This window comes from Vibrio sp. UCD-FRSSP16_30, from assembly GCF_001676025.1.
Classification (GTDB): Bacteria; Pseudomonadota; Gammaproteobacteria; order Enterobacterales; family Vibrionaceae; genus Vibrio.
In genome coordinates this window covers 1-57,671 of the sequence record NZ_LZFW01000011.1, presented here as the reverse complement: position 1 = coordinate 57,671, position 57,671 = coordinate 1, and the positions used below count along the sequence as shown (strand labels likewise).

Annotated in this window: 48 protein-coding genes and 1 pseudogene (1 of these 49 running past the window's edge); 17 read left to right on the top strand and 32 right to left on the bottom strand. The window is 42.3% G+C overall.

All coding sequences use genetic code 11. The features are described from left to right. Positions 1 to 5,870: the end of a VCBS domain-containing protein gene (locus A9260_RS16900; RefSeq protein ID WP_068763678.1), read on the top strand. It extends 10,033 nt beyond the left edge of the window; 5,870 of the gene's 15,903 nt are visible here — the last part of the coding sequence; its start codon lies beyond the left edge, outside the window; it ends in the stop codon at positions 5,868 to 5,870. 198 nt (positions 5,871 to 6,068) lie between these two features. On the opposite strand, the gene A9260_RS06895 is transcribed toward A9260_RS16900, so the two are convergent. Genes A9260_RS06895 through A9260_RS06885 form a run of 3 tightly spaced genes read right to left on the bottom strand, consistent with a single transcriptional unit; the run spans position 6,069 to position 11,064 of the window. Further along, complete coding sequence (locus A9260_RS06895) at positions 6,069 to 7,361, bottom strand: HlyD family type I secretion periplasmic adaptor subunit (protein ID WP_068697477.1); 1,293 nt, start codon at positions 7,359 to 7,361, stop codon at positions 6,069 to 6,071. A 2-nt stretch (positions 7,362 to 7,363) separates the two neighbouring features. Further along, on the bottom strand, positions 7,364 to 9,433 hold the full coding sequence (locus A9260_RS06890) for an ATP-binding cassette domain-containing protein (RefSeq protein WP_068697475.1): 2,070 nt from the start codon (positions 9,431 to 9,433) through the stop codon (positions 7,364 to 7,366). Continuing rightward, on the bottom strand, positions 9,430 to 11,064 hold the full coding sequence (locus tag A9260_RS06885; RefSeq protein ID WP_068697473.1) for an ABC transporter transmembrane domain-containing protein: 1,635 nt from the start codon (positions 11,062 to 11,064) through the stop codon (positions 9,430 to 9,432). Before A9260_RS06885 ends, A9260_RS06890 begins: the two co-directional genes overlap by 4 nt. Before the next feature lie 269 nt (positions 11,065 to 11,333). Between A9260_RS06885 and A9260_RS06880 the strand changes: the two genes are divergently transcribed. Then, positions 11,334 to 11,930 carry a nucleoside triphosphate pyrophosphohydrolase family protein gene (locus A9260_RS06880; protein ID WP_068697471.1) on the top strand — a complete coding sequence of 199 codons (597 nt, stop codon included), beginning with the start codon at positions 11,334 to 11,336 and terminating at the stop codon, positions 11,928 to 11,930. Positions 11,931 to 11,993: 63 nt separating this feature from the next. On the opposite strand, the gene A9260_RS06875 is transcribed toward A9260_RS06880, so the two are convergent. The 12 genes from A9260_RS06875 to A9260_RS06820 all read right to left on the bottom strand — a co-directional run bounded on the left by A9260_RS06875 (position 11,994) and on the right by A9260_RS06820 (position 24,053). Continuing rightward, the gene (locus A9260_RS06875; protein WP_231892577.1) at positions 11,994 to 12,869 is read right to left on the bottom strand and encodes a VirK/YbjX family protein; all 876 of its coding nucleotides are present in this window, start codon (positions 12,867 to 12,869) and stop codon (positions 11,994 to 11,996) included. Between the two features lie 277 nt (positions 12,870 to 13,146). Continuing rightward, entirely contained in the window at positions 13,147 to 14,115 is a 969-nt protein-coding gene (locus A9260_RS06870) for a DHH family phosphoesterase (protein WP_197485261.1), read from the bottom strand. A 10-nt stretch (positions 14,116 to 14,125) separates the two neighbouring features. After that, a complete protein-coding gene (gene cysC / locus A9260_RS06865) occupies positions 14,126 to 14,722 on the bottom strand; it encodes an adenylyl-sulfate kinase (RefSeq protein ID WP_068697465.1) in 597 nt (198 codons plus the stop codon). Positions 14,723 to 14,765: 43 nt separating this feature from the next. Beyond that, entirely contained in the window at positions 14,766 to 16,499 is a 1,734-nt protein-coding gene (locus A9260_RS06860) for an SLC13 family permease (RefSeq protein WP_068697463.1), read from the bottom strand. A 3-nt stretch (positions 16,500 to 16,502) separates the two neighbouring features. Then, positions 16,503 to 17,915, bottom strand: coding sequence for a sulfate adenylyltransferase subunit CysN (gene cysN, locus A9260_RS06855; protein ID WP_068697461.1), 1,413 nt, complete (start codon positions 17,913 to 17,915; stop codon positions 16,503 to 16,505). A 90-nt stretch (positions 17,916 to 18,005) separates the two neighbouring features. Continuing rightward, positions 18,006 to 18,914 (bottom strand): sulfate adenylyltransferase subunit CysD, encoded by a 909-nt coding sequence (cysD, locus tag A9260_RS06850; protein WP_068697459.1) that lies wholly within the window; start codon positions 18,912 to 18,914, stop codon positions 18,006 to 18,008. A gap of 500 nt (positions 18,915 to 19,414) precedes the next feature. Beyond that, a complete protein-coding gene (locus A9260_RS06845; RefSeq protein WP_068697457.1) occupies positions 19,415 to 20,224 on the bottom strand; it encodes a heme ABC transporter ATP-binding protein in 810 nt (269 codons plus the stop codon). Beyond that, the gene (locus A9260_RS06840) at positions 20,224 to 21,288 is read right to left on the bottom strand and encodes a FecCD family ABC transporter permease (protein WP_068697455.1); all 1,065 of its coding nucleotides are present in this window, start codon (positions 21,286 to 21,288) and stop codon (positions 20,224 to 20,226) included. The genes A9260_RS06845 and A9260_RS06840 overlap by 1 nt, the downstream gene beginning before the upstream one ends. Beyond that, complete coding sequence (locus tag A9260_RS06835) at positions 21,288 to 22,139, bottom strand: heme/hemin ABC transporter substrate-binding protein (RefSeq protein ID WP_068697453.1); 852 nt, start codon at positions 22,137 to 22,139, stop codon at positions 21,288 to 21,290. Before A9260_RS06835 ends, A9260_RS06840 begins: the two co-directional genes overlap by 1 nt. After that, on the bottom strand, positions 22,139 to 22,558 hold the full coding sequence (locus A9260_RS06830) for an ExbD/TolR family protein (protein WP_068697452.1): 420 nt from the start codon (positions 22,556 to 22,558) through the stop codon (positions 22,139 to 22,141). The genes A9260_RS06835 and A9260_RS06830 overlap by 1 nt, the downstream gene beginning before the upstream one ends. After that, positions 22,555 to 23,226, bottom strand: coding sequence for a MotA/TolQ/ExbB proton channel family protein (locus A9260_RS06825; RefSeq protein WP_068697450.1), 672 nt, complete (start codon positions 23,224 to 23,226; stop codon positions 22,555 to 22,557). Before A9260_RS06825 ends, A9260_RS06830 begins: the two co-directional genes overlap by 4 nt. A 17-nt stretch (positions 23,227 to 23,243) precedes the next feature. After that, entirely contained in the window at positions 23,244 to 24,053 is an 810-nt protein-coding gene (locus A9260_RS06820) for an energy transducer TonB (protein WP_231892576.1), read from the bottom strand. Positions 24,054 to 24,244: 191 nt separating this feature from the next. Between A9260_RS06820 and hutW the strand changes: the two genes are divergently transcribed. From hutW to A9260_RS06795, 5 genes are all read left to right on the top strand, one after another. Beyond that, positions 24,245 to 25,600 (top strand): heme anaerobic degradation radical SAM methyltransferase ChuW/HutW, encoded by a 1,356-nt coding sequence (gene hutW, locus A9260_RS06815; RefSeq protein WP_068697446.1) that lies wholly within the window; start codon positions 24,245 to 24,247, stop codon positions 25,598 to 25,600. Between the two features lie 19 nt (positions 25,601 to 25,619). Beyond that, entirely contained in the window at positions 25,620 to 26,138 is a 519-nt protein-coding gene (gene hutX / locus A9260_RS06810; RefSeq protein WP_068697444.1) for a heme utilization cystosolic carrier protein HutX, read from the top strand. Then, positions 26,138 to 26,788: a heme utilization protein HutZ gene (gene hutZ, locus A9260_RS06805; protein ID WP_082957076.1), complete on the top strand. Its 651-nt coding sequence runs from the start codon at positions 26,138 to 26,140 to the stop codon at positions 26,786 to 26,788. The genes hutX and hutZ overlap by 1 nt, the downstream gene beginning before the upstream one ends. Before the next feature lie 113 nt (positions 26,789 to 26,901). Then, entirely contained in the window at positions 26,902 to 29,040 is a 2,139-nt protein-coding gene (locus tag A9260_RS06800) for a TonB-dependent hemoglobin/transferrin/lactoferrin family receptor (protein ID WP_068697490.1), read from the top strand. A 144-nt stretch (positions 29,041 to 29,184) separates the two neighbouring features. Next, positions 29,185 to 30,966 (top strand): ABC transporter ATP-binding protein, encoded by a 1,782-nt coding sequence (locus tag A9260_RS06795; protein ID WP_068697488.1) that lies wholly within the window; start codon positions 29,185 to 29,187, stop codon positions 30,964 to 30,966. Between the two features lie 125 nt (positions 30,967 to 31,091). Here the strand turns inward: A9260_RS06795 and A9260_RS06790 are convergent, their stop codons facing one another. Next, positions 31,092 to 31,649 carry a DUF4136 domain-containing protein gene (locus A9260_RS06790; protein ID WP_068697443.1) on the bottom strand — a complete coding sequence of 186 codons (558 nt, stop codon included), beginning with the start codon at positions 31,647 to 31,649 and terminating at the stop codon, positions 31,092 to 31,094. A gap of 143 nt (positions 31,650 to 31,792) precedes the next feature. Between A9260_RS06790 and A9260_RS06785 the strand changes: the two genes are divergently transcribed. Continuing rightward, positions 31,793 to 32,968: a hypothetical protein gene (locus A9260_RS06785; protein WP_231892575.1), complete on the top strand. Its 1,176-nt coding sequence runs from the start codon at positions 31,793 to 31,795 to the stop codon at positions 32,966 to 32,968. 648 nt (positions 32,969 to 33,616) lie between these two features. On the opposite strand, the gene A9260_RS17015 is transcribed toward A9260_RS06785, so the two are convergent. From A9260_RS17015 to napF, 7 genes are all read right to left on the bottom strand, one after another. Further along, complete coding sequence (locus A9260_RS17015) at positions 33,617 to 33,766, bottom strand: hypothetical protein (protein WP_197485259.1); 150 nt, start codon at positions 33,764 to 33,766, stop codon at positions 33,617 to 33,619. A gap of 274 nt (positions 33,767 to 34,040) precedes the next feature. Next, the gene (locus A9260_RS06780) at positions 34,041 to 34,181 is read right to left on the bottom strand and encodes a TIGR02808 family protein (protein WP_068697441.1); all 141 of its coding nucleotides are present in this window, start codon (positions 34,179 to 34,181) and stop codon (positions 34,041 to 34,043) included. Positions 34,182 to 34,190: 9 nt separating this feature from the next. Further along, positions 34,191 to 34,763 carry a NapC/NirT family cytochrome c gene (locus A9260_RS06775; RefSeq protein ID WP_068697439.1) on the bottom strand — a complete coding sequence of 191 codons (573 nt, stop codon included), beginning with the start codon at positions 34,761 to 34,763 and terminating at the stop codon, positions 34,191 to 34,193. A 32-nt stretch (positions 34,764 to 34,795) separates the two neighbouring features. Continuing rightward, positions 34,796 to 35,242 (bottom strand): nitrate reductase cytochrome c-type subunit, encoded by a 447-nt coding sequence (locus tag A9260_RS06770; protein WP_197485260.1) that lies wholly within the window; start codon positions 35,240 to 35,242, stop codon positions 34,796 to 34,798. 177 nt (positions 35,243 to 35,419) lie between these two features. Beyond that, complete coding sequence (napA, locus tag A9260_RS06765; RefSeq protein WP_068697437.1) at positions 35,420 to 37,909, bottom strand: periplasmic nitrate reductase subunit alpha; 2,490 nt, start codon at positions 37,907 to 37,909, stop codon at positions 35,420 to 35,422. Further along, a complete protein-coding gene (locus tag A9260_RS06760) occupies positions 37,906 to 38,235 on the bottom strand; it encodes a chaperone NapD (RefSeq protein WP_068697435.1) in 330 nt (109 codons plus the stop codon). The genes napA and A9260_RS06760 overlap by 4 nt, the downstream gene beginning before the upstream one ends. Beyond that, positions 38,222 to 38,740, bottom strand: a complete 519-nt coding sequence (napF, locus tag A9260_RS06755; protein ID WP_068697483.1) for a ferredoxin-type protein NapF — start codon at positions 38,738 to 38,740, stop codon at positions 38,222 to 38,224. The genes A9260_RS06760 and napF overlap by 14 nt, the downstream gene beginning before the upstream one ends. 175 nt (positions 38,741 to 38,915) lie before the next feature. On the opposite strand from napF, the gene narQ reads away from it, so the two are divergent. The 3 genes from narQ (at position 38,916) to A9260_RS06740 (ending at position 43,324) form a co-directional block, all read left to right on the top strand. Then, positions 38,916 to 40,649 carry a nitrate/nitrite two-component system sensor histidine kinase NarQ gene (gene narQ, locus A9260_RS06750; protein ID WP_068697433.1) on the top strand — a complete coding sequence of 578 codons (1,734 nt, stop codon included), beginning with the start codon at positions 38,916 to 38,918 and terminating at the stop codon, positions 40,647 to 40,649. A 13-nt stretch (positions 40,650 to 40,662) separates the two neighbouring features. After that, positions 40,663 to 41,268 carry a response regulator gene (locus tag A9260_RS06745; protein WP_068697481.1) on the top strand — a complete coding sequence of 202 codons (606 nt, stop codon included), beginning with the start codon at positions 40,663 to 40,665 and terminating at the stop codon, positions 41,266 to 41,268. A gap of 352 nt (positions 41,269 to 41,620) precedes the next feature. Beyond that, positions 41,621 to 43,324, top strand: coding sequence for a hypothetical protein (locus A9260_RS06740; RefSeq protein WP_068697431.1), 1,704 nt, complete (start codon positions 41,621 to 41,623; stop codon positions 43,322 to 43,324). Between the two features lie 107 nt (positions 43,325 to 43,431). Here the strand turns inward: A9260_RS06740 and tal are convergent, their stop codons facing one another. The 3 genes from tal to moeA form a co-directional block, all read right to left on the bottom strand. Then, a complete protein-coding gene (tal, locus tag A9260_RS06735; RefSeq protein WP_068697428.1) occupies positions 43,432 to 44,388 on the bottom strand; it encodes a transaldolase in 957 nt (318 codons plus the stop codon). A gap of 147 nt (positions 44,389 to 44,535) precedes the next feature. Then, positions 44,536 to 45,288, bottom strand: a complete 753-nt coding sequence (gene moeB, locus A9260_RS06730) for a molybdopterin-synthase adenylyltransferase MoeB (RefSeq protein ID WP_068697426.1) — start codon at positions 45,286 to 45,288, stop codon at positions 44,536 to 44,538. A gap of 12 nt (positions 45,289 to 45,300) precedes the next feature. Next, positions 45,301 to 46,539 (bottom strand): molybdopterin molybdotransferase MoeA, encoded by a 1,239-nt coding sequence (gene moeA / locus A9260_RS06725; RefSeq protein WP_068697424.1) that lies wholly within the window; start codon positions 46,537 to 46,539, stop codon positions 45,301 to 45,303. A 170-nt stretch (positions 46,540 to 46,709) separates the two neighbouring features. On the opposite strand from moeA, the gene folE reads away from it, so the two are divergent. Next, complete coding sequence (folE, locus tag A9260_RS06720; protein WP_068697422.1) at positions 46,710 to 47,363, top strand: GTP cyclohydrolase I FolE; 654 nt, start codon at positions 46,710 to 46,712, stop codon at positions 47,361 to 47,363. A gap of 46 nt (positions 47,364 to 47,409) precedes the next feature. Here folE and A9260_RS06715 read toward each other — a convergent pair whose 3' ends face one another. Next, the gene (locus A9260_RS06715) at positions 47,410 to 48,375 is read right to left on the bottom strand and encodes a TDT family transporter (protein WP_068697421.1); all 966 of its coding nucleotides are present in this window, start codon (positions 48,373 to 48,375) and stop codon (positions 47,410 to 47,412) included. 110 nt (positions 48,376 to 48,485) lie between these two features. Further along, positions 48,486 to 49,880: a H(+)/Cl(-) exchange transporter ClcA gene (gene clcA, locus A9260_RS06710; protein ID WP_068697419.1), complete on the bottom strand. Its 1,395-nt coding sequence runs from the start codon at positions 49,878 to 49,880 to the stop codon at positions 48,486 to 48,488. 885 nt (positions 49,881 to 50,765) lie between these two features. Between clcA and A9260_RS06700 the strand changes: the two genes are divergently transcribed. After that, a complete protein-coding gene (locus A9260_RS06700) occupies positions 50,766 to 51,767 on the top strand; it encodes a CobW family GTP-binding protein (RefSeq protein ID WP_068697415.1) in 1,002 nt (333 codons plus the stop codon). A 24-nt stretch (positions 51,768 to 51,791) separates the two neighbouring features. Here the strand turns inward: A9260_RS06700 and A9260_RS16895 are convergent, their stop codons facing one another. From A9260_RS16895 to A9260_RS06685, 4 genes and pseudogenes are all read right to left on the bottom strand, one after another. Further along, the gene (locus A9260_RS16895) at positions 51,792 to 51,953 is read right to left on the bottom strand and encodes a hypothetical protein (protein ID WP_156684008.1); all 162 of its coding nucleotides are present in this window, start codon (positions 51,951 to 51,953) and stop codon (positions 51,792 to 51,794) included. 125 nt (positions 51,954 to 52,078) lie between these two features. Next, positions 52,079 to 53,023, bottom strand: a complete 945-nt coding sequence (gene ylqF, locus A9260_RS06695) for a ribosome biogenesis GTPase YlqF (RefSeq protein WP_068697413.1) — start codon at positions 53,021 to 53,023, stop codon at positions 52,079 to 52,081. Positions 53,024 to 53,408: 385 nt separating this feature from the next. Next, on the bottom strand, positions 53,409 to 53,864 hold the full coding sequence (locus A9260_RS06690) for a hypothetical protein (protein WP_068697411.1): 456 nt from the start codon (positions 53,862 to 53,864) through the stop codon (positions 53,409 to 53,411). 12 nt (positions 53,865 to 53,876) lie between these two features. Beyond that, positions 53,877 to 54,183 (bottom strand): annotated as a pseudogene (locus tag A9260_RS06685) (IS66 family transposase); the annotation flags it as partial. 190 nt (positions 54,184 to 54,373) lie between these two features. Here A9260_RS06685 and A9260_RS16590 point away from each other — a divergent pair. The 4 genes from A9260_RS16590 to tnpA all read left to right on the top strand — a co-directional run. Further along, positions 54,374 to 54,514 carry a hypothetical protein gene (locus tag A9260_RS16590; RefSeq protein ID WP_082957075.1) on the top strand — a complete coding sequence of 47 codons (141 nt, stop codon included), beginning with the start codon at positions 54,374 to 54,376 and terminating at the stop codon, positions 54,512 to 54,514. A 245-nt stretch (positions 54,515 to 54,759) separates the two neighbouring features. Then, entirely contained in the window at positions 54,760 to 57,003 is a 2,244-nt protein-coding gene (locus tag A9260_RS06675) for an ankyrin repeat domain-containing protein (protein WP_068697406.1), read from the top strand. Between the two features lie 154 nt (positions 57,004 to 57,157). Further along, positions 57,158 to 57,385, top strand: coding sequence for a hypothetical protein (locus A9260_RS06670; protein WP_068697404.1), 228 nt, complete (start codon positions 57,158 to 57,160; stop codon positions 57,383 to 57,385). 61 nt (positions 57,386 to 57,446) lie between these two features. Further along, the coding region (gene tnpA / locus A9260_RS06665) for an IS66 family insertion sequence element accessory protein TnpA (RefSeq protein WP_068697402.1) at positions 57,447 to 57,671 on the top strand (225 nt) is incomplete at its 3' end.

The following is a 57,671-nucleotide window of genomic DNA, read 5'->3' as shown; positions in this document are numbered from 1 at the left end:
CAAGCGGTCAGCATCAATTGACTGATGTTCACTTACATGATTCTTCGGTGGGTTCGTTGCGCCAAGATGGTCAGGGTGGGTATACCTTTACACCTGCTAAAGGCTTCCTTGGTCATGTGGAAATTGACTATACCGTCACCGACGGTCATGTGTCCGTTCCAATGCATACCAGTTTTGATGTTAAGAGGCATGTACCGCCACAAACCCCTCATGCTACACCACAATTACCCACTACAAGCAGTCATACTTCATCACCTCATAGTGTGCCAATGACTTCGATTATACCTGCCCAAGTTATTGATTTTGATGATTTTGGATCAGATACAAAGGCGACAATTAAAGAGGATGGTGGGACAGTATCTGGTAAGGTACATGAAACCCATACTGGTCCACACCCACATCAGGATCAAGTTTGGGGGGCAAACCATAAAGAGCCAGAACCTCATGCCGATGGATCGTCTTCTTATGGTTACATGACAGTGCATCCTGATGGGACTTGGACTTATCATTTAAAGCCACATGGTGGGGAAACCGATCCTGTTAATCAGTTATCAGAAGGACAGAGCCTGCAAGAAACCTTTGTCATTCATAGTGATTACGGTAAAACATCTGTCATTGTGACGATTGAAGGCACTAACGATGATCCAATATTTACTGGCACAATGTCACATGTTGCTGATAAAGCTTTTCAGTTTGTATCTGGCCGTATTGCTGAAGTGGATACAACACATATAGAAGGTACTGTTACTGCCACTGATGTCGACAATGGCGATACACTATCTTTTAGTGAAGGTGCTATTAGCAGTGGTGTAGATAAACTGTTTTTAGATGCCAATGGTCACCTGAAAGGATTAACAGTAAACCCTAACGATGGTTCATTTACGTTTACCCCAGATAGTCAGGCCTACGGTTCAATTCCAGAGGGACAAACACAAACATTTCAGGTGCCAATTGTTGTAACTGATGGGAATGGGGGTAGTGATACTCAGATTATTGAACTTTCAGTAAAAGGACATAACCGTGCTCCAATAGTGCTGCACCCAGATTTGACAGTACCTGATCAACGTGAAGATTTTGGTCAAATAACATTAACAACTCAAGATTTACTGCAAAAAGCCGGCGCTTCAGATCCAGATGGTGATGCTTTACACATCACTCAATTACACATTACGGGTCAAAATGGTCAGATTATTACTGTGCAAGATGATGGTCATGGTAATTTTATTTTCCATTCTAAGGCTAATTTAAATGGCGATGTACATGTAAGTTATCAAGTAACGGATGGAATGGCACACTCGCAAACGGTCAATGCGACGTTAACAGTACTAGCCGTTAATGATGTTCCTGTGGTGTCTGGGTTCAACTTACCAAGTGTTGCTGAGTCAACAACTAATACAGTAACCCCAAGTAGTGTGTTTACTGAAGCGGACTTTTTAAAGCATGCGACTGATGTTGATATTGCAACTGATGGCGATACATTACATTTAGATGGTACACCGACACTTGCTCAGGCTGATGTGAACAAAGGGACTATAGAAGCTATCAATCACGGCTGGAGGTTTGTGCCAAACGATGCGGACTTTAACGGCAGGGTTCACATTGAATATACAGTTACCGATAAAGCAGGAACAAGTGCTCATGCAGTGGCAACCCTGCAAGTCACCCCAACCAATGACCCTGCAATTATTACCAATCCAAAGCCTGATTTTACGATTGAGGATGGTAAAGCAACCGCGAGTGGCCAGTTGGGTATCACCGATGTCGATGGGCATAACGAAGAATCATTTGTCGCCAATAGTCACATGGGCGGTACTTTTGGTTATCTTGAATTAGATGCGCAAGGCAACTGGATTTACAACATGACTCGTGGCGATAAAGCGGGCGTACAACAACTGAGTGACGGTGGAAAATACACCGAAACCTTCCACGTAACGTCAAAAGACGGTACGCACTATGACTTAAAAGTTGAAATACACGGAACAAATGATAATCCGGTACTGCATGCGATTTCGGCAAAAAGTGGCAATGAAGGGGCAAGCCAAATTTCAGGGACAATCACTGCGACTGATATTGATGCTCAAGGACACCATACAACGGATAATCCAGCGGATATATTAACTTACACAGCAAGTCACTCTCCGGCAGGCTTTGTACTTAATTCCGCAACAGGTGCCTATTCACTCGATCTAAAAGATCCTAGCTTTGAGCATTTAGCTCAAGGGCAAACTCAAACATTAACCACCCCAATCACGGTAACGGATAATCACGGCGGCAGCAGTAGCACTAAGAATTTAGTTATTACAGTAACGGGTACCAATGACGTACCTGTACTTGATCATATTGCTGAAATTAACGCGAACGAAGATGACTCAGTAGTACATGGGAAATTGAGTTCAACCGATGTGGATAGTGATAACTTAAACGGTAGCCATACCACTTATCATATTGATGGCGGTGCGACAGTTGCAGGCTTTACCTTAAAAGATGATGGGAGTTATACCTTTAACCCTCATGCGTACAATGCGTTGCAAGATGGCGAAACTAAAGACATTGAAATCCCGATTATTGCTCGCGATAACCATGGTGACAGTAGTGTAGAAAAATTGGTCATACATTTAACCGGTACTAATGACGTTGCTAAGATAACGGGCACTAACAAAGGTTCAATAACTGATAGCAATGCAGTTTCATCATCGACAGCAACTGGCCAGCAGACTTTACATGTGACCGACCCTGATCATAATGAAAATAGCTTTATAGCCGATAGTCATATCGCGCCCGCCACTACTTATCCATCACAAAGTGGATTGCAACACACTGCCTATGGTCACCTTTCTATTACCAAAGATGGGCAATGGCAGTATCACGTGGATGATCCTGATGCAGTAAAAGCGATTCCACATGGCAAGCATGTAACGGAAACTTTTACCGTGCATTCAGCTGATAATACGCCACATACCATCACGGTGACTTTGCAAGGTAGAAACGAAGCCGCAACATTTAGTGGTGATATTCGTGGCACTATTATAGATGGAAGTCATTCACAGGTCGCAGGTAACTTAGTTATCACCGATGTGGATCATGGTGAAACAGGTTTAGCGATAGAAGCACTCAATGTAGCGCCACACTCAACCAGGACTAATGCTCATGGACAAAAGGCAGGAGTCTCAACTTCCCCTTATGGTCATTTAGATATTAACCAGCATGGCCACTGGTCTTATCAAGTTGATCATACCGATCAGCTACAGACGATTCCAGAAGGCGCAACCGTTACCGAAACCTTTGTTGTCCATGCAAAAGATGGGACTTCGCAAAATATTACGATTACCCTAACCGGTACTAACGATGCACCGACAGTATCTGCTGCGGTTAATTTATCTGAGCATGCAACAGAAGATATGTCTCATACCTTTAGCAAAGCCGATTTACTGGCTCATGCGCATGATGTAGATAGTGGCGATCAGTTGCATCTTGCCAATCCTGTCGTTGATGCAACTATGGGGGCAGTGTCGGTCAATAATAATGGTGACTTGGTCTTTACGCCGGCAGCTAACTTCAATGGTGATGTCAGCGTAACTTATGATGTCGTCGATGGTCATGGCGGCTCAGTCACAACGACCGCAACCTTTATGGTTGATGCGGTAAATGATATTGCGACGATAACTGGTGTAGATACTGGGGCGGTGATTGAAGATACTGATGTTCATGCTTCAGGAGTGTTAACCATTGCCGACGTAGACACTGGAGAGAACCACTTTAAAACAGGGAATGCTAGCGGACGCTTTGGTACATTACACCTGCATAGTAACGGGCATTGGACATATGACTTAGCCACAGGGCATCAACAGATTCAAAGCCTACATCAAGGTGAAACGGCAACGGATACTGTCACGGTTACCTCAGCAGATGGACAGACAACCCATGATGTGGTGATCACCATTACTGGTACCAACGATGCGCCAACGGTCTCTGGCGGTGTTACTTTAACCCAAAGTGTAAAAGAAGATGGTGTTGTCACTTTAGATAAAGATCAATTGCTATCCCATGCCCTTGATGTGGACAGTGGCGATCAATCTCACTTGACGGTACAAAACATAACGGCGTTACATGGTCATATAACTGTTGCTGCTAACGGTGATATTCAATACCAGCCTAATCATAATTATCATGGTTCAGAAACCTTTACCTATGATGTTATGGACAGTACTGGCGCAAAAGTTCAAACCCATGCCTTGATGACAGTTGCATCGGTCAATGACGTGCCAGTAGTGAGTCAAGCGGTGACGCTACCAAGTACAGATGAAGATCATACAACGGCCTTTGCTGTCTCTGATTTATTGAAAGGTGCAACAGATGCAGATAGTGATAAGCTTCGAGTTTTTCAAAATGATGTAACCGCAGATAACGGTCAGGTTCGTTATGATAATCAGCAACATAAATTTGTTTATACCCCAGATGCTAATTTCCATGGCACTGATACATTGCACTATAAAATAGCGGATGGGCATGGAGGTAAGGTGTCTCAAACCGCGACACTGGATGTTGTGAGTGTTAATGATGCACCAACGGTGGCATCAGCCGTTCACTTAGCAGCACGCGTTGAAGATACCCCAGTAGTACTGACTCGCCAGCAATTATTGGCGAATGCGACAGATGCAGATGGCGATCATCTTGATATTAGTGGCTTGAGTGCTGATCACGGAACCGTAACTCAATCTAGTCATGGTCACTGGAAATTTGTGCCAGAATCTGATTATCACGGGCCTGTCGTCTTTAGCTATCAAATCGATGATGGGAATGGTGGTCATGTGGATCAAACTGCCACGATGACAGTTACCCCAGAAAACGATCCTGCCAATATAGCACATCGTTTCACGGATATGGTGGATAATGCGGGTAATCCAATGACCGTAGGTAGATTAAGCATTTCGGATGCTGATGGCCCAAATGAAGAGTTATTTAAAGTTGAATCTGGTTTGCAGGGTCAATATGGTGAGCTTGAAATGTTCGCTGATGGGCAATTTAGGTACACCTTAACTCAGCCCCAGAAACCGGATGTTCAGCATATACCAGTAGGAACAAGCATTACTGATACCATCACAGTTCATTCTGTAGATGGAACAGCGTTTGATGTGGATGTGAAGATTTCAGGATCAAACCATGGGCCAGTAGTGACTCAACACCAGCCTATTGCATTAACCACGCAAGCTCACCACCAATTTGATGCGTCCGATTTTTCATTCCAAGATAACGACAATGACGCATTAGATCATATTACGATTACAACACTGCCGACCCATGGGGAATTAATGTTTGATGGTCAGGCTGTCACCACGAACCAACAAATTGATACCGCAGATATTGGTAAGTTGCAGTTTAATGCCGGTCTGCATGATGCAGGCACTGTGAGTTTTGGCTATACAGTCAGTGACGGACATGTTGATTCAGCACCATCAAGCATGACAATGGATGTCTTGGATTTCACAGCCTCAAATCCTGCATCGCCTGTTCCTGTGTCAGCAGATGAGCCGCAAATAGAGACACCTGTAGAAACGGTCACTCTAGAGTCGTTAGCCGTTCATGATGATACATCCCATACAGGTGCTCAGGCTTATTTGGCTCAATTAGGGGTTGATAGCATTGAAGTGGATACTGCAACTGTGCCAGCGCAGCATGCAGATCTAGACTTAGTACTAGGCCAATTACCGAGTGTCGTATTGGACGATCATGGTATTGTTGTTGTCGATGCTCAAGTCGATAAATCTGTAGCAGATAGCACTGATACTGATGATAAGAATCAATTAGATGAGATAGATCATCATGATGGTTCGATTATCGATATGCATGATTGGAGTGACCATCACGGCTAATAGCAATTGTAGATAAGGGTCAGAAGTTCTGACCCTTATAATACTAATCGTAGCTATTTCTGAAAGTTTAATTACTGTGATTGGTATAATATCGTTATTACCACCAATAAGAAAAAATCCCAAAGTAATGCAATTACTTTGGGATTTTCTTATTTATAGTATCTGGATGAAGATTTAAATTCTAAAAATCAGAGCAGGTTATCGCTCACCAAATGCATGACTAACGTTGGTGTAAATCGGTTTCCATAGATACTGGAATACGGTTTTCTCACCGGTGGTAATATCGCCTTCACCCGTCATACCAGGAATGATATTAAATCGGCTTGGGTCATCACCAAAATAGCCTTTGTCGAGTTCGATGATCACATCATAATAAATTTCGCCACGTTGAGTTTGGCTGGTGGTCGGAGAAATTTCGGTGACTTTACCTTTTAGTGCGCCAAAGCGACTGTAATCAAAGGCATCAACCTTAACTCGCGCGGCTTGACCAATAGAGACAAAACCGACATCTCTTGGAGACAGTTTTGCTTTAAAAGATGAGGTGCCGTCGACAGGAACAATTTCCACAACGGTGCCGCCGGGTTTAATTACTCCACCATTACGAGTGGTCGGTAAGCTTTGGACTAGCCCTTTAACGGGAGAGGTGACCAATGTGTTAGAGAGTTTGGCTTTACCAGAACGAATACGGGCATTAAGTGCTGATAATTCAGAAACAGCTTTTGCTCTATCTTTACTGATCTCAAGCTTAGCCTCTGCAAGTAGCTGTTCAATTTTACTTTGATTTGATTCAGCTTGCTTCATCAGCACCGCTTTTTTAGATTTACCTTGCTCTAAATCGCTTTCAAGGGCTGCAATTTTTTGGCGCATTTCTAATACGCGAACTTTAGAAATGTTACCTGATTTTTCGCCTTTCACTAGAATGTTCAATTCTTTTTGTGTCGAGCTAAGTTGACGGTTTTCTGCTGGAATTTGACGGCTAATACCTTTCAATTCCTCATCAATGCGCTCACTTTCTTTTTCTAGTACCACGCGTTTTTTAAGGTATAAAGATTTAGTCGCAGCCAGTTGCGCTCTTTGTTCGGCAACAACATCAGGGTAGCGTTTTTCATACAAAGAAAAATCAGGTTTTCGCTCTTCAATTAAGGCGGTCATTCTTTCAATTCGAAGGCGTAATGTGGCTTCTTTAGAATCTAATTCTTCTAAGGCTGTGGTTTGGAATGTTGGATCAAATTCAACAATGGGATCGCCAACATTGACCAATTGGCCGCGTTTTACCATGATACGTTTGAGTTTGCCCCCAAGCTCACTTTGAATGATTTGACGCTCACCCTCTGGAATGACTGCCCCTTTGGCTTTGGCAATCTCATCCACTTTAGTCAATACAGTCCAGCCAATAAATAAGATGATACAGGCGCCAATAAGCAGGCTACTTGTCGTAAGTAGGCGGCGAGTGATGCCAGATTCAATCACTTCCACTGTAGATTTGTGCATGCTTATCCCTCGCTTGCTTCAATTGTTTGGACAGTTTGTGCTGGTTGTTCTGATGCATCCGGTATCGGGCCTGCATAACCAACATTACCGCTATCAAGAACGACAACCTGATCGGATAGTTTAATCAGTTCTGCATCGTGTGAGGTAAAGATAATAGTACTTTTACCTCGATTTGCTTCTAACCATTCAATAAACAGTTGTTTGCTTCGTTTACCGGTTACCGGAGTATCGAGCAATATTAATGGATAGTGATTACACAAAAGCTTAGCTTGAGTTAGCATTCTTGCTTCGTAGTTGGAAAACGGATGGGTCAACGACTCCATTTGATTTAAATGCGTTTGTAATCCGTCAGGTAAGCTATTAATCCAGTTTAATGCGCCAAGCTCTTCTAATATGCTTTCCATCTCTTCAATAGCAACATCGTGACCATCTGCAATAAACTCTTCAATCGTCATCGGCACCATTTCAGGTTGATCAGAATAGTAACCAAACCATTGGCGAAGCAGTTGAGGATCGTATTGAGATAGATTAATGCCATTAAGCTTAATCACGCCATTTTGCGCAGGAAGTAGGCCAGAAATCACCTCTAAAAGTGTGGTTTTTCCGGATGCCATCGGCCCTGTAATTGCGATGACTTGACCAGATTCAGCTTTAAAACTGACACCAGATAGCGCCGGTTTAAGTTGGTTGGCAAAGCGTAAAGTTACAAGTTCTAGCTCTAGGCTTGGAGCAGTTTCATCTAGGTGATGGTGTTGATAAGAGAAGTCACCTTCAGCTTTATAAGTAATCGATTGATTGATCTGCTGCTTAGCTTGTCTGACTTGTTGCAGGCGTGAATAACTATTAGCCAGCATTTGCGCCGGGCTTGTGACGCGAGAAATCAACATCATAGTGGCGATTAGGCCACCAGCGGTAAGAACTTGCGTGAAAATCAGTCCAATGCCAAGCCCAATAACGGCAAGGGTAGAGAGCAAGCTAATAGCATAATAAATCGATGTATATTTCGCCTGATGATTCAGATACGAAAAACTATTTTTTGATGCTAAGACATTGGTTTTTTCAAAACGAGACATCCAATGCGGCAAAATATGACTTGAACGAAGATAGTTTAATTTACTGTTAAGTTCATACAGTAATGAAAATCGTGATGTACCAGAAACAGTCAGTTGATTGCTCATTAGTCGTTGCTGTCTTAGGCTTCGTTGAGCTAATACCCAATAAAGCACTAACGCTAAAATAGGCACGATAACTAGCCAGCCACCTAAAACGCCAATGGCAACAATAAAGATGATGACAAAAGGTAAGTCGAATAAAGCGCCACCTAGAGGGCCTTGAACCACACTTTTAAGGCTTTCTGCGGTGATAATTCGATTCATCAACGTAGAAGCGCCAGCCATTCTAGTGACGCCCAGTTGACCAAGCAGTATCTTGCGCATTACCGCTTCTGATACTTCTCGGCTAATGCGATTTGAGATAGTGGTCAGCAATTGGCTTCGCACGACTTTTAATAGCAACATCATACTAAACAGTAAGATAGCGCCAACTGCGATACCGACAACCTCGTGTCCTGCATCACCACCAATGACATGGTCATACACTGCCATGGTGATAAATGGGATTGATAAGGCAAATAGGTTGGCAATAAAACTGACTAAAAGTAGCTTAGGAATTAATGGTTTAAAATCACTTAACTTATTGGCTAACCAGTCTGTTTCCGGTCTTTCTTGTGGATGACCTTGAATTAAGATCACCACATCGTCTAATGCATACGGATTGCTTGCAGCGACAAATTCACCATCTTGAAATTCGGTATAACCTTTTAAGCCATAGTGACAAGTAGTGCATGAGTTAGGCTTAACACGTATAGCCACAAAATGGTCGATGGATTTTAGTTTTTTGTTAGCAGGATGAACGCTGTACGGGATCATTAAGCGGTCGAGTAGATTAAAAATATCCCCAGCATCTTGGATTGGGTTACTTTTCATCCACTCATTCGCAAAGTTTTGCACACCGGATTCAACATTTATGGTGGAGAGCACAGTTAACACTGAATCTGAATAGCTTTGACTCATAGTGTGTCTCCTGTCGGTAATTTTTGAACATCTTGAATTTGAATCTGCTGCGATGTCAGCTCAAGTAAAATGTCACTTTCCGTATTAATAATAAAAGTACGTCCTAGTGACTGATAGTACTTAATTACTTGACTGAGTCTTTTTAAAGAATCGATATCTAAGTCACTTTCTGGCTCATCAAGCACCACAATCGGTGTATCACGAGATAACTGTGCGACAAGAGACACTAATTTAGTGCCTCCACGACTGAGCTTAGTACCAATATTAAAGCCGACTTTTGTTTCTAAACCATCGGATAGATCGGAGATAACGCGATTGAGTCCTAGAGCATTAACCAATAAGTTCGCTTCATCTAATCGCTCGCCATCAAATCCACAAATATTATCCAGTAGCGAACCTGACACAATGTGAGGATGAATAGGCACAAAGCTCACTTTATGTCGCCATGAAAACTGGTCATTGAAGAAATGAGTGCCGTTCCAAGTTAAGTCGCCACAATCGACAGATTCCAATCCGGCAAAAACAGCAGCGGCAGTACTGCTTACATCGTTATCATCGTGACATAGAGCAATCGCTTGCCCTTTTTGCAATGACAACGAATAACTGAACTGCATATCAAAACGGGTAAACGTGACATTTTCAAAATTAAGGGTCTCTAGTTCATCAAAGTCTAATGGCCCTTGTTCTGGATGGTCGAGTTGTTGCAGAAGATCAGTAACAGATTCATTCGCAACTAAAAAAGAGCTGTAACGTAAACGAAGCCCCATTAGAGCACTCAGTGGGGCAACGGCTCTTCCTGATAGAATAGAACAAGCGGCTAGGCCACCACTGGTTAGGTCGCCTGCCAATACGCTCAGGCTACCAATAAGCACCACGGCAACGGATGTGCCCATTGCCGCTATTTGAATAAGTTCTTGAGCAATCGCGACTTTACGTTCAGATTCCGCAATAGAGAGGTATCTCTTTTCATTTAATTGGCGAAAGTAACGAAAGGTTTTTGATTCCAGAGCATGAGTTTTAACTCCATCGAAGAAAGCAAAAATAAGAATCAGGAAGTTCATTCTGCTTTGTTCAGAATAAGAGGCCACTTTTGAGTGAATGCTGGATTTTTGGGTAAATAGCCAAACAAAGGCAAAGGTAATCGCCCAAACAACAATCGGAATAAAAACCAGATCGCCGCCGACGTAGTAAATTAAACCTAAGAAAATGACGGCAAATGGAACATCAATAAGACCACTGATGAAGCCACCAGAGTAGAAATCTTTAATGAGCCCGATGCCTTTTAGGCTTTCCTGAAGAGTACCGGGTTTAAGACGCTTAATTTGCGCCGTACTGGCTATATTAAGCTGTTTGACGATCATTCTATAGGTAGAGTGCTCAGTATTGACGGCTGCCGCTCCAAGCATCCAGCTTCGAACGTATCGAAGAAAAGCATCTAAACAAATCGCAATTGCCGAACCGCCTAAAAGTAGGAATGCAGTACCATAACTTTGGTTGGGTAAAATACGGTCATAGATCTGAAGTATCACCAAGGGGATGACCAGTGATAAAAGATTTATTAGTAATGAAGACGGAAGAACGCGCAGTATCGTGGTCCGTTTGGTGACCTGACTGTTTAATACACTATTCATTGCGAATTTTTGTCCTATTTAGGCAATATTCTGGAGGCCTATATGAATTACATTTAGTAAATGTAATAGGTGATCTTATAATTTTCCATAAGCAATTGTTTTTGTGGTCATTTAGTTTGCAAATATAGCGCTTAATATGCCGTTCCTATTTAGCGCAGATTATAGCCCTATGGTATTCTTTTATGTTATGCCAAGGATGATTTAAAACGATGATGACAGCTCATGGTTTGTCCTTGAACCATTAACTTATTTTATTATTGGAAACCTCAGTGACTGCACACAAAGAATTTTTTTCAGCGTTTACTCTACTTACCCCTGAATTGTGGAATCATTTATACAAAGATATTACAGAATTTCGTCAGTTATTTAACCTGCCGATTAATTCGGGTATCAGCAGTGACAAAGAGTGTCATTTACATTCTAACTTGATGATTGAAGAGTTGACCGAACTGGCTCGTGCCACCAACAAAGAAGATCAAGCCGATGCCATTACTGATACGGTTTATGTTGCGGTGGGTCGTGCAGTACAGGTTGGTCATGTCGATCTTCAAGATACGACGATAGCCCGTCAAGTTGATGTACTGTTGAATATCGCCAAAACATTGGATATTCCTTTTGAACAATGTTGGGATGCGGTTCATGCAAGCAACATGAGTAAAGCGGCTTTAAATGAGCAGCAAGCGATAGAAACCGTTGCCGTTTATGCAGATAAAGGCGTCAGTGCTGACTATGTTTTGAAAAACGATAAATACATCGTATTTTGCAACAAAGATTCGGTGGCAAATGACGGTGTGACGATTAAAGAAGGTAAAATTCTTAAAAACAAATATTACCAAGCGGTTGATTTGAGCTTTGTCGGACAGTAAGTGATAGAGAGAAGATTCAACCCCATAGATTGGGGTTGAATTAATATTCAGGTAAGTAGCTGACTATTTTCTTAAATCGTTCAGCTTAGTGTTTAGATCCACTTCCAATTCATCCAACCATGCATAGCGCTTAGTATAAAGGCGACGCTTGGTCTTCTTCAGCGCGGACGGATCTTTACGCTCAGGGTTTGTTGGAATAGCATAACGATACTTACCCAGTGGTTTTGCACCGTATTCTTGCCACAATTCGTTGTAATCAAAAGTAATCGATTTACTTTTTGAACCCTTGTAACGCAATGCCTGATAGATATGACCTTTATTGGAAACACCAACAAAGTGAGTCACGCCAAGAGATTTACCAAACATCAGCGCCAATTCAACCATCAATGCTTTTGGTCGTAGGCCATGAAATGATCGTGTGAGTGTTTTAATCACTTGATTACGATCTTCTATCTGTTCACTTGGACCTTTCAAAGCCCCAACGTGCATAGTTGGTTCTGGAGTGGTAGATAGGTTAAAGGTGATCGAATAAATCGTTTGGTTTAAGTCATTAACCAATCGAAGACCAAGAGAGCCTTCTCGCATTTCTCCATCAAATAAAATCAACGAGAACTGATTGCCTTTAGAGTCTGGCATATCCAGTAATGGTAGTGCACCCGGACCAAAAACTTGGTTGATATCAGAGCTAAACGTATCGTTGAGCAAATTAAAATGTTGCTCGATAAGTTCCATTCGTTTTGCTACAGGAAGATCGACAAATAAATAAGGTTTTAAGGCTTTTTCTAACAAACGAGGCTTTTGTTCAACAGCACTATGAAAAACATGGTTGTTGGTAAGGGATTCTATGCGCGCAAAAGTAGAACTATATACTTTGCTTAGAACATAAAATCGAGCCATTAGCCATTTACTTTTCAAGGTTTTATCTGATGAATACTGCAACGATGCTAACTCCAATTAATAATGATGCATTCAAGCTCTTTTGCGCTAACTAAAATGAAGTCAGCTTAAAAAGAAGTGCCATTGTTTAACTGAAACTAAGCTACGAGCGTAAACGTAGTTGATTAGATAAAGAAGTTAATGGTGCTTGAGGTGCAATTAGTGGCAGTAAATGTAACAACCTAGTTGTATGATTTACAGGGGAGTTGATGAGAAGTAATGATCCGTTTTTGAATAACTGATTCGCCCAATAGCTGATTATATTGGGCGTAATATTGGCTTATTCAGCCGCAAATTGACTTTGCATGGCGTCAATAAATACTGAAATTTGTTGCTGTGGCAATGCGTTAATACCGGCGGCTGCCTTTCTACCACCTCCAGATGGAAACTGACTGCAGACTTCATCTGCGCCTTCGCGTCGGTTAAGTGGGCTGCGTACACTCACAGTGTAAGTATCTGCATTTGGATTTGATGTGATAACCGCTACCGCTTTATCAGGAGTCTGGTTTGCCAACCAATTGCCAAAGGTGCCGCTAATGCGTCTTGCCCAAGCGTGATCGGGCAGTTGATAGACTTCAACTCGAGCGCTGTTGTGAAAAGGCTTTATCTTTTTAACTTGCTGCCAGTCCTGATCAAAGCCATTTTTAAGCTGATAGAAAACACTGTCTTTATCATCTCTTAGATCAAAGGGGGATTGAGACAACATCAGGGTTTGAAACAGCGCTTTAGGATGAATATGTAAATCATCAATAGCGCTACCGTAACCGTTATAATTAATCAGCGTGCCGAGCTCAATCAGAAAGTCGATATCGACCTGCTTTAAGTCATATTTTTTCGCAAGAGCTGTACCTTGCACAATCAGGTTGTCACCAAAAGCACCGGTACATGCCCATAGATACTGAGCCTCACCAATGTAGTTGTTGATCAGTAGGCTAGTGCAAATCTCAGGTGAGGTGTCTAGACAAGTCGTGAGCTTTTCAGATTCAGGCACTGTTCCTGTTCGATGATGGTCGCAATAAAACGTGCTGATATTACGTTGTAAAAGCGTAGTGAGTGCCTGTTGGTTTTTTTCCATTGAGATATCTAATGCACAAACAGAGGCGACGTTTTCTTTGTCACACACTTGTTTTAGCAATTGAATATCACGCTTCACACCGGTAATTAACGTACTGTCTAAAGGAGTGTTTTTGCGCAACTGAATAAGCGCGCAAATGCCATCAGCGTCCCCATTAAATACATCAAAATGGATAGCAGCGTTATTAGACATAACCATTATCTCTTAAATATTGCACAACCTGTTCTGCACTTTGCTCAATGGAATATTGAGCGGTTTTTAGGTGTATTTCAGCGGCAATTGGCGCTTCATAGTCTGAGGTGATGCCTGTAAATTCTTTGATCTCCCCACTTCGGGCTTTTTTGTATAAACCCTTAGGGTCGCGTGATTCACACACTTCAATTGGCGTATCCACAAACACTTCGATGAAGTCGGCTGCTGGTAACAAAGCACGTACTTGCTCACGGTCTTGTATAAATGGAGAGATGAAGGCGGTCAGTACCAGTGTGCCTGAATCGACAAACAGTTTTGCCACTTCACCGATACGTCTAATATTTTCGATGCGGTCGTTATCAGAAAAGCCAAGATCGCGGTTTAATCCGTGACGAACATTATCACCATCAAGCAGATAACTATGAATGGCCAATTGATTGAGCTTTACTTCCACCGCATTGGCGATGGTTGATTTACCTGAGCCACTTAAACCTGTAAACCACAGTACGGCAGGTTTATGATTTTTAAGCTGTTGTCTTTGGCTGGTGGTCACAGAGGCTTGATGCCAAACAATATTTTCCGTAGTCATGGTGCGACGTTAATCCTTGTCTATTGAGATGAGAAAGTAAGCGTTAAAGGCCAAAAAAGTGTTCGATGGCTAAAATAGCGGTAAAACTATAAATAATGCTAATGGGTGCGCCAATTTTTATGAAGTCCGTTAATTTATATTGCCCAGCATTAAATACCATCAGATTGGTTTGGTATCCATAAGGGCTAATAAAGCTGGCACTTGCGCCAAACGCGACCGCCATTACAAAGGCTATTGGGTTAGCATCTAAACTGAGTGCAAGTGAATAAGCAATAGGGAAGGTCACGGCCGCAGCGGCATTATTGGTGACCAACTCTGTCAATAATAAGGTTGAGACAAACACAATCACCAGCGCCAAATGAGGGCTGAGCGTGAGATCATTCTGGTTTAATAAAACGTCTAAATATTGAAATAAGCCACTGTTTTGTATTGCAAAAGACATCACGATGGCTGAGGTGATAATAAGCCAAATATGATACGGAAAACGTTGCGTCACATCATTTAATGTCAGAACGCCAAAGCACAACAGTGCGCCAAACAGCAATAGCATGGCTTTGAAAAGAGAGACGATACCGATTGATGCACAAAGTAGGGCAATAACAAAACTACACAAGGTGGCTTTTTCACCAATGCCTTGCAGCTTATTATCGACTTCAATATCACTGAGCAAAATAAAGTGTTTTTCAAAGCTAGGCGCAAGGGCAGGTGGTTTACCCGCAGTAAGAACCAAAAAGTCCCCAGCTTTAAGTTTAACTTCACCGAGCTTTCCTGAAAGGCGCACGCCATTACGCTTGATTGCGACAACACCTGCGTTAAATTGTTGGCGAAAATTGCACTCTTTTAAAGAGCGATTCACTAGGTTGCTTTGCGGTAATAATATCGCTTCTACAAAGCTTTTGGATGCTAAGCCTTCTTTTTCTGCAAAGATCTCAAGACCATTATAATGGGTTAATTGTGAGACTTTAGATACGTCCCCATTAAAAAACAGTCTATCGTTCGCTTCTAGTACTTGCGTGGGACAAACAGGACTAATAATTTGTCCGTTTCTTTCCATTTCAATAAGAAATAGAGACTCCATATGGCGCAGGCCATTATGATTTATATCTTTGCCGATGAGAGTGGAACCTGCTGAGACACTTGCTTCAATAAAGTAGCTATCCTCAACGGCGGTATTGGTTTCGTTAGAAGGCAGAAAACGAACCAGTAATGTTAATACTAAACCGCACGCGACGACGACACACAAGCCCACCGCAGTAAAGTCAAAAAAGGATAATGGTGGCAGGTCGGTATCAAGTAATAAACTGTTGACGATTAAGTTGGTCGATGTGCCAATTAAGGTCAGAGTACCACCTAATATTGCCGCGTAGGATAGCGGTAATAGCAGTTTGGTTGCGCTGTGATGAGGGTTATTGCGTATTGGCGATAATAGGCTTGATACCACTGCGGTATTGTTCAAAAAAGCAGAAAATACCACAGTGAAGCCAAACAGACGCGCGAATGTTTCCCCATAACTTGGGCGAATAACAAACTGCGCCATAATTCGTAGAACGCGAGTTTTTTCAAGAGCGATAGAGCATAGCATCAACAAAATAAGAGTCAGTAACCCTTGATTGGAGCCAGCATTAATGACCTGTTCGTTAGAGACAAGATTTAACGAAAATAGAGTCAGTAACGCCAGCCCAAACACCCTTGCTGGGTGCTTCTGAAAGCGGATTAAAGCGACGATAGTGGTGACAAATACCAATAAAACTACGCCACTTTGTATGCTCTCGCTCATGGTTTAACCCTTGCTCAGTAGATCTTTAGCATCCCAATGTGGGAAATGCTTACGAACTAGCTGATTAAGCTCAACTTCAAACTCAGAGTAAGAGTGTTCAAGCTGCTGATTTTCTAATGCGCCTTGAATCATTCCCGCGCCTACTGTGGCATTAGTCAATCTATCAATGATGATAAATGCGCCGGTAACACGGTTGTCTTCATAAGAGTCAAATATGACTTTTTCATTTAAGGTTAGATGACACTGACCAATCTCATTTAAGTGCAGTTGGCTCGCATCCAGCTTTTGCATGGTGTTCACATCAACTCGGTGAGCAATTTTCGACACTTGCCCTGTCACTGTCTTAGTACCAACTTTAATTAGGTACTCACGATTTATTTGTAATGAATCTTCATTCATCCACACAATGTTAGCGTCTAATGAGTTGCTATGATGAGGCTGCTGATCAGGACGTACTAATACATCGCCACGGCTAATATCGACTTCATCTTCTAAAGTCAGAGTCACCGCTTGGCCTGCATAAGAGGATGTGAGGTCGCCATCAAAAGTGACAATTGATTTCACTTTACTTTCTTTACCAGAAGGCAATACCTGAATACGGTCGCCTACACGGATTTCGCCCGAGACTACCGTGCCACAAAAACCGCGAAAATCTAGGTTTGGACGGTTAACGTATTGTACTGGGAAGCGAAACTCTGCATCTGTTTTGCTTTTTTGTGTTTGCGCTGAGTTAAGCAAACGCATTAGCGTTGAACCTGGGTACCAAGTCATGTTCTTGCTTGGGTAAACTACGTTATCGCCGTGTAGCGCGGAAACTGGAACAAACTGAATGCTGTCAAAATTAAGATCGCTGGCAAACTCACGATACTCTTTTTTGATGTCTTGATAGCGCTGTTGACTGTAGTCCACAGTATCCATCTTATTGACGGCAATGATGGCGTGCTTAATGCCAAGTAAAGAACAGATAAAAGAGTGACGTCGAGTTTGCGTTTGTACGCCATGACGCGCATCAATCAAGATAATCGCCAGATCGGACGTTGAAGCGCCAGTTGCCATGTTACGCGTGTATTGCTCATGCCCCGGAGTATCAGCAATAATGAATTTACGTTGGTCTGTGGTGAAGTAGCGGTACGCCACATCAATGGTAATGCCTTGCTCACGCTCCGATTGCAAACCATCAACTAATAGCGCCAAATCAAATTCTTGATCGGTGGTGTTGTACTTTTTAGAGTCTTTTTGAATGGCTGATAGCTGGTCTTCAAAGATCAGTTGATTATCATAAAGTAAACGACCAATTAAAGTTGATTTACCATCATCCACACTGCCACAGGTAATGAAGCGCAACAGATCTTTATTTTCATGTTGTTTTAGATACGCTTCCACATCATATGAAAGTAGGTCAGAAATAGTGTTCATTGGTGATCCTTGTTAATTTTTCCGTTATTGCTTTGGTCTAATGCTTTCTATTTAAAGCGTTTTTGCTTATAAGCGCTTTTACTAACAGAGCTAGAAATACCCTTCCATTTTCTTCTTCTCCATTGAGCCTGACGAGTCATTATCAATCACGCGTCCTTGTCTCTCAGAGGTGGAAGTCAATAACATTTCTTGGATGATTTCTGGAAGTGTTTCAGCTTTAGATTCAATAGCACCAGTGAGCGGATAACAGCCAAGGGTACGAAAGCGAACTTTCTTCATTTGCGGAGTTTCGCCAGGTTCTAGCGGCATACGTTCATCATCGACCATGATTAAAGTGCCATCACGCTCAACAACAGGGCGTTCTTTAGCAAAGTACAGTGGCACCATGTCGATGTTTTCTAGATAGATGTATTGCCAGATATCAAGCTCAGTCCAGTTTGATAGAGGGAACACGCGAATGCTTTCGCCTTTATCAACACGAGCGTTATACACTTGCCATAATTCTGGGCGTTGGTTTTTTGGATCCCAGCGGTGATTCTGATCTCTAAATGAGTACACGCGTTCTTTAGCGCGAGATTTCTCTTCATCACGGCGAGCACCGCCAAAAGCGGCATCAAAACCATGTTCGTTAAGTGCTTGTTTTAGCCCTTCGGTCTTCATGATATCGGTGTGTTTAGCACTGCCGTGAGTGAAAGGACTAATGTCCATATCTAGGCCACGCTGATTTTTGTGTACGATAAGATCAAGTTCGTATTTTTCCGCGAGTTCATCACGAAACTCAATCATCTGTTTAAATTTCCAATTGGTATCGACATGCAGAAGAGGAAATGGCACTCGAGCGGGATAAAAAGCTTTTCTCGCAAGGTGAAGTAAAACGGAAGAATCTTTACCAATAGAGTAAAGCATTACTGGGTTTTCAAACTCAGCAGTCACTTCGCGGATAATCTGAATTGATTCAGCTTCAAGTGCTTTTAAGTGGGTAAGTCGAGCGGTATCCATAATCGATGTCAGTCCCTGTTATTTCGGTGTATTAGAAAGCTAACAACAATCGAAACATTTGGCTCATAATCAAACAATCTAAGATAGGCGGCTAAGTACTAAGGAAAAGCGCTCTGTACATTACTTGCAATAAAGTCGTTATAAATCAACTAATTGATTAGAGTAAGGCCGGTCATTCAGAACGGTTAGATAGGTGTTAACTGCAAAGCATAAATAGATCATACTTATAACTAAAAGTGATATAAGTCATTTTTGGTATATTAAGTGACTATATAAGAAACAAACAATGACTTTGGCGTACGTGGCTAAAAGCACAGCATGAGTATTGGCTTCTCGTCTATTCGCGTTGTGTGCAGTTGGTTTTGAAATTAGCTATGAATGACGGTCAAAATTGATGAGAAGTTGATGCGTAAGTTATTGAGGAAGATATTGAGTAAGTTGCTGAGAATACGCTTAGATCTAAACCTTAAACGACTCTCAGCATGCTTGATAGTTTGTGCTTAATGAGCGGAAAGAACAACGGGATGTTGGTGAGTTGGATGAGACAATATCTGAGTCGACCAGCAGTACACATCCTTAATCGTTTCTGAGGTGAGTACCTCCCACGGCGTCCCATCGGCAACTATGTTGCCTTTATTTAATACGACAACTCTATCTGCGTATTGCGCGGCAAGGTTGAGATCGTGCAAAACGGCAACCACACAAGCGCCTTGCTCTGCTTGCTCTTTTGCCAAATTTAAGGTGTTGTGCTGGTGGCTTAAATCTAATGCCGACGTGGGTTCATCGAGAAATAAAACCTTATTATTCTGAGCAGAGCTGCTTTGACTTGAATTGCTTTGAGACGAACTAATTTGCGTTAGCACCCGTGCAAAGTGTACTCGCTGTTTTTCGCCGCCCGATAAGCTTGGGTAGAGCCTGTCGGCAAGGTGCAAGACGCCCGTTTGCTGCATTCTTTTTTTTGCAATCAAGGCAATTTGCTTTTGCCCGCCCGGTAGAGTGAGTCCGCCCAGTTCCACTACCTCTTGAGCGGTGAAGTTAAACGTTAATGAGCTAGATTGAGGTAAAATACCAAACTGTTTCGCCAGTGTTTTCTTATCCCAATCACCCATCGATTTACCAAATAATAAATGACTTCCAGTGTAAGGAACTTCATTAGTTAGGGTTTTGAGTAAGGTACTTTTTCCGGTGCCGTTAGGACCCAATAATACGGTAAATTCATGCGAGTTAAACTCAATGTTAACCTTATCTAAAATTAACTTCTTACCGATATTCACTGAGATATCAGTGCATTTAACAACAGGTACACCCATTAAATTCGTCCTTTTTGTGAAACTAACAACCAGATAAAGAAAGGCGCGCCAAGTACGGCAGTAATAATGCCAACCGGGATCTCAAGCGGTGCGACTAAAATGCGCGATAACATATCGGAAATGAGCAGTAACAGCGCGCCAAGGACAGTCGCAAGAGGAATCAGCACTTTATGATTTGGCCCTGCAATCATTCGTCCAAGGTGAGGGACAATAAGACCAATAAAGCCAATCATCCCAGCCAGTGACACGGTCACGCCAACCCCTGCGGCGGTGAGCAAAATGAGCCTGCGTTTTAGCTGTTGAACATCAATACCTAAATGACTAGCTTCGGCTTCACCCAATAGCAATGCATTAAGATTTTCAGCGTCACGATAAAATAAAAAGCTTAAAATGAGTAAAATGATTGAGCCAAAGATGACGCTGGAGAAATTAGCGCCAGCCAGTGAGCCCATAGTCCAAAGAGACAGATCTCTTAACGCTTGATCGTCTGCGTAATAGTTTAATAATCCCAACATAGCCCCTGATAAAGCGCCAATAGCTACTCCTGCTAATAGCATCATCGTTACAGAAGTACCATTAGGTGATGTCCCAAGTTGATAAACTAATAGGGTAGTAATTGCACCGCCTAAGAAGGAGAACATCGGCACTGTGCCAAACATGAGTAGTTGCGGGTAGGTCTGAGCAAGAGAGCCAAAAACAACAATAGCTAATGCCGCGCCAAGAGCCGCTCCTGCGGAGACGCCAATGATGCCAGGATCGGCTAAAGGATTACGAAATAATCCCTGCATTACCGCGCCACAGATAGCTAGAATGCCTCCGATAGCAATCGCAAGTAAGGTTCTTGGCAGACGCACTTGCTGCACTATCATATTAATGTGGGCAGGTAAGGCACTATCTTGCAGCCCAAGCCAATTTACATTAGGAACTAACGCTCTCATGCTTTGGGTAAAGCTGATATCCATTGGGCCAACGCTAATGGATAAAATACTGGCGATATAAACCGTGACTAGGGTAATGCCCAGTAAAGCCGGAGTTGATAGTTTAAAGGAGGGCGCGAAATTCATTATTTTTTACGCTCAAAAGTTTGGTAAAGGCTATGACTGAGTTCAATGCTTTCGATACCAAACCCTCCAATGATCGCAGTGCCGGGTACCGGAATAATATGCTGATTGGTCGCGGCTGGTGTTGCGGCTAATAAAGGAAATTTTTCGATAATGCCTTGCTGTCCACCTAAAGAATCCCAGCTACGTTGAGGGATTAATATATATTGTGGTTGGATGCTGACAATGGCTTCAAATGACATTGATTTATATGAGCTAAAATCACTATGTGTTGGGTTGATGCCTCCCGCTAATTGAATGATTTTGTCTATGGTGGTTTGAGAACCGGCAACGGTAGCAGGGCGACCTTCACTTAACATGGCAAAAATAACTTTAGGCTGTTGCTGTGAGGGTAATTGGCTTAACGATTCAATTTGAGTATGCAGTTCTTTTTTCAGCTCAACAGCTTGCGGTTCTTTACCCGTTATTTGTGCAATAACATCAATACGCGCATCAAGATCTTGCTCACTGTCTCCCGATGGCACAGTAATGACTTTAATCCCTGCCGATTTAAGTAGATTTAGCGTAGATTCTGGCCCCATTTCATGCGAACCAATCAGGTGGGTTGGGTTTTGCGCCATTAATCCTTCAGCTGATAACTGACGATGATAGCCAACTTGCGGCAGTTGCTTGCTTTCATCGAAGTGTTTGCTAGTTACATCAATAGCCACCAGTTGGTCTTTAGCATCCAATGCATACAGAAGCTCAGTAATGGATGAGCCAACACTAATGATTCTATTGGGTTCATCTGTTTGGTTAGCTAGGGCAACCGAATTGGTAAAATACAGGGTAATTAATAATAGAATCTGTCTCATTATTTGCTCTCTTCCATGACAATATTGGTTGCGTTGATCTCATTGGTTTGTAGCCAAGCTAAAACTTTTAGCATGGATTCCACATCGGCTGATTTGTCCGGCGATAGGATTAAATCGTGTTCTGGTGAAGTGGTCACTTTGCTTAGTAAAGCGTGTGTAAAAGCGCTCCAATCAGCAAAGCTTTCACCATCGATTGCCCATTTAGGTTCTGTGGTCATTATATTGACGGTTATCACCGCTTTATCTTGAGCATTGAGAACTTGCCCGTCGTCGGTTTGAGGAATGGCTACATCCATGGTTTTAATGGTGATGTTGGCGGTTAACAATAAAAAGACCATTACGATGAAAATAATATCCAGTAACGGCGTTAAATCGGGCTTAAATTCTTCATCAAACAGCGAAGATTGTGACTTGATCATGCCATGACCTCTTCGCATGATTTTGAGTTCTCAGGGCACTCAATGGATATCCCTTCTATATGCAAGTTACTGTGATTTAAGGTGTACTCTATGGTTGCCAGTGTTTTTTCAATCCACATACTCAATAATTGAGCGCCGGTAATTGCCGGGAGCGCGATAAGTAAGCCTACAGCGGTTGTTGACATCGCAAGCCCAAGCCCATCGGCTAACACTGACGGAGAGATTGAACCAGAGGTGAGTGCCAGTCCTTTAAACATGTCAATAAGCCCTAAAACCGTGCCCAATAAACCAATTAAAGGGCTGATGACACCAATAATAGAAAGGGTGCGAATCCCTGATTTATACTGCTGCCTCTTTTTAAATAGCCAAATACTGACCGCTTCTTCACGCAGATCTTTAGTAAAACTGCGGTGCCCCAGCAACATTCTCATCGCTTGGAAGATAATGGCCTTGCCCTGTAGGTCGCTTTCAATAAATTGTTCAACTTGAGCTGAGTTTGAAAAATTGATTCGGTGAACCTTAGATAATATCTGGGTCGTGTGTGTTTGCCCGTTAAGCAACATATAAAAGGTGCGTTCTAAGATGAGCATCAGTGTTAGCGCCGACAAAACGGTCAGTGGAATGGTCATCATTCCTAGCTGACTGTGCAGAGTAATTAAGGTGTTCATAGTGTGCTCGTTAGCGTTTAGTTAAGTTTAAAATTAATGGGAACTTGCACGCGGTAGGCAATGCGCTGTCCTTGTTCGTCTCGGCGTTCAAATTGCCATTGTGTGACCGCATTGATTGCCGCCTCATCTAAAAGTTCATGTCCCGAAGATTGAATAACATCTTGTTGAATTTGCTGACCTTCTTTGTCTATCCATACTTCGATTAAGGTACTGCCTTGCCAGCCACGTTTTTGTGCCAATCTTGGATAACGAACTGGGGTTGGCTTTGCTGAAAATGTCGGTTTGTTGACCATTTTCGGCATGCTATTTGACGTGTTCAAAGCCGTATTGGTTTCCACTTGTTCTATTTTTTTTACCTTTTTTAACTCTGCTGGCTCTATCTCTGTTGTTGGTATCTCTGGCTCATCGAGAGGGACTTTGGGTTCTGGTATAGGTTTGTCGAGCTGTACTTTTTGCTGTTTGGGCGCTGTCTGTTTTGCCTTTTTTGACTGGCTAGTGTTTAGCTTCTCAATAGGCTTCTTTTTAACCGCCCTTGTCTTAACCGCATTTGTTTTAACTGCTTTGGTTTTAGTCAGCTTTGCCTGCGTCTTGCTTGCTTCCGGTGCTCTATTTAGTTGTGATTGTGTGTCTTTAGACTTGAGAGTCTCAGGCGGTCGTTCTTGTTTAGGTTGAGCGACAGAAACGAGCTGAATGCTGACGGCTTGCCCGTGATGGGTGTCAGCCAGCGTTATCTCAGGCTTAGGAGATACGAAAGATAGCGCAATGCCATGAATTAAAAGAGAAATAGCACCAGCTATCAGGTATCTAAACTTTTTCACTGATGTCATTTTTGTATAGGTATTAGAGTGCAATAAATCGAATTATGCTGAAAATACAAATCAGATCAATAATCATTTGTATTTAGATTTAAGATCGAGATCTTGATCGCAAAGTTAAGTAGATGGGATTTATTCTCATTATCGTTTGTGCAACTGTTTGCGGAAATTCGATATCCAAACTACGGAAAAGACATCAACCCATGAATCTTGAGTTGAATAACTTAGACATAACAGGAAAGCATACACCCGATCCATTGCGCTTCTCTTTTGCAAAGAAAAAGGGGCCTCACGCTGGTGGTATGGCAAAGCCTGTGCCAGCCAATCTTGTGCAGGCGACATTAAGTCATGCTATGTCAGAGACAGGGGAAAAAGGTGCGCGCTGCTTGTATATACACATTCCTTTTTGCCGTGTGCGCTGTACCTATTGCAACTTCTTTCAATACGCTTCTAGTACCAAACTGATTGATCAGTATTTTGAGGCGCTAAAAAAAGAGCTTATCTGGAAAGCAAGTATGCCTTGGAGTCAGGCTTTTCCATTTCAAGCTGTGTATATCGGAGGGGGAACGCCAACCGATTTAAGTGCTGAACAAATTAAACAATTAGCGCAGATGATCAGACGCTACTTTCCCCTTACTCCAGATTGTGAAATGACCCTTGAGGGGCGGATTAATCGATTTGATGATCATAAATTTGAATCGGCTCTTGAGGGGGGCATCAACCGCTTTTCTTTTGGTGTGCAAAGTTTTGATACTAAGGTGCGCCGCAGTGCTAAGCGCCTTAATGATGGTGATGAAGTGCTAGAGCGTCTACAGCATTTTGTCAGTTATGACAGTGCACCCATTGTGATTGATCTTCTGTATGGTCTGCCACATCAAACCCTTTCTAATTGGGCTAAAGATTTAGACATTTACTTAGAAAGTGGCGCTCATGGCGTGGATCTTTATCAGCTGATCGAAATGCAAAACCTACCTATGGGCCGATTGGTTGAACAAGGGAAACTGCCTGAGCCTGCAAATACTCAAATGAAAGCCACCATGTACCAAATGGGTGTGGAGTTTATGGCTAAAAATCACCAAAGACGCCTAAGTGTGAATCACTGGAGCTCAGATAACCGTGAACGTTCTATTTACAACAGTTTAGCCAAAACCTCAGCTCAGGTTATGCCTTTGGGCGCAGGTGCTGGCGGCAATGTGAATGGTATTAGCACCATGCAATATAGAGATATGGATCAATATATTGAAGCCGGTCAAAGCTCTTTGTTTGCCTCTGCCATGGCTTTTTCTAGTGCGCCTAATGCTCATCTAGTCAATACCATTAAAGCGGCATTTGATCGCGGAGTATTGAGTAACCAATCTCTACCAAATGGTCTATTTGAGCGTTTAAATCCACTTTTTGAAGCGTGGAATAAAAATGGCTTAGCTGAGCTTAATCACGGTTATTTATCTCTGACTTTGGCCGGTCAATTTTGGTCGGTAACGCTGGCACAAAATCTGATTCAAGTGATTTCAAATAATCAATTAAATCCACATAACAATAAAACAACAGAAACAGCATAATTTTTAGTAAGGGATAGGTATGTATACCAAATTAACAAAACAGCAGGTTTTAGAAGCGGTCGCCACTATGATGGAAAAGGACGATTCAGTCCCTGTTTCTGAAATGTCAGCCACATTGAATTTAACCGAAGGTGAAGTTACGTTTGTGCTGCCTTCTACTATGTTAACGCCATTAGCCAGTGAGCACGCGCAAGCTATTTTAGAGGCTCTGCCTAGCTGGGGAAAGGTGACGACTATTGTGCATTCATTCGGGTCAATTTTTGAATATAAAGCCCCGTTTCCTAAAGGAAAAGTTGCGCATGGTTATTACAACTTGATGGGGCGTGAAGGGGAACTTCATGGACATTTAAAGTTGGATTTAGTAAAGCACGTTGCGATTGTATCTAAACCTTTTCATAAAATGGAAAGTCACTTCATTGGTTTTTATGATGAACAGGGTGAGTGTGTGTTTAAGGTTTACTTAGGGCGCAATCAAAAGCGTCAGTTATTTCCTGAACAACTTGAGAAACTGCAGCAGCTTAAAAAGGAATTTGCATAATGACTGCCGAAACTATCAATACAGAAAGCCAAAGCTTGAAAAATAAAAGTTCGAAAAATCAAAGCTCACAAAACCAAAGCAAGGACAGCTTGAACACACAAAGCCGAGCGCAAATTAAGCAGCAACGACTGCAAGGGCGCTTAGGGCCTGAAGTTCAAGAGTTTCGTGATGCTTGCCAAAGCTTACAACTGGCAACCATTACCAAGCAAGGATTACCGCATGTGAGTTATACCCCATTTGCATTCGATAAAGCGGGTTATTACATCTTGGTCAGTGATCTAGCCGCTCACGGTCAAAACCTTAAATTTAATCACAATGTTTCGATCATGATGGTTGAAGATGAAGGCGCTGCAAATAATGTTCATGCTCGCAAGCGTTTAACCTTTGATACCAAAGCTGAGCATATTGATAAGGCATCCGTTCAAGGGCAAGAAGGCGTTTTGGCATTAGTTAAACGCTTTGGTGAAATGGCGCAAAACCTTGCGCAGCTTGCAGATTTTAATCTTTATAAGCTGACGCCTAGCAATGGACGTTATGTGAAAGGATTTGGACAGGCCTTTAATGTTACAGGCAACGATTTAGTGGATTTTCTACATCTTAGTGAAGGACATGTGCAAAAAGAGAAACAGCACATTTCTGAACAAAGCTAATCATTAGCTCTCACTATTGAGAGCATCATTAACCTTTTTCGCTTTACTAACTGATTGCTAAAAATCAGTTGGTAGGCCAAGTGCAACTTTTATAAATGGATTTTGGTTTTATCATGTACAAAAAAACGACCCTAGCAATTGCAATAAGCACTGTTTTCGCTTCCCCGATGGTGCTTGCACAAGAGACCTTTACCTTTGATGAGGTAGTGGTATCAGCAACGCGAACTGAACAAAATAAAAGTGATGTGTCATCATCTGTGGCGACGGTTAGTCGAGACGATCTCGATGCGCAGATGAACAACAATTTAAAAGATACCTTAAAATACACGCCGGGTGTGCAAGCACAAGGTAGTGGTCGATTTGGTGTGTCGGGATTTAATATCCGAGGTATGGAAGACAGCCGAGTTAAGTTAATGGTGGATGGCGTTCAGCAGCCTGTCCCTTATAACCCGGGCTCTACTCAGCAACGTAAATATCCGAATTCTATTGAAACCGATACCCTAGCAGGCATTGAGGTCAACAAAGGCCCGTCGTCCAGTTTGTATGGTTCAGATGCCTTGGGCGGTGTGGTGTTAATGCGCACTAAAAACCCCGATGATGTTCTGCTAACGGATGGTGACGAACATCGTTTCGGTATCAAATCGGCTTATTCTTCAGTCAATAGCGAATTTAAAAATACCGCAACTTGGGCAATGCGTCAGGGCAAATGGGAAACCATTGCAATGTTTACCTATGCCGATGGACAAGAGTATCAAACCCATGGTGATGGCGCTGACATTAACGGTGAAGACCGAGGCGCGGCTAACCCAGCTGAGTCTCAGGTATACAATGGTTTGGTTAAGGCTTATTACCAAGCGAATGACCATCATCGTTTTGGTTTAACGTTTGAGTACTTTGATCGCAGCTTTGATGAAACCGTACTTTCACAAGAGGGCTGGGAGTTAATGCCAGGTTTTGTCTATTCTGATGTGTCGGTTAAAGATGCCAATAACAGAATGCGTGTCGGCCTAGAGCATGAGTGGGCAATGAACTCAGTGGTTGCCGATGAGCTAAAATGGACGGTCTCTTATCAGCAAACAGAATCTGAGTCAGACAACTACGATACGACAAACTGGTTCCCTATCATTCAAGACCGAGTGCGTAATCGAGAGAGAATTGCTCAAGATGATTCTATTCAGATAGATATGCAATTTAACAAAGTGATTGTGGCAGATTCTCATTATCACGAGTTAACTTACGGTGCGAGCTTCTTACACAATGATTTCTCTCTAGAGAATAACGATCATATTTTAGGTGGTACGCCAGTATCGTCGCCCGGCAGTACCGGTTTACCTGATGCTACTGTGCAGCAATGGGGCATTTTTCTGCAAGACCAAGCCTTCTTAATGAACGAGAAGCTAGTGTTGTCAGCCGGTGTTCGCTATGACTCATTTAGCACCGATCCAGAGCCAAATGATGGTTATACTACTACGCATCAATCGAATAAAGATGATGCATTTACCGGTCGTTTAGGGGCGGTTTATCATGTGGATGAAGCCTTTAGTCCTTATGTGCAAGTGAGCCAAGGCTTTAAAGCACCCACTGTATATGACCTTTATTACTTCTATGATAACGGCGCTATTTTCTATGGTAACCCTGATTTAGAAGCAGAAAAGAGCTTATCTTATGAGCTAGGCTTTAGAGGCAAAGGCAGCATTTATCAATATGAAGTCAGCGCTTTCTATAACCAATACGACGACTTTATCACGACTGAAAAAGTCGGAACCGATCCAACAACAAGCCGCGATATTTATACTTCAGTCAACATTGATGAAGCGCTTATCTATGGTGCAGAAGCTGCGGGTACTGTTCTTGGTCCAATGGGAACATACACCAAATTAAGCATTGCTTATGCTTATGGTGAAGATGTAAAAACAGGTCGTGAACTGGACTCTGTTGCCCCTTTAACGGGTGTGATTGGGCTTGGTTATGACAACAATAACCGTACTTGGGGGGCGTTAGTTAACTACACTATGGTTGCCAGCAAAGATCAGTGGACAGAAGTGGATAACATTGAAGCGCCATCTTATGCTCTATTAGATGTGACCGCTTATTATCGCCCTGTGGATGACTTAACGCTTCGTGCCGGTTTATTTAACGCCTTGGACGAGAAGTATTGGTTGTATGACGATCTCAGCGGTAGCACAGATAAAACAGATTTTGATACTCAAGCCGGACGTAACTGGGGAGTGAGCTTAGAATACTTGTTCTAAACTGAGTGACATCAGCCTAGCGGGTTAAACTGCAAACTCTAGCCACTTTACAAAAGGTTTTGTAGAGTGGCTTTGTGATTTGTAAAACACAAGACAAGCAACCATTAGAAAGGACTTTGTGTGTCAAAACAAAACGTTGGCGTGATGCCGACACTGAATAAAACATGGTTATATCAACAGGCGAAAAAGCATAAAAAGATGCTGATATACGCCAATATTGTTGCCTTCTTTGCCACGCTGATCAGCGTGCCAATTCCTCTTTTACTGCCTTTAATGGTTGATGAAGTGTTACTCAATAAACCCGCGCAAGGTTTAGCATTTCTCAATCAATTATTACCGCAAAGTCTACAAAAACCGGCAGGGTACATAGTTACTGTGCTGTTATTGATTGTGATGATGAGAATAGCCAGTCAGGCTTTGAATATCTTGCAAACCAGACAGTTCACCTTGGTTTCAAAAAAACTCACTTGCCAATTGCGTCAATGGATACTTGATAAGCTTGGCCGAGTCTCCATGCAGCAGTATGAAGAGAAGGGCAGTGGTGGCCTCACTTCTCATTTAGTCACTGATATTGAGACTATTGATAAATTTATTGGCTCTACGCTCAGCCGTTTTGTGATTAGTGTGTTGACCGTTATTGGTACTGGCGGGATTTTATTATGGCTTAATTGGCAGTTGGGCTTATTTATTATCTTAATGAATCCTGTGGTTATTTTTCTATCTCGCAAGCTTGGACAAAGAGTTAAGCATCTAAAAAAGAAAGAGAACCAAGCGTTTGAGCGTTTTCAGCAGCGATTGGTTGAAACCCTAGATGGCATTTATCAACTTCGCGCAGCCAACCGTGAATATGAATATTTAGATAGGCTTAAACAAGATGCCGATGCCATTCGTGTTGATGCAGACAAATACGCTTGGCAGTCTGACGCGGCCAATCGTTTGTCATTTCTGATGTTCTTAATTGGCTTTGAAATTTTCCGCGCCGCGGCCATGTTAATGGTGCTATTTAGCGATTTAACCATAGGCCAGATCTTTGCGGTGTTTGGTTATCTTTGGTTTATGTTATCTCCAGTGCAAGAGTTATTGAGCATTCAATACTCTTGGTACAGCGCATCGGCGGCAATGAAAAGACTGAATACCATTTTAGAGATGCCCGAGGAATATCGCCCGGTTGCGAGTGTCAATCCCTTTAGTAAAGGTGAGCCCATTGAGGTCGAATTTAATAATGTGAGTTTTTCTTATGATTCGGATAGAAATGTACTAGAGAACTTTTCTTTAACAATACCTAAAGGAAAAAGAGTGGCGCTTGTTGGTGCATCTGGCGGCGGAAAATCGACGTTAATTCAGCTTCTTCTCGGTATTTATCAAAAAGACAGCGGCGATATTTTTATCAATGGGCATAGCATTGAAACCGTCAGCTATGAGGCGCTTCGTAAAGAGCTTGCGGTTGTGCTACAGCAACCGATGATTTTTAATGATACGTTGCGTCAAAACCTGACGTTAGGTCAGCATTATGATGATGAAAAACTGTGGAACGCACTAGAAGTGGCTCAGTTAAATGGTCTTAGGGACACGCTTCCTGATGGTCTAGATTCTCATGTTGGTCGTCAAGGTGTGCGTTTATCGGGTGGGCAACGTCAAAGACTGGCGATTGCCAGAATGGTATTAAGTGATCCTGAATTAGTTATTTTAGATGAAGCGACTTCAGCTCTTGATACTTCTACCGAAGCCAATTTACACGGTGCATTAAATCGCTTTTTGAAAAATCGCACGACATTGATTGTGGCTCATCGATTATCTGCGGTAAAACAGGCCGATCTTATTTATGTTTTAGAGGATGGTAAGGTGATCCAGTTTGGAACTCACTTGGATCTTATTCAAGCAGATGGCTTATATCAAACGCTCTATGGCAATCTACAAGCAGGATGATTGGCATTATTTGATTAGAATTTACACAATCCCTGTCTAGATGCTAGCAAAAGTAAAAGCCGATATCAGATGTAATGACTTACATTGATATCGGCTTTTGTGTAAATGGGGTTTAGAGTTAGAGGCTAGGGTGAAACGGGCATATCTTTAAGCATTGAATCCACATAGGATTTGATTTTTTGCTTATTCTTTTCAGGATCATGTTTCGGATCGGCGCCACCTTGCGCTAAAGAGTGCCATTTAAGCTCAAGTAATGGGTAGGTGTACATGGCGATAACGATGCTGCCTTTTTCATCGCTGTTATTAAAATCTGATGCTGGAATACCGGTAGAGAGCTGGATTTTGTCAAACAACTGGTCGTCATTAAGTGCAGACTCTAAAGCAACGCCATAACCAATGACAAAGTCAGGCTGTTGTTGCAGTGGTACTCTTATATAGCCTTTTTCGGCAAGACTTTGGCTGATGGCATCATTAAATACATGTCGAATATTGCCCTCATTCATCTCCTCTGCAACATAAGCCTTCCCTGATCTTGGGTGCCATGCATAGGTTTTAGTTCCAGGCCCAATGAATCGATAATCACCGCTAGTCACAATACCAATGGCAAAATTATTAGCCGGTGGTGGGGTTGTTGTACAAGCCGATAAAACAACAGCGAACGCTACAGCAAAAAGCCACTTCATGAGCACCTCAGAATAATAAAGAAAGAGTTGTAGAATATCGGTTTACCAACAATACTCAACAAGTAGAATATATGAGTGGACAACGGAAAGTCCAGTTAAAGCTTTGGCTTAATGTCACTGTATACACAAGAATAGGATGCTGTGTGTTTATTTCCCTTCGTAATTTTTCTTTAATCGCGGTTACAACCTTAGTGAGCCCTGTGCTACTGGCGGTACAACCTTTATTTGAAACACCTGCTGATGCCGAGCCTACGTTTGTTGATAAAGCATTTGATTTGGTTGGAGCAGATGGCGAGTTTGATCCCGATAAAGGGGTTGATATGAGCTATATTCCCTCGGTCTTTTATAACCCTGAACAAGAGTTTGGCGGGGGAATACTCGTGCTTGGGTTATACAAAACAGATTCGGCACTGGATGTGAATCAGCCGTCATCGTTTGTTATTAATGCCTATGTCTCAACCAACTTATCGATGGGCGTGGTTTTTGATAATACGACGTTTCTCAATTCAGGCGAAAATCGCTTTGTCCTAGAATCAGAGATTCATGATGAACCTGTGGTCTATTACGGCAGTGGTTACGAATCCACCAGTAATGACAATAACAAAGTCTTATATACCGAAACCCTCCTAACAATAACGCCTAAATGGTATCAGCAGGTGGCTGAAAACTGGTTTGTTGGCATTGGCGCTAATGTTACCTATGTCGATACCAAAGAACCTGAAGTAGGCGATGAGGTTATTGGTGGTGGTAATCCATTGTTATTTAACGATCTAGAATCAAATACTTCTGTGGGTATGTTGGTTTCGGCTTTATATGATAGCCGTAACTATATTGAGAACACCGAAAGCGGTACGTTATTTCAGGCCGACTTTGGCGCGTATTACAGTAATTTAAATTCTGACTCTTTTGGTCTTTATGATATTGAATTAGCCCACTTTATTGATCTACAGCCGATCCCCGGCGTCCTTGCATTACAAGGGCAGGGGAGTTTTACCTCTGGTGATGTGCCATGGAATCATCTGCCAGATTTAGGCGGTGCGTATGCCATGCGAGGCTACATTTTAGGCCGTCATCGTGATGAACAAATGGCCATGGCTCAAGTTGAGTATCGCCTGCCAATCTATAGACGCTGGGGCAGTGTGTTCTGGGGGGGCGTCGGTTCTACAGGCCAAGATATGAGTCAACTCAGTGACGATCTACTCACCAGTTACGGCCTAGGGTTACGTTATCGCTTAAAAGGGCGCATAAACTTGCGAGCCGATCTTGGATTTGGTGAAGACGAAACCTTATTTTATTTCAATGTGAATGAGGTTTTTTAGCACCGACTATATGCTATTAAAGGTGAGTGTCTGTTTAAGTCCTTTTTATAAGGACTTTGTATCAGCGTAAATACAGACACAACACCCACCTATTTTTAATTCTCAGCTCCGCATTTGGCGCAAGGTTTATACGTTCGTTCGCCTTCACTAATCACGCAATAACCGCTAACACAGTCATCGCACAAGGCTAATTTAGGGTAAGCTATTTTCTCTTTCCTTGATGAAGTATCACCTTCAACAACATAGAACTTTCTCATCTGGTTGCCTTACAACGCCAATAAACTTGGCAGATTATATCAATAATTAAAGTGTGAAATAGGCTAATTTTGAGCAAAGCACATTTGCATGAGGCTTTGTCCTGCCTTGCGACAAGGATATTTAAAGCCAGGGTGAGATCACGAACGTTATTTGAACAAAATCCTGTGCATTATCGGAACAACTCTTTGTGACATGGGTTTGTGGCATGGATGCCACTATGAAGCCATCAAGGATGATTTCACGGCGTCTTGTGGAGATGATGTACATGATTGATCGATAAGTGTTCATTCATGCGCTCGCCCTATATTTAAAGCTATCTGATAAAAGTAAACAAAAGAAAAGCGGCAGACCTAAAGGGTCTGCCGCTTGATGATTTGAGTAAAAATGTAATTAAAAGAAATGGCCCAAACCGTGTAGTGAAGAAATAATGCTGGGTAGGGCAACTAAGCCGACTTTAACCGCAACAATAATTCCAATGAGACGCCACATATTGTGAGTCGCCGCTTTGTTGATCTCTTCTGCATGTTGGCTGTAGATCATACTTACACCTCATGAGTGAATGACTATAGGTTCAATTTACTCTCAATATTGATTATAAAAAGGTCGGTTACATAAAAGTTTGAGCTGTATTGCTTGTTCGCTTTTGTTTTATGATGCCGAGCACATTAAAAAATTTTCAGTCGTTCGTGACATATGAGACACATTTCATTCATTTAATGCGAATATCTGCCAATATTCTTAATGAACAACTGACAGATATTCAACGATGGAAATTTAAACCCCTTAGGTTGCACTATAGATCAATCTAAGGTGATTAATTGGTTCCCTCTTTATCTGCTGTAATAGAAAGAAGCCAGATACAGATTGCTGCGACTGCAGCAAAGCCACCTAAGATAATCACAGGCATAGCACTGTAACCTAACACGTGCCAAATGATGGATTCTAATTGACTCATAAATCTCTCCTACCAGCCTTCAACGCCATGCATGTCTGGCAATTTGTGTGCAATACCCTTGTGACAATCTACGCAGGTTTTTTCACCTGACGCGAGTGCAGTCGAGTGCTGCTTAACACTGCGTTCGCCCTGTTCAGAGAAGTCCATATATTCGAACTCATGACAGTTGCGACACTCAAGAGAATCGTTAGCTTTCAAACGTGACCATTCGCGCTCAGCAAGGTGGCCACGACGTGCTTGGAATTTCTCGTCAGTATCGATAATACCGATGATATGTCCAAAGACTTCTTTTGATGCTTGAACTTTACGAACAATCTTATCAGTCCATTGATGCGGAACGTGACAGTCGGAACATATTGCCCTTACACCAGAACGGTTAGAGTAGTGTATTGTTTCTTGGATTTCACGAACGATAGGCTCATGACAACCCGCACAAAACTCTTCAGAGTTGGTGTATTGCATTCCCGTATTGAACGCGCCCCAGAACAGTAGACCACCGGCAAATCCCATAAATAGAACAATGCCGACCGCTGCTTTACTAGGTGTTGATAGCCGCTTCCAAAACGCTTTTAAAAATTTCATAAATAACCTCTTATGTTAACAACTAGCAAAGCTTATTGAAGTGAATCAACAGGTTTGAATTTGTTCTCTACCAGTGGTTTCGCATTGGCTTGAGGTACATGACATTGCAAGCAGAAATAGCGTCTTGGAGATACATCGGCAAGTACGGCGTCTTCTCTATTAACATAGTGAGTAACGCTGACCTTAGTTGCTCCCATTTCTTTTGCATTTTTCCAGCTATGACACGCAAGACATTTATTAACGTTAAGTGATACTTCATATCCACGAATGTTATGAGGGATCAAAGGGGGTTGATAGACGTATTCACTAGTTAATACTTGCTCACGAGGGTATTTCTTAAAAGCGTCCGCTTTGCGAGTAGCTTCTAACTCACTGGCACCGCGCAGTGAATGTACGCCACCGATACCGCCAGGGTTATGCAGTTCTGCTTCTTCTACGCCTGCATTTTCCGCTTTTTGTAACTCAGTCTGTTGCATCATGCCGTCGTCAGTTTCACTAGGTGCATGACTGACACCTTCGACTTCCGTTTGCGCAATTGCTACGCCTATGGCACTAATTGATAACAGAGCAATCAATAGTTTTTTCATTATTATTTCTCCGCCTATTGGCTTATTAGTAGGGGCTAGTGAATTAGCCCCATGTAATGGTCAAAGGCCTTAGGCCACTTTAGTGATTTTAACTGGACATTTTTTGAAGTCGGTCTGTTTTGACAGTGGATCAGTTGCATCCAAAATCAATTTATTAATCAGAATTCGAGCATCAAAGAATGGAATAAATACTAAGCCTCTAGGTGGACGGTTACGACCGCGAGTTTCTACGCGAACGCGAATCTCACCACGTTTGTTCGACACTAGAACTTCTTCACCACGACGAAGATTTTTCTCTTTGGCATCTGCTGGGTGTATGTAACACACTGCATCTGGTACCGCTTTGTAAAGCTCTGGTACACGGCGCGTCATGGTACCGGTATGCCAATGCTCTAGCACACGGCCAGTACATAGCCACATATCAAACTCTTCACTTGGTACTTCTGGCGGAGCTTCGTAAGGCGCAGAAATAATCCACGCTTTGCCGTCTGGTTTACCGTAGAAGTCCCAATCTGATCCCGCTTTTGCATAAGGATCGGAGCCTTCTTTAAAGCGCCACAATGTTTCTTTGCCATCCACAACAGGCCAGCGTAAGCCGCGAACTTGGTGGTAAGTATCATACGGTGCTAAGTCATGCCCATGGCCACGACCAAAGGTAGCGTATTCTTCAAATAGGCCTTTTTGAACGTAGAAACCTTGTGCTTGAGCGTCATCGTTCAGCTCTTGCGCTTCAGTTAATGGGTATTTGTCGATATGACCATTTTTGAACAACATGTCGTACATGGTTTTACCGCGATACTCAGGCGCTTTAGCAAGTAATTCTTCTGGCCAAACTTCTTCCATTTTGAAGCGCTTGGAGAATTCCATAATTTGCCAAAGATCCGATTTCGCTTCGCCAACAGTTTCAACTTGTTGATACCAAGCTTGAGTACGTCGCTCAGCATTACCGTACGCACCTTCTTTTTCGACCCACATAGCGGTTGGAAGAATCAAATCTGATGCTTGCGCTGTTGCGGTTGGGTACGGGTCTGAAGTAACAATGAAGTTGTCTGGGTTACGGTAACCAGGAAGACGTTCTTTGTTAATGTTTGGACCTGCTTGCAGGTTGTTGTTACACATTACCCAGTAAGCATTTAGCTTGCCATCGTTCAGCATGCGATCTTGCACAACGGCGTGGTAACCCGGTTTCGGCGGGATAGTGCCTTCTGGTAGTTTCCAAATGCCTTCAGCAATTTTTCTGTGCTTAGGATTTGCAACCACCATATCTGCTGGCAGACGGTGGGAGAAGGTGCCGACTTCACGAGCAGTACCACAAGCTGATGGTTGACCGGTTAGTGAGAATGGTGAGTTACCAGGAGTTGAGATTTTACCTGTCAATAAATGCAGGTTATAAATCAGGTTGTTCATCCAAACGCCACGAGTGTGCTGGTTAACACCCATAGTCCAAAGCGACATGATCTTAAGGTTAGGATCGGCGTATTGCTCGGCCAGTTTGATCAAATGCTCTTGTGAAACACCAGAGATTTCACTGGCTTTCTCAACAGTGTAAGGCGCAACAGATTTAGCGTATGCATCAAAGTCGATGCCTGACATCTTGCCTGAGTTTGGATTTGCCGCTGCTTCTTGCAGTGGGTCGTCATCACGTAGGCCATAACCGATATCAGTATCAGCTTGTTTGAAATGCGTGTGCTTAGTGACAAAGTCATGGTTCACTTTATCGTTTTGAATGATGTAGTTCGCAATGAAGTTTGCAATCGCAAGATCTGATTGAGGGTGGAAAATGTAGCCATGGTCTGCCAATTCAAAAGAACGGTGATAATAGGTCGACAGAACATTAACTTGTACGTGAGGGTGACTTAGACGGCGGTCGGCAATGCGAGTCCACAATACTGGGTGCATTTCCGCCATATTTGAACCCCAAAGCACGAATGCATCGGCATGTTCAAAATCGTCATAACAACCCATTGGCTCATCAATACCGAAAGCTCGCATAAACCCACCTACCGCAGATGCCATACAGTGGCGTGCGTTAGGGTCGATGTTATTTGAGCGAAGGCCGGCTTTCATCATTTTAGAGGCTGCATAACCTTCCATGACAGTCCACTGGCCAGAGCCGAACATACCAACGCTTGTTGGGCCGTTCTTTTTAAGGGCTTCTTTCCACTTTTCGGCCATGGTGTCTAGAGCAACATCCCATGAGACAGGTGCAAATTCACCGTTTTTATCGTACTTACCATTTGTCATTCTCAACAAAGGTTGAGTTAATCGGTCTTCACCGTACATGATTTTAGATAGGAAGTAGCCTTTGATACAGTTTAGGCCCTTGTTGACGGGCGCTTCTGGATCACCTTGGGTTGCAACGACTTTGCCGCCTTGCGTTCCGACCAGCACTGAACAGCCTGTACCACAAAAACGACAGGGTGCTTTATCCCATTTAATCTTTGTTTGGTCTGAGCTTGCAATGAGATTGGTTGCAGAAGCGGGAAGTGAAATTCCGGCTACCGCTGCAGCAGAAGCCGCAGCATTTGCTTTCACAAACTCGCGTCGTGTCATTTTCATAATAAGTCCTCTTGCGGGGTCGGTGTACTATTGCTGGCATCGGTAGCAACCGTTGCATGAATGTCTGTATCAAGGGCGTCTATATCAGTTTCGATTTGGTGATAAACCAAAGCAGTACTGATCACTTCGGGTAAATCATTAATTTCATCGATTGTCGAGGTAATATAGCCTTGGTCTACCGTTTCCATAACGACAACAAATTTGCCTGCGGATTCGGCATAAATTTCGGTAGTAGAAAATTGATTTACTTTGTTACGGATAGGCTCCATCTCTGCTGGGTTACAGTAAATAACAAAGCTTGAAATATGAACTTCACTGGCTGGCATAGCGATCCTCGTTGCAGTCAGTTATTGAAACAGCCGTTACTGGACAGACACTTAAACAAGCGCCACATCCAGTGCACAACTGAGAGTCTAGTTTAGGCTTTGGAACATGCCCAATACCAAACGTAAATTGTATTGCTGCCGGTTCGCATTCGTCTGCACAAGTGCGACACTCAACATTATTGTTAGATAGGCATGATTCATTGATTTGAGCGACTATTTTCCAAGGCACGTTATCGGTACTATGAAAAAGAGGTTCAGGACAAGCCAACACACATTTTTTACAAAATGAACATTCACCATGGTCAAAATTGATTGCTGGAAATCCACCACTACCATTAATGATGATATTGGTTTCGCAAGCATCGATACATTTACCACAGCGAGTGCATCCGTCGAGAAAGTCAGAGTCTGCTTTTGCCCACGGAAGACGTTGCCCTGTTGCGTAGATAACGGCTGAGTCCGATGTTCGTCTAGTAAATAGTTTTCGTTTTGATAGATCGACCAAAGTTGTCCTTAAAAAGTTAATCATGCGAATACGCACGCATATCTTTAATCACTTACTAATTCTAGGTGAATAAATTGTGTCTGATATACCTAAAAAGGGTTAAACTTATGTTTAACTTGTTTTAGATCAAATAGTTAATGTGGCAGAGTTCACAAAACTGAAAATAGGGAAAAACGTGAAGAAAAATACCGTGCATTCCGTGTCGACCACAATTGGTGGAGCCGTGTCTTTAATGGTGCTGTTGTCGGCTTTTACCATCATGATTGCGGTGGCAACGGTTTATTCTAGTTTTGATGATGCGGAAGCAGTAAACGTATCTGGTTCTATGCGAATGCAAAGCTATCGATTGGCTTATGATGCCCAAATAAATGTCAAAGAATTGCCTCAACATATTGAAGAGTTTGAAGCTTCATTGTTTTCGCCTTCGATGCAAGATTTGATTCGATGGACGGTTCCCATTGATATTCAAAATGATTATCAAGGAATTGTGCAGCGTTGGTATGTAATGAAAGAGTTGTTGTTGACAGAGCAATATGCCGAGTACCAGCAATACTTGCCAATGTTTGTGTCACGCATTGATGATTTTGTACTGAAATTACAGTTAAATTCTGAGCATAAATTATTAAAGTTATTGGTGTTTAGTGCTTTTGCTCTGACGTGTATCATATTGATTTCATTTGTTATTATGCGGTTTTTGCGCTTTAAGGTGTTGTTTCCATTACAAGCGCTGGTGGAAGCGAGCCGTAAAGTGGAGTCACAAGATTTTGATGTGGTACTTAACGACTCAGTGAATAATGAACTAGGGGCGGTGGCATCGACTTTTAATGGCATGACCAAAACCCTTAAAGATCATTACACACGTTTAGAAGCAACGGTGGAAAATAAGACCGAAGAGCTGCGTCATGCTAACCGTTCTTTGAGAGTTCTCTATGAAAGTACCCAACAATTATCAGCATCACGCCTGTCATCGGTGCAGTTTCAGCAGATCATAAACAACCTTGCCACTGTCGATAATATTGAGGCAGTTAAATTGGTTATCGATGATAGTGCAGGGCAGGCTACGCAGTTAATTTCAGGTGATGCTACGTTTGATTCTTATCTTGAAAAACCTCTGATTTTAGATGGGGTGAAATTAGGTTGTTTGTATATACAAATCAATAAGCTACAAATCAACGAGCAGTTTGTCGAAGAAGAGTTGGTTGATAATATGTCGTATATATTGGCGCGTGGTATTTATTACAATCAAGCTCAGAAAAAGTTTGAACAACTATTAATTTATGCAGAGCGCAGTGCCATTGCTCGAGAATTGCATGACTCGCTAGCGCAGTCTTTGTCTTTCTTGAAGATCCAAATGAGCTTACTTAAACGCTCATTAAAGTCTGAAGGTAAAATTGAAGAGATGCCTAAATCATCGGTGACGGTACAAGAAATTGATGATGGTTTACGAGAAGCTTATACACAATTGCGTGAGCTCTTGAGTACCTTTAGATTTAGTATTGATGAGGCTAATTTTGGTGATGCACTGACGGTATTGATTGAAAAGCTGCAAGCAACAACCCGTGCCGAGATTCATGTCGATAACAAACTGTCTTCTATGCAGTTGCAAGCGTCGCAACAAGTCCATTTATTGCAGATTATTCGCGAAGCGACCAATAATGCGATTAAACACGCAAATGCTACGTTGTTACTGGTAGAGTGTGTACAAAATGGGGATCAAATTACTGTCTCCATCAAAGATAATGGATGTGGATTTGACACCAGTATTGAGAAAGCTGAACATTATGGTTTATCTATTCTTAATGAGCGTAGTCAGTATCTAAATGGTAAATTGACCGTTATTAGTGAGCCCAATCTCGGGACCACGATACAAATTACTTTTAATTGTAAGGATGAGTCAGACAGTGAGTAATATCCATCGCATTATGATTGTGGATGATCATCCATTAATTCGACGAGGCATTAAGCAGCTTCTTTCATTTGAAGATGATTTCGATATTGTTTGTGAGGCAACCAGTGGTACTGAAGCACTGGCATTAGCTCATCAACACGATCTAGATTTGATCTTGCTCGATCTTAATATGAAAGGGCTATCCGGTCTTAATACTTTGCAAGCACTTCGTTCTGAGAATATTGCAACTAAAGTGGTCATATTGACCGTTTCGGATTCCCCTGCTGATATTGATGCTATGGTCAAAGCTGGCGCTGATGGGTATCTGTTAAAAGACAGTGAACCTGATGAATTAATTGAACACCTTCATGCCGCGCTAGAGGGTGATAAAGTGTACAGTGATTTGGTTGCCGAGCATATTCGAGACAGAGCCGAAAACCCAAGCTTGCTAGATAGTTTAACCGAGAGAGAGTTAGAGATTTTATCTAAAGTAGCGCTTGGTCATCGCAATAAACAAATTGCCGATGTGTTATTTATCTCTGAATCGACAGTTAAAGTGCACATGAAAAGTTTGCTTAAAAAACTGCAAGTTAAGTCTCGCACCGCCGCTACGATTTTATATTTAGAGCATTATAGTTAGTCATTTCCGAATTTAATTTTACCATTTAAAAACGTCATCATTGTTGATGACGTTTTTATACTCAATTACTCAATTACTCAATTACTCAATTACTCAATTACTCAATTACTTGCGATTCCCCTACCCTCTACTGTACGCATTTCATACAGTCACACATTTATTTTCATTTTGTTACATTTACTTACAAATAATTTACACTCACGAATCTCAAGTATTCACGGGGCTTATGGATGCTTCTGTCTATTTGTTTGTTTATTAAGCGAAATTAATTCTTGCTTGCTTGTTTTGTTGAAAATATGATCGATCTTGTTCGAATTGACTCGAGCAAAATAATGATAACTAAGGGAATGGCATGTATTTCAGAAAAACAATGTTGGCTTCTACAATTGTTCTGGCTTTAACAATGGTTGGTTGTGGTGGTGATTCTAGCTCTAGTGCGAGCGTGGATGCTGGTGACGATGTTACAACACCGGATACTCCAGTAGAAACTTCACTACAAGGTGTGTTTGTGGATGCGGTAGTAGAGGGTTTGTACTATCAATCACAACCGAGTGGGCTTAAAGGGTTTACTGATGCTGCGGGTTTATTTGATTATGAAGACGGTGACTTAGTCACCTTTTTTATTGGTGGAGAAGAAGGCTTGCGTATTGGTCAAACCAATGCTCGAAGTGTTGTGTCACCATTTGAAGTAACGGGCAGTTACCAAAAGTCGCTAAACCTTGCGCGAATCTTGCAAAGTGCAGGGGACACGACAGAGCAATCTATCACTCTGCCTGACAGCTTAAAATCACCAGATGCTAATATGCTGGCCGCGTTAAATAGTGTGCTATTGCATGATATGGATTCGGTAGAAGATTTGAAAGAAGAGCTGGCGGTGGAAGAGTGGGTTTCTGAAGATGAGGCGCTTTCTCATTTAAACAACTCTCTGAAAGATCTAGACCGTGGTGATAAAAGTGCTCTAGTGGACTGGTCTAAAGGCTCACAAGCGTATCTGCGCCAAATCTCGACAACACTATCATCAGATAAAATCTCAGTACATGCCGATAAGTTATTAAACGATGAATTGTTTATGGCAACCGTGGGCTCATCAGCGATGGTCTTACAATTAAACGAGGATAATTTAGTTGTTTTAGAAGGCTCAAATGATACCACTATCAGCGGTGATCAGGCTGGAAGCTATTTGGCTTGTTTAGACGCTGAAGGATTAGATGCAGACTTTGATGGTGATGGCAATGGTTCTGGATCGCTATGTAATGGTGAGACAATCGTTAATACTAAGTTTGTATTAGGTGATGCCTTTGAGTATGTGCTGCTTGATGTGAACGCAGCTAATGAGGAAGACGAATCAGTATCTTGGGATGAGGTGACTGAGTTTGGTGGTATGTGGTCTTGTATTGCCAATGCATCGTGCAGCGAAGGTGAATTAACAAAATTCTCTATTGTTGAATTTGATGATAGTGAAGACGGTGAAGAAGAAGATCTTCGACGTGATGTGCTTTCTGGAAGCTACGATAAAATTACCGGTATTTATACCGAAGTGAAGAAAACTACGCATCTATCGGGTGATAATGCCGGGCGCACAAGCCAAAGCATTAGCTTCACATACCCTGTGAGCGAAGCATCAGAAGAGCGTTATGTTGATTTTATCGGTACATGGCAGGCAGTAACTCATCGTGATGGTTGTGCTGGCAGCACATTATCTACCTATGTATTTAATGCCGAAGGTTTGACAGTAACAGGTAAGGAATTTTACAGTAATTGTGAAACCGAAGAGATGAATGAAACCGTGACCTACACTGAATTAGCTGCGATGGATTACTGGTGGTTTACGATGAATGACGCTGGAGCGAGTAAAGCCACGTTGGCTCAGTTAAACAGCACCATTCGTTGGTGTGATTCTGATGAGTTACAGGACACTTGTGAGGCTTCTGACGAAAAAATGAACCGCTGGCAGTATCAACCTGCCGGTACTGACTGGGATAAGGGTACGTTAATTCGTCAGACTTTATCATCAGCAGGTAGCGTTACCGATATTACCTCTATGTACAAACAGTAGTAGAAAACCGTTACGCTAAATCTTAAATAAAAAAGCCCCTGCAATAATTGCAGGGGCTATGTCTTTGGAATATCGATATCGCTAAAATCTGCGATTACAGTAAAAACTTAAGCAGTCAGTTTTTCTGTTAGCATTTTCTCAAGTTTAACTTGGTCAACAGCAAACAAACGAATACCTTCAGCCAGTTTTTCTACTGCCATTGGATCTTGGTTATGATCCCAGAAGAATTGCGCTTCAGTGAGTGGTGCTGGACGCTCTTGAGTTTGGCCATTATCGATAAGTTTTTCTTCGACAACGCCTTGAGCATTTCCAAGATCTTCAAGCAGTGCAGGGCTTATGGTTAAGCGGTCACAACCGGCGATTTCAAGAATCTCACCTGTGTTACGGAAGCTTGCACCCATTACGACAGTGTTATAGCCATGGGCTTTGTAGTAGTCATAGATAGTCGTAACTGACTGAACGCCTGGATCTTCACTTGGTTCAAAATCACGACCTTCTTTGGCTTTATACCAGTCCATGATACGGCCAACGAATGGTGAGATTAGGAATACGCCCGCTTCAGCACACGCTTGAGCTTGAGCAAATGAGAAAAGAAGCGTTAAGTTACAGTTGATGCCTTCTTTTTCGAGTTGCTCTGCGGCGCGAATGCCTTGCCAAGTAGAAGCCAGTTTAATTAGCACGCGATCTTTAGCAATGCCCGCTTCTTCGTACATCTTAATCAGGCCACGAGCACGCTCAATGCTGCGCTGCGTATCGTAAGACAATCGAGCATCGACTTCGGTAGAAATACGACCCGGAACGATATTTAGAATCTCTTTACCGATATTAACGGCAAGCAAATCGCCAGCGTACGCTAACTGCTGCTCTAGGTTATCGAACTTTTGTTTGGTCTTAGCAATCACGTCATCGATAAGCGAAGCGTAGTGATCAAGTTGAGACGCTTTCAAAATTAATGAAGGGTTTGTTGTCGCATCTTGAGGTTGATACTTTGCAATGGCTTCGATATCACCAGTGTCTGCAACCACTACAGTCATAGAGCGAAGTTGTTCTAGTTTATTGCTCATGTCTTGTCCATCCTATACAAGAGAAATAGGGCAGTGCTAATGACTACCCCCGATAGATAAGATTAATCTAAGGTATTGAGAGGAGTTTGTGAATCGTTTTCATCGGTAGAAGGTGATTAAAATTATCCGCAAACGTTTACCTAATGATTATCCTTGATGACAGACCGTACATTGCGGCTGTTTTGGTAGGGTAAATTCTTGCCATTTCATGCTCAGCGCATCAAACATCATTAGTTTGCCCGGTGCATGTTGCCCAATGTTAGCCAATAGGCGAATGGCTTCTAGTGCTTGCATGCTGCCAATCACACCCACTACAGGCGCGAGAATACCTGCTTCAACACAGCTCAATTCATTCGCGCCAAACAAAGTACTCAAGCATTGATAGCAAGGTTCGCCATCTTGATAGGTAAAGCTGATGACTTGCCCTTCTAATCGAATCGCCGCCCCTGAAACTAGAGGCGTTTTATGCTGGTGGCAAACACGATTTAATTGATTTCGCGTATCAAGGTTGTCACTGGCATCAATGACCAGAGAGTGTTTTGCGACCGCATCCGCGAGTTCATCATTGTTTAAACGTTTGGCAATGGCGCTGATCTTACAACCTGAATTGAGCTGAATAAGACTCTGTTTAGCCGAATCTACTTTGAGGCTGTTAATGTCAGCCTCAGTGTGCAGTATTTGACGTTGCAGGTTCGATATTTCCACTATGTCATCATCAACAATCGTCAAACTGCCAATACCTGCTGACACCAAATAGGGCGTTGCCGCGCATCCTAAGCCACCCGCTCCAATCACCAATACCGAAGCTTGTTTGAGGGCCTCTTGACCCTCAAAATCAAAGGAGCGCAAGATGATTTGTCGGTTATAACGCAGCATCTCTTTATCGCTCAAGATTTCCATATCGGCCTCTGCTTAATAAAGTGTCGAGTTAAATAACTGAATTTGAACCGTTTCGCCCACTTCCACTCGGCCACGTTCACGTTCTAATATCACAAAGCAATTGGCCAGACTCATAGAACGAAATGCTCCAGAGCTTTGATTACCGGTAGTCTCAACTTCAAATTCACCTTTTTCATTAATGGAATAAATACCACGCTGATAATCGGTGCGACCGGGTGATTTTTTAAATGCAGAATGTGTTTTTGCTTGAATAATAGGCTCGGCTTTCCAAGCAGTGTCGCCACTCATTTTTGCCAGTAACGGCTGTACCAAAATATAGGCAGTCATGAATGCGGAAACTGGGTTACCGGGTAATCCACAAAACAGGGCATGATCAAGCTTACCAAAGGCAAAAGGTTTGCCCGGTTTGATGGCTAATTTCCAAAAACCAATTTCTCCGGTTTGCTCAAGAATATCTTTAGTAAAGTCGGCCTCTCCAACACTGACGCCGCCAGAGGTCACGACTACATCGGCTTTCGATTGCGCTTCTTCGAAGGCCTTAACTAATAACTTAGGATCATCAGGAATCACTCCAAGATCAACCACTTCACAACCAAACTTTTCAAACAGTGGAATAGTGCCATAGCGGTTGCTGTCGTAGATTTCGCCTGCACCTAAAGGTACGCCAACCGGTTTTAATTCGTCGCCCGTTGAGAAGGTCGCCACTATCGGTTTGCGGTAAACGTGAATATCAGCCACGCCGAGTGAGGCAAGCATAGGTAAGTCACGCGCGGTTAATCGCTTACCTTGGCTGAGTACCAATTGACCCGTTTTAATATCATCCCCAACAGGGCGGATATTTTGATTAGGTTTAACGTTGGCAGGGTCAAATACAATGCCGTCGCCGGTGACGGTCACTAACTCTTGCATAATAACCGCGTCGCAACCTTGTGGGATTTGCGCGCCAGTCATAATGCGAATGCAGCTCAGTGCTGGCCATTGTCCTTGCAGCGGTGCGCCGGCAAAAGATTGTCCGGCTAAAGGCAGAGTTGCATTTACTTTGAGATCAGCAATTCTTACCGCGTATCCATCCATAGCGGAGTTATCAAAAGGGGGAACATGGATAGGGGATAAGATGTCGCTGGCGAGAACGCGACCTAAGGCTTTATCCAATGGTAATGTTTCGGTTTCTTTGACCGTGTGCGTGTTTTGGAGAATATTAGCCATTGCCTCTTCGATTGGCATTAGGCCCGGAGCGTCACAGCAACCCATCATAGTTCCTTAATTTGTACGAAGATAAAAAAGAACTGTAACACGAGCGCCTAATAGAGGCACTTAAGGGATTAAATTAGATAGTGTAATTTTGACCAAATACAAGTATTCTCATTTGCGCTCGTGTAAATGTTTATTGCGCGATGCAAAGTTGTAGAGACGGAGGACAAATGTCAGGTTTAAGTGAATCAGCACTGTTAGTAAAAGAAGCTCTTGCCAGTAGAGGTTTAGAAACCCCTATGGTGCCAAACGAGCTTACAGCTGATGATAAAAAGAATAAAATTGAATACCATATGCGTGAAATCTTGGGGCTATTGCAACTGGATTTGACCGATGATTCTCTGCAAGATACGCCAAAACGTATTGCTAAAATGTATGTAGATGAAGTGTTCTCAGGCTTAGATTATCAGCGTTTTCCAAAAATCACCGTGATTGAAAACAAAATGAATGTCAGCGAGATGGTTCGCGTAAAAGATATTACGTTAACCAGTACTTGTGAGCACCATTTAGTGACCATCGACGGTCGCGCTGTCGTGGCGTATATCCCAAGAACGAAGATCATTGGTTTATCTAAAATCAATCGCATCGTGCGCTTCTTTGCCCAGCGCCCACAAGTGCAAGAGCGAATGACTCAGCAAATTCTCGTTGCTCTGCAAACATTACTGGAAAGTGATGATGTTGCGGTGAAAATTGATGCTACGCACTACTGCGTTAAATCTCGTGGTGTGATGGATGCAACCAGTGAAACTACTACTACGGCATTAGGTGGGATCTTCAAATCAAACCCTGCAACTCGCCATGAGTTCTTACACGGTTTAAGTTAATCCTCCCGCGCTATCAATATACTATCACTGGCCTAGTGACTGCGGTTTATCCTCTTTTATGTCGAGGTTTAAACCGTTCAGGCCAGTACATCGCAACATAACCTATCGATACCCATATCACCAATAAAGTCGCAATAGTCAGCTCAAACATACCAAATTGATGTAACCAATACCAATCATAATGAGCATGTTCAAACCAAGATGTCAGTCGTGACATTGCCACTGCACTAATCACTGACGGAAAAGTTACCGCCGCAATAGAAGGCTGAAATTTCAAACTAAGCAGATTGATATAGCATAGGTAAATCAGCAGGGTCATGGTGATGGCGATGCCGGCTAATGCTCCGGTTAATATTGGATCAGGATCGGGAAAGTTCACCAAATAAGCGGCAAGGGTTAAATTGATTGGCGCGGCCATAATGGCCAGCGTTGGACGGGCTTTGCGCGGCAGTTTGCCAAAGAATACCAATCGGTAGAGCACCAATGGCAGCATAAAGAAATAGATAGCAACACAGGTCATGACTAAGGTTTCAGAAAAGACCGTATGGCCAAACTGTGTGCCTGCAAGAGAGCTACTAATTACCCCTACCGGATATAAAAACCAGCTGGGTACAATGTTAGACATTTTAAAGTTGGCTAACTGAAAACCAAAAAACAGCACCATCATCGTAATATGCAGCAGTAATGCCACCACCCAAAGTGGATAAGCAATATAGGGTGATATAACCGCAAGATAATCACATAAAATCAATAAAGCCATACTCATTGGTGCCATTAAACTGCCTCTTAAAGGATGCTTAATATCGGTCATGAATACCGCTTTATTTGATAAATACTTCATTAAAACAGGAAGTAGCAGAAGTGCGCCAAAGCAGGCAAGGTAAGGGCGAATGACTTCACCAATACTAGGAATGTAAAGAGCCCATGCTTGGCCTAAACCAATGACTCCTAAGGCAAGTGCTGCCTGAGAGGGGGGGACATTGTGATATTGTACAAAGCGCTTCCAGTCCAACAAGTATTCCTGTTATGCATTAAATTAGAAAACACCTTGATCAATCGATCAAGGTGTAAAGAAAAGTAAGCGATCATAGCAAGGTCAACACTTGTATTGCAAATAGATTCCTATTCTGTAGGAAGATCGTCCTGCCTTAATTTGGTTTTCTTTAATGTACGGTTTAATAATTGGCTGTAGATTGGCTTGCCACCGAGTAGTTGAGCGAAGATTACCGCGCCCAAGCTTGTGATAATAAGTGGCAAGATCAAATAGTAATTATTGGTCATTTCGATAACCAGTAAGATGCCTGTGATAGGTGCTCTAACCGTTGCGGCGAACAGTGCGCCCATACCGGCTATGGCAAACATTCCGGGAGTAATTGGTAGCTCAGGGAACATATGCTGCGCAATCAGGCCAAAGGCGTAGCCAAATAGTGTACCTAGAGCCAACATTGGCGCAAAAATACCACCAGGAGCACCAGAGCCAAAACAGAGCATGGTGGTCACTATACGAGCTGCAAATAAGAACAACAAAAGGTCGACACTAAATCCGCCAGTGGTTATGGTTGGAATTAACTCAATACCACCGCCTGTCACTTCAGGAAGGTACAGCAGGATCAAACCAAAGCTACCACCGATTAAGCTACCAGTAATCAAGTAGCGACCACGTTTATTTTGATGCAATTTTACAAAGGCATCTTGTGAGAAAGTCACCAAGCGGTTGAAGACCACCCCAAAAATACCAAACATGATACCAAGCAGTAAAAACAACCATAAAGTAGACAGTTCAGGAGAGACATATTGCGGCGTTTGAATGACCGCATGTTGACCTCTAAGGGCGCGAAATATAATAGTCGCACTAATTGATGAGATGATTACCGCGCGAATCGAAATTAAAGAGTAGCGAAACTGAGGTCGCATCTCTTCAACTACAAACATGATCGCGGCAAGTGGAGCATTGAATGCCGCTGCCAGACCAGCTGCAGAACCGGCAGCTAAAAGAGTATGCCGAGTATCATCATTTTTAACATGGAAGATGTCACTGATCATACGACCGATAGCGCCACCCATTTGTACGGTAGGGCCTTCTTGACCAAGTACCATGCCTGAACCCAGCGTACCAGTACCACCAAAGAATTTGACGGGTAATACTCGCCACCAACGAACAGGACGAACGCCTTCCATTGCGCCTTCGATTTCAGGGATGCCGGAGCCAGACGCTTCTGGTGCAAAGCGGTGTACTAAATAGTAACCAAAAAATGCAAGAGCCGCACTGATAAGAAAGGCTGCTAGCCAAAGAGGAACTAAACCACCGATAGACTGCTTTAACCAATCAGTACGAGTATCAGACACAAAGTGTACTGCCGCTTCAAAAGAGGTCGAGACTAAGCCGGCTAGAACGCCAACCAGAACAGATAAAAATAAAACCGAAAATGAGGTGTTATCACGAGAGAGAAATTGACTAATCGTGTCCTTTGGCATTCTTGCTAGTAGGGACCGTTTGATTTTTTCTCTTGCTGTCATTGTAATGAGACCTTTCACACCAGTGGTTAATTAAAATCATGAAACTAAATTATAAGCCGATAAATAAATAAAGGCAGGTAAATCAACGAATAATAATGCACAGTTTACACAGGTTATGCGTAAACTAATCTAGTTATTTTTTCATTATATACTTGCAGTTTTTGTAACCTTTGCCATAGTTAAAGAGGTGAAGTAGATAGGGAATTCCTCTAGGAGAAAATATCACTTCATGTCGATGAACTTACTGTTTAATCGCAACTTGCTTAAGTTAGATAAGTATTATCGCAATATGGCTGAAGAGCTTTAAAATACTGTAATGCTCGTTAATAGTTCTCCGGTTTATAACCCGCGAGATTCGCAAACTCACGATTGAGTAACGAGACCATAAGGCGCATTTTAAATGCGCCTTTGTGTTATTTTATGCAGTGATCATAGCACTGTTATTGCCTTTAATTTTTCCTATTTTCACCCATAAAAACGCAAACTTGCTTTTCGATTTCTTATATGCGTTACATATTTATTATTTGTACTGCATATGTATAATTCTTCATCGCTTGCCTGTTATTCATTCATATTGAATTATTTGATGGGTTATGAACTTTTATAGATAACGAGATTGAGAATGAAAGTCGTGGAATACGTACTGATGACGGCAATGACAATGGGTATTTTGTTTACAATATTGAATACGTTTAACGCACATGCAGGAAATATCTGGGATACAGTATTAGTTCTAAGATAATAACCACCACGGCGATACATAAGCTTATTTAAAAGCTCATGTTTTTTTGCAATGAAATTGTTCATATTTGATGTTTTAACTTCCTCCATTAATGTGATTCTTGTAAACTCTACCGCTCAATTCGTCTGTATAGAATCCTTGCTATGTCTAATAAAACTCCCACAAATATCATCACCGGTTTCTTAGGAACAGGTAAAACCACGGCTATTTTGAATTTACTGAAAAACAAACCAGAAAATGAAAAGTGGGCAGTATTGGTCAATGAATTTGGTGAGATAGGCATCGATGGTGCATTAATGTCAGAGCAGGGTGCAATCATTAAAGAAGTACCTGGTGGCTGCATGTGCTGCACCGCAGGTGTGCCTATGAGTGTTGGCCTAAATATGTTGCTTCGCCAGAAACCCGATCGTCTATTGATCGAGCCGACAGGTTTAGGTCATCCTAAAGAAGTCATGGCTACGCTTACCTCAGATCAGTACCTGCCGTATATCGAACTTCGCACTACCATGACCATGACTGATGCGCGCTATTTTGATGATGAAAAGTACACTAGCAATGACAACTTCCAACAGCAGCTTGCGGTTGCCGATATTGTGGTTGCCAACAAAACTGAATTAGCGACTCAAGCACAAAATGACAATATGCAAGTGTGGCTTGCTGAACAAGGCTTTACTTATCGTGTTGTGAATACCAGCAATGGTCAGCTAGAGACGGAACTGCTTGATGAAGTCATACAAGCTAACGTGAATATAGAAATTGAAGCGCATCACCATCATCACGCAGCGATGGAGCCTCAATTTGGTATTCCGCCAAATCAAAAGTTTGTACGTAAAGAAAACAAAGGGCAGGGCTATTTCAGTTGTGGTTGGCTGTTTGGACCGGAAGTGACCTTCCCATTTGATGATATTTTCTCTCTGTTTTCAGACTTAACCGCAGAGCGTATTAAAGCGGTGATTAACACAGAAAAAGGCTGCTTTGCATTTAATGTGGCAGACGGGACAGTTTCGGTTAATGAAATGTCTTTAGAGGGCTTTGAGTCACGTATGGAAGTGATTGACAGTCAGCTTATGCCTTGGGATCAGCTAGAAGGTATCTTGTTAACATTAGCAGGACTTTCTGCTAGTGATGCGGTTACAGAACAATAAACCATTTGACGTTAACCCGTGGGATTAACCTGATATAAAGTCGTTAAAGCCTTTAATAACACTCTGCGCCCAATCTTGAATATCACGGATTGGGTTGCCATTGAGTGATTGCCAAATTTGCTCACCATAGACAGCAGAAACCAATAAGGCTAAAACCAAAACGGGTAATAGATAGCGTCGAATCATCTTATATCCCTTTAATGAAGATTCCCTTATAAAAGAGAATAGCTCATCATTGTATGAAATGTAGACGATTAAACGCTATTTTTGACCATTTACTTACTGTGATTGGTCTTAATATAGAAAGATTATTAGCGCTTATTGCGTAAATAACGTTTACGTCGCTCTTCTTTCTTTTTCTTTTTCGCTTCTTCTTTGCGTACGGCTTCTTTTTCCACTTCAATGATCTCTTCAGAGATCATCTCTGGCAGTTCTAATGTCAGCTGTCCTAACACACCTTGGCGCAGTTCATGCAATAGAATCTCTGAGGCTTTATGCAAATCAACGCGGCCGCCTGAACGCAATGCGCCACGCTTTCTGCCAATGGCTTCCATCAGTTCGATTTCTGTCTCTGGCAACTCTTCAAGCTGGTAACGTTCTTTCAAACGTTCAGGATATTGTTTTGCTAAATACTCAACGGTATAGAAAGCAACTTCGTCATATTCCATCGCGGTATCTTTGATAGCACCCGTTGCCGCCAGACGAAAACCACTGTGTGGATTTTCAACTTTAGGCCATAAAATTCCTGGTGTATCAGAAAGTACCACGCCATTTTGCAAGTTGATGCGTTGCTGGCGACGAGTCACCGCAGGTTGGTTACCTGTTTGTGCGATAGTACGACCGGCCAATGTATTGATGATGGTCGATTTACCTACGTTAGGAATGCCCATGATCATGGTGCGAATATTTTTGCCCATCGCCTCGCGGTGAGGGGCTAATTTACGACACAGCTCCATGACCTTATGAATTTCTTGAGGATTCTCTGTGGTGACGGCCATTGCTTTGACGCCTTCTTGGCGTTCATAGTGCTCAATCCACACTTGAGTCAATTCAGGATCAGACAAATCTCTTTTGTTTAATACCTTCACACATGGCTTATCACCCCTAATTTCTGAGATCATAGGGTTCTCAGAAGAATAAGGAATGCGAGCATCTAATACTTCAATGATCACATCGATTTGAGGAACTACTTCCTCAATCTCTTTGCGAGCCTTGTGCATGTGCCCTGGGAACCACTGGATTTTGCTTGCAACCATATGTATTTAATACCTTTTATTCTTATATTTGGACTGGTGGGGTATCAGGTGGGGTACCAAGTGATGAAATTCGATTTTGGGGTACCAAAGGCAAAATCCAAGTCACCCATAGCCACATCAGCAATTAATGTGACGATATTAACATTTTCTTGTATATAGGAACACACTCCTACACGATGAAAGCTTTGACAAATCAAAACAAATGGATCTTCAGAGTATTCCGTTATTGGGTCATACCATCTGTATTGGTGATAATATAACCTGATTTTGATAATTCGAAGTAGCAGCTCCCAAAAGCACCAAAATAAAATCTTTCAAAGTAAAGTGCACTTCAACTTACCTTTCGGATGATAGAATTAAGCATGATTTCTGTGTTTTTAGGATACTAGATTATTTTAGTGTCGGTATCACGCCCTTTAAAATAATTCTTGATATTGGTTGAGTAGTTTTTGACATTGCTTTTGTACTGATTCTTGAATGCTTTGATTTTTTTGTGACGCTCGCTTCTTAATTTAGTCATTGTCTTTTCGTCATCCCACATGCGTTGTACAGATTGTTGTTCTTTTTGACGCTTTGTCTCGACCTTGATTTGCTGAACCGATTTGTAATTGTCTTCAATTAATTTAGTAATGACAGCTTCAATCCGGTTGTCCTCATACGCATTATTTATTAAATCATCGAGTTGTATTACTACCTGCTTTGGTAAGCCAAAAGAGTAATATTTATATCCTTCTTTTTCTTTTTCTTTTTTTCTGCTGAACAGTCGTTTATTCCAAGCCCGAAAAATACGACTACGGATGGCCTTTCCTTCTATATTTGCGTATGCGCCCCATGATCCCACGGGGCGATATTGTTAGTGTTTGAAGTTCCAAGGTAGGAGTTCATCGATATTGGGTTCAGCTTTCGCTTGCTCCTGCATGCATTTGACCAGATAGTCGTACAAGATAAGACCATTTGCTTTGGCTGTTTCGACGATGCTGTAAAGCATCGCACTCGCGTCAGCCCCATTTTGTGTGCTCGAGAACAACCAGTTCTTCCTACCAATGATCAGCGGTTTAATTGCGCGTTCAGCACGGTTATTTGTGACCATCATCGATATAGCGAATAAGCTTAGGCCATTGCCCAAGCGTATATTTAATCGCTTTACCCAGTGAGCTAGACCCTGTGGCCTGGGTTGAGAGTGAGGTTGATAAATGGATGAAAGAACGCTTATTTCAACGATGAGTTATTGATGGTCTGAAAGCTCACAAAAGTAAATGAAAATTTTAAATAATATCTCCAATCACCTCGCCGATTTTTATAGTCCTGATTACTAAGATGTAACTGTCTTAATCAACCAGGAGCTATACCATGACGGAATCTAAGAAACCTTTAACTCAAACTGATGTTCGCCGCATACAGTCAGCTACGGCGAAAGCCAATGGAGGCAAAATTCCTAAAGGCAGCTTTGCAGCCAAAGCTCAGAGTGTCGTAGATAAGCGTTCTAAATAATTCATTTTGGCATAGGGTCGGTTCACGGCCCTATGAAGGAGTTTATATGCGAAGAATGAGCAAAGATAAGGATATCAATAAGTTTGTACTTTCATTAGTGAAATTGAGCTGCTGGACCGCTGTCCGTGGTACCAAACATATTGCATTGTTATCACCTTTAGGTAAACGTATAACCATACCTTCCACTCCCAGTGACCGAAGGGCTTACATTAACTTCAAGAAAGACATTCTAAGGATAATCAGTAATGAAGCTGCCTCACAAAAAACGAGCTAAGCCGTATCCAACTATTCAGTGTTTACTTCGTGAAGTCGCTATTGCATTTGACGTAAAAACAGCTAGTGACGAAGATGAGAGCAGGCGTGCAGCTAAGCAACTTGATGATAGCTGCAAATCAGAAGAGCTAAGCATCGACAAGTATTACGCGATATTGTCGTTGAATATTCTGAACCCAATAAGACAAAACTTTGATGACGAGATATCAGCGAGAGTTGAAAACTTTTTGGTTAACTTACTCAAACGTTACGCTCATTGGATGAAAAACTATCCATTGGATCGTCTTTCTGTTGAGCAGGCGAGTGAACTGTTTGAGCGCACGCAGTTTTTTGAAAACCTTGCACTTAGTTGCTTTTTGAGTGAAGAGGAAGATGGACAAGCTCTCTGTCTGCCAAATGACATGGAGCTAACCTTATTCAATCCTGACATGCTTCCATTACTTCAAAGCTGTTTTGATGATAAGGACATGAAAGACCGGCTACGAACGTGGTGGAATGGAACTGAACTTCCTTCTTTTCGTTTTGTGATGAGTATGGATAGCGCAGCTGATCACGCCTTATCGGACGAATCATGGAGAATGATCAAGTGGGGTATCATTAGCTCGCGTTTTGTTCGTTATATACAATCAAGTTCGACGTTTACGAACGTATCATTTTCACATGCAAAAGCCTTTCTGGACGCTAACAGGAATCGTAGTAAAAATTATCATGAGTTCTGCGAACAGATCCGTTCATTGAAACAGTGGTACGAGGCAGTCAGTCATACTTCAAAGTCTGTGAGCCACAAGAACGAGTTTGAAAAGCGGTTAACAAACTTGGAGCTGGTGATTGATGGGCTTCCTAGCAAGATAGAAGCGTACCATCATCTACTTTGGTACAAAGCCAGGCATTCGATTTGGTCTGGGGAGCTAACCGAAGCGAACGAGTACTATCAGCAAGCGTTTACAGAGGTTTTGTATCGGGATCATTCAAAAGCAGTGCTAGGAGAGATTATCAAAGAGTCGTTGTTGGTCGCCGCTCACCAAGCTAGGCCAGATTTAGTTTTTCTCAAGAGATTAAAAACGGCACAAATTTACTTTTTCAATGAGCTGATGCCAGCAGGGTACCAGGCAGAAGGTTCAGGTAAATATCAGGTTCTAGCTAACAACGAAGTGGAATCTTATCGCACTGAATTTAAGCGTTACTTCCCAGATGAACTTTGTTATCCAGGAATTAAATGGCCGGTATACAAGCAGAAAGTCGGTTATATTCTAGAAGAAATCGACTCTTCAGATCACATTGATTCTAAGCGAAAGAAAATTGAAATTGGTCTGGATGGGGGCGCTCAGCGAAAGACAACACCACTTATCTATGCTTGTCTAAATAACGACGTTGAGAAAGTTGAAAAGCTGCTTGAATCGGGTGCAAGTGTAAATGCTCTTTCCGAAGTAGGGGAGTCGCCGCTGTTGATTGCACTAGCGAATCTTGATTTTAGTGAGCCGACGTCGCCACTTGACGACTCAATTTTCAATCTTGTCTCAGAGCATGCGCACAGTGAGAAAACTCTAAATATAGTCTCTACACGAAAAATGAACTTTCCTTTGTTTGCTGCGGTTGAGAGTGGTCGTCCAGAGATCGTGAAAAAGGTGCTATCGATGAGCAAGGATATAACTGTTGATCTGAAGGGGAGTATTGAATATCAAACGCCGCTGTATGCGTGTTTGGATAAGCTTGCAATGATCAAGAATCCGAGCAAGTTCAAGGAAAGTCTTATGTCGATGCCAAGTGAAGAAGCAGTAAACCAGCTTAAGCCTCTATTTGCAGGGACGAGCTCACCATTCAATGCAGAGTTAAGTTCCCAATTGAGTGCTCAACAGCAGGACCCAAGGTTCCTCGCGATGATGGACGTTATATTTGAATATGTGACGGAACGCTTCCCCAAACCTTTTTCTATGCGCCAGATTGCTCGAATCCTTTTAAATGCTGGTGCCAATCCAAATATTGAAGTGGTAAAAAATGGTATGCGTTATACGCCGTTGATGCTGGCTGCTGAGCTCAATGAGTTAAAATTGTTCAAAAAAATGATCGAACACGGTGGGGATATGAAAAAAACGTATACGGTTCCTGTTGGTACATCTTTCCCTAAAAGAGCTATTGATTGCTTGGATATCGCGGAATATTTTAAGGCCGATGACGTGAAACGGTATATAGAAGACAGTCTAGATGGTCAAATTTAACGGATTAATAAACAGTAACTTGCCGAATTATGGGGAGAACAATAGAAACATATAGATGAAGTTAGAACGGTTTGTGTTCTATGGTGGTACTAGAAGCACGTGTTGGTAATAACAGCTAGCATCTGTATCGAACAAGATAAACCAGGGAAGCAGCATGATTTCACAGCAACAGCAGTACATCGCATACATCAAGGCTAACGGTGTAGGTTCTAAAGATAAAGTAGCCGACTCAGTAAAGTCCTACCTTTCGTACCTTGAGAGTGTACAAAGGCATCTCGGCATCACTATCAGTGCTGATAATTTGTCCTCGGACCAAGATATCGCGAGTATCTCAGAGCGGTTGAGAATATTAAAGAAAGTTTCGGAGAAAGTAAGCGGTTAACGAAACCCACCTATCAATAGAAATCTAGCTTCGTCATAGTATCTTTTTTAAAGGAGATATTATGAATCAAGAACAAAAACGTCATCACTGGGCTCAGATACTTGAGCAGCAACTAAACAGCAACTCGACGATTAAACAGTTTTGCCTCGATAATGGCATTAACTACCAAACCTTTCATTATTGGTTTAAAAAACTCAATAAACTAGAAGAACAAATTCAAGTTCAACCAATAGTGGTGACCGAAAATAATGTCGGCTACACCGCAAGTGTGGTGGTGCTCACACTG

What these genes read in the sequence shown, in the direction of transcription:
- A9260_RS06895 (WP_068697477.1), bottom strand. Translation starts at nt 7,361, where the DNA reads ATGCACAAATCTACAGTGGAAGTGATTGAATCTGGCATCACTCGCCGC.
- A9260_RS06890 (WP_068697475.1), bottom strand. Translation starts at nt 9,433, where the DNA reads ATGAGTCAAAGCTATTCAGATTCAGTGTTAACTGTGCTCTCCACCATA.
- A9260_RS06885 (WP_068697473.1), bottom strand. Translation starts at nt 11,064, where the DNA reads ATGAATAGTGTATTAAACAGTCAGGTCACCAAACGGACCACGATACTG.
- cysC (WP_068697465.1), bottom strand. Translation starts at nt 14,722, where the DNA reads ATGACTACGGAAAATATTGTTTGGCATCAAGCCTCTGTGACCACCAGC.
- A9260_RS06860 (WP_068697463.1), bottom strand. Translation starts at nt 16,499, where the DNA reads ATGAGCGAGAGCATACAAAGTGGCGTAGTTTTATTGGTATTTGTCACC.
- cysN (WP_068697461.1), bottom strand. Translation starts at nt 17,915, where the DNA reads ATGAACACTATTTCTGACCTACTTTCATATGATGTGGAAGCGTATCTA.
- cysD (WP_068697459.1), bottom strand. Translation starts at nt 18,914, where the DNA reads ATGGATACCGCTCGACTTACCCACTTAAAAGCACTTGAAGCTGAATCA.
- A9260_RS06845 (WP_068697457.1), bottom strand. Translation starts at nt 20,224, where the DNA reads ATGGGTGTACCTGTTGTTAAATGCACTGATATCTCAGTGAATATCGGT.
- A9260_RS06840 (WP_068697455.1), bottom strand. Translation starts at nt 21,288, where the DNA reads ATGAATTTCGCGCCCTCCTTTAAACTATCAACTCCGGCTTTACTGGGC.
- A9260_RS06835 (WP_068697453.1), bottom strand. Translation starts at nt 22,139, where the DNA reads ATGAGACAGATTCTATTATTAATTACCCTGTATTTTACCAATTCGGTT.
- A9260_RS06830 (WP_068697452.1), bottom strand. Translation starts at nt 22,558, where the DNA reads ATGATCAAGTCACAATCTTCGCTGTTTGATGAAGAATTTAAGCCCGAT.
- A9260_RS06825 (WP_068697450.1), bottom strand. Translation starts at nt 23,226, where the DNA reads ATGAACACCTTAATTACTCTGCACAGTCAGCTAGGAATGATGACCATT.
- A9260_RS06820 (WP_231892576.1), bottom strand. Translation starts at nt 24,053, where the DNA reads ATGACATCAGTGAAAAAGTTTAGATACCTGATAGCTGGTGCTATTTCT.
- hutW (WP_068697446.1), top strand. Translation starts at nt 24,245, where the DNA reads ATGAATCTTGAGTTGAATAACTTAGACATAACAGGAAAGCATACACCC.
- hutX (WP_068697444.1), top strand. Translation starts at nt 25,620, where the DNA reads ATGTATACCAAATTAACAAAACAGCAGGTTTTAGAAGCGGTCGCCACT.
- hutZ (WP_082957076.1), top strand. Translation starts at nt 26,138, where the DNA reads ATGACTGCCGAAACTATCAATACAGAAAGCCAAAGCTTGAAAAATAAA.
- A9260_RS06800 (WP_068697490.1), top strand. Translation starts at nt 26,902, where the DNA reads ATGTACAAAAAAACGACCCTAGCAATTGCAATAAGCACTGTTTTCGCT.
- A9260_RS06795 (WP_068697488.1), top strand. Translation starts at nt 29,185, where the DNA reads ATGCCGACACTGAATAAAACATGGTTATATCAACAGGCGAAAAAGCAT.
- A9260_RS06790 (WP_068697443.1), bottom strand. Translation starts at nt 31,649, where the DNA reads ATGAAGTGGCTTTTTGCTGTAGCGTTCGCTGTTGTTTTATCGGCTTGT.
- A9260_RS17015 (WP_197485259.1), bottom strand. Translation starts at nt 33,766, where the DNA reads ATGATCTACAGCCAACATGCAGAAGAGATCAACAAAGCGGCGACTCAC.
- A9260_RS06780 (WP_068697441.1), bottom strand. Translation starts at nt 34,181, where the DNA reads ATGAGTCAATTAGAATCCATCATTTGGCACGTGTTAGGTTACAGTGCT.
- A9260_RS06775 (WP_068697439.1), bottom strand. Translation starts at nt 34,763, where the DNA reads ATGAAATTTTTAAAAGCGTTTTGGAAGCGGCTATCAACACCTAGTAAA.
- A9260_RS06770 (WP_197485260.1), bottom strand. Translation starts at nt 35,242, where the DNA reads ATGATGCAACAGACTGAGTTACAAAAAGCGGAAAATGCAGGCGTAGAA.
- napA (WP_068697437.1), bottom strand. Translation starts at nt 37,909, where the DNA reads ATGAAAATGACACGACGCGAGTTTGTGAAAGCAAATGCTGCGGCTTCT.
- A9260_RS06760 (WP_068697435.1), bottom strand. Translation starts at nt 38,235, where the DNA reads ATGCCAGCCAGTGAAGTTCATATTTCAAGCTTTGTTATTTACTGTAAC.
- A9260_RS06745 (WP_068697481.1), top strand. Translation starts at nt 40,663, where the DNA reads ATGATTGTGGATGATCATCCATTAATTCGACGAGGCATTAAGCAGCTT.
- A9260_RS06740 (WP_068697431.1), top strand. Translation starts at nt 41,621, where the DNA reads ATGTATTTCAGAAAAACAATGTTGGCTTCTACAATTGTTCTGGCTTTA.
- tal (WP_068697428.1), bottom strand. Translation starts at nt 44,388, where the DNA reads ATGAGCAATAAACTAGAACAACTTCGCTCTATGACTGTAGTGGTTGCA.
- moeB (WP_068697426.1), bottom strand. Translation starts at nt 45,288, where the DNA reads ATGGAAATCTTGAGCGATAAAGAGATGCTGCGTTATAACCGACAAATC.
- moeA (WP_068697424.1), bottom strand. Translation starts at nt 46,539, where the DNA reads ATGGGTTGCTGTGACGCTCCGGGCCTAATGCCAATCGAAGAGGCAATG.
- folE (WP_068697422.1), top strand. Translation starts at nt 46,710, where the DNA reads ATGTCAGGTTTAAGTGAATCAGCACTGTTAGTAAAAGAAGCTCTTGCC.
- clcA (WP_068697419.1), bottom strand. Translation starts at nt 49,880, where the DNA reads ATGACAGCAAGAGAAAAAATCAAACGGTCCCTACTAGCAAGAATGCCA.
- A9260_RS06700 (WP_068697415.1), top strand. Translation starts at nt 50,766, where the DNA reads ATGTCTAATAAAACTCCCACAAATATCATCACCGGTTTCTTAGGAACA.
- A9260_RS16895 (WP_156684008.1), bottom strand. Translation starts at nt 51,953, where the DNA reads ATGATTCGACGCTATCTATTACCCGTTTTGGTTTTAGCCTTATTGGTT.
- ylqF (WP_068697413.1), bottom strand. Translation starts at nt 53,023, where the DNA reads ATGGTTGCAAGCAAAATCCAGTGGTTCCCAGGGCACATGCACAAGGCT.
- A9260_RS16590 (WP_082957075.1), top strand. Translation starts at nt 54,374, where the DNA reads ATGACGGAATCTAAGAAACCTTTAACTCAAACTGATGTTCGCCGCATA.
- A9260_RS06675 (WP_068697406.1), top strand. Translation starts at nt 54,760, where the DNA reads ATGAAGCTGCCTCACAAAAAACGAGCTAAGCCGTATCCAACTATTCAG.
- A9260_RS06670 (WP_068697404.1), top strand. Translation starts at nt 57,158, where the DNA reads ATGATTTCACAGCAACAGCAGTACATCGCATACATCAAGGCTAACGGT.